The organism is Neptunicella marina (assembly GCF_014270035.1).
GTDB lineage: Bacteria > Pseudomonadota > Gammaproteobacteria > Enterobacterales > Alteromonadaceae > Neptunicella > Neptunicella marina.
The window spans coordinates 1-57,671 of the sequence record NZ_JACNEP010000004.1 but is presented as its reverse complement, the minus strand read 5'-3'; the positions used below and the strand labels follow the sequence as shown (position 1 = coordinate 57,671).

Below are 57,671 nucleotides of genomic sequence, written 5' to 3'. Positions count from 1 at the left end.
ACGATCCACCGGTCACGATTTCGGTTCTCTGAATTAATGCTGCCGGGATGGTATTAATATCTGTTGTCATGGACGGGCCGGTAATCGCAAAGCGTCGGCCATTTACTAGTACTAAATTTCGTGTAGCACCAAAATTACGCAAGTTAAGTGTCGATACGCCAATAGGTTGTCCGGCTTGTACCGTGTTTGATTTTGGCCCTTCCAGCTGATTTCCCGAGAACTGCGGCGTATCAAGCATCAATTCTTCCACATTTTGCGTGCCAGACAGTACAAATTCTTCCTCACCTACCACATTAACCGGAGTAGGCGAATCCATACCCCTTGGTGCCAATCGTGTACCTGTTACTGCAATTTTCTCAACAGCATCATCTTGAGGCGTAGCTGGTTGTTCCTGAGCCAGAGTCATACCAGGGATCAAGGCCATACCTACCGCCACCGCGATCATGGACAGGGTACTGCAATGAAATTTAGATATTTTATGTTGTTTCATTTGTTGTGTTCTCCAAGTATCCACTGGGCGACTTCCAAAACACCCATAAGATTTAAATAAATGCGGTCGTCTTATCTTGTTACTTTGTTTGACTACTATTGAATTGATGCAATCTAAATAAATCACTTTCAATCAAATAAGTTCACAAAAAATACACAATAAGACATTTAAGGTCAATAACAATCATTACATTTTATTAACGAATGATTGACAGGAAAATGGCTAATTGGCTACTCTCCGTGCATCATTTGACTGAATTTGATTGAATTACATGCAAAAAAATGAATCGATTGTTAAATATTGCCATTTATATAACTGATTGAAATTGCAACAATCACGCAACATATTTACGTTTATCAATCAAATTCGAGCGCAAATTAATCAATTCACTAACTTTGGAAATGGACTATGCAAAAACGACGTTTTTTACTGCCTTTGCTGGTATTGATATTTTGCCGGTCAATACCGGCTCTGGAATGGCAGGCCGATTTGGGCGATGGGCAATACCAGAATCCGGTACTATTTGCGGACTACTCTGATCCGGATGTGATCAGGGTGGGAGATGACTTTTATATGGTGTCCTCCAGTTTTAACGTTATGCCCGGCATACCGGTTCTGCATTCCAAAGATATGGTGAACTGGCAAATCATTGGTCATGTTTACCAGTCACTGCCATTTGAAAAATTTGATAAACCCTCACATGGCAACGGTTCGTGGGCCCCGACTATTCGTTATCACAATGGCACCTTTTATGTGTACTTCTGCACACCACAAACCGGCCTGTTTGTGGCCACCAGCAAAGATCCGGCTGGCAGCTGGGATTTACAGCAAATGGCAGCAGTAGAATTATGGGAAGATCCAACCCCCTTCTGGGATGATGACGGCAACGCGTATCTTATTCGCGGTAAAGTCAGAGCCGATATTCTTTATATCCACAAAATGAGCGCCGATGGTAAACAGCTGCTGGATGACGGAAAAGTGCTGTTTAAGGATCTCGATAAGCAACCGGTGATTGAAGGCCCTAAAGTACTTAAAAAAGACGGTTATTATTATATTTTCGCCCCCGCTGGTGGTGTAAAGGTGGGCTGGCAGGCTGTTTTGCGTGCTAAAAACATCTATGGTCCTTATCAAAGTAAAACCATTTTGCATAAAGGCAATACCGAGATAAACGGCCCGCATCAGGGCGGCGTGGTGCAGCTTAAATCTGGTGAGTGGTGGTTTATGCACTTTCAGGACAGAGGTTTGTACGGCCGGATTGTACATTTACAACCAATGGGCTGGAAAGACGGCTGGCCGTATATGGGAGAAGATCAAAATAATGATGGCATAGGTGAACCGGTTGCCCGTTATAAAAAACCGGATGTGGGTCATAACTATCCAATCACCACGCCACAAACCTCCGATGAATTTAATCAGGACAAACTGGGATTACAATGGCAGTGGCACGCCAATCCAAAACCCAATTGGTATTCACTTAATCAGGCTAACCCCGGTCATCTGCGTTTATATGCCGAGCAGAATTTAACCCAGTTTGGCAACCTGCGTTTTGTCGGTAATCAGCTTTTACAAAAGTTTTCCTCACCCGGTTTCAGTGCCACCACCAAGATTAACTTCCATCCATCGCAGTTAAACGATAAAGCCGGATTAGTGATTAACGGACAAAAATGGGGATATATCGCACTGTATCAGGCTAAAGATGACGTCAGGCTAGGCGTATTTAAAGGCCACTATGAACAGTATGATGATGCAACACAGGAATTAAGTTCTGTTAAAGCACAACAAAATGCACAAGGCGACTACCAGTATTACCTGCGGGTAAAGGTTGACGCTGATGGCAAATATCGCTTTTCCTACAGTCAGGATGGAGAACAGTTCACCGACATGGGTGAGCAACTGCAGGCTACCGCTGGCGTATGGATTGGTGCCAAAGTGGGCATCTTTGCCCTTAGCCCCAATATTCAGCGCAGTCAGGGTTACGCAGATTTTGACTGGTTCAGAATGCAATAAGGGCCAAACAATGATGAAGATAACTCACTTACTGCGCCACGCTTTAATCACCATAACGCTCACAGCGGTGGTCGGCTGTGCACAACCAGTAGCCAAAATTGACCGCCAGGCACTGGTCAGCCGCCATAACCCAGCCTTAAATAAAATTGACTGGCACTCACCTTTTACACTGGGCAACGGCCAGTTTGCTTTTACCGCCGATGTAACCGGTTTGCAAAGTCTGGCTGATGATTATTATGCCAAGGGCACACCGCTGGAAACCAAGGCGCGTTGGGCATGGCACAGCCACCCTAATCCTAATCACTATAAGTTGAAAGACACTTACGTCAGTTATCAGGCCTATTCGACTGAGGTTGATTTTCCCACCAATATGGATGGAGACGCCGGGCAATGGTTACGCCAGAATCCACACGATCTGCCACTAAGCCGTATTAGTCTGCTATACAACAACCAGCCACTGACTGCGGATAAAATTGGTAAAATCCAGCAATCACTGGATTTATGGCAGGGTGAACTAACCAGTCAGTATCAGATAGATGGTGAACCGGTTGAATTACGCTCAAGCGTGGCACAAAGCACAGACAGCCTGGGATTTAACATTCATTCGGCCCTGATTGATAAAGCGCAGTTAGCGGTAAAATTTGCCTTTCCACGCGGCTATGATTTACAGGTTAAAAATACCCCTGATTTAATCTGGAACGCAGAGGCGCACCACACCAGTGTAGTCAGTCAGGATGCACATTCTGTGGTGTTCAAACGAGAGGTAGATGATCATCAGCACTGGCTGAAAATAAGCTGGCAGGGCGACGCCAGCCTCAACCAACTCGCCCCCCAGCAATATGTGTTAACTCCGGCTAAAGGCAACAATAACCTCGGTGTTACTGTGCAATTCAGCCAGCAACCGGACGGATTCAACCAATATGATTACGCTCAGATAACGGCAGATGCCAGACAAGGCTGGCAAAACTTCTGGCAATCTGGCGCAGCGATTGATTTTTCCGGCAGCCGCTCAGCTCAGGCCAAAGAGCTGGAACGCAGGGTAATACTCAGCCAGTACCTGATGGCAGCGCAGGAACGTGCTGATATTCCAGCACAGGAAACCGGGTTAACCAGCAGCAGCTGGTATGGCAAATTTCACACCGAAATGAGCTGGTGGCACAGCGCACACTGGAGCCTGTGGCAGCGTGGCCAATATACTCAAAAAGTACTCGACTGGTATGTCGCCCATCTGCCGGTCGCACAACAAACTGCCAAAGACCGTGGATTAAGCGGCGCACGATGGTCAAAAATGGTCGGCCCGGATGGGCGTGAAAGCCCGGGTGGTAATCCATTGATTATCTGGAACCAGCCTCAACCGATTGATTTAGCAGAACGTTTATATCAAAGCACCGGCGATAAAAAACTATTGCAGCGTTATGCTGAACTGGTGATGCAAACCGCTGATGCACTGTCATCCATGCTGGTTTACCAACCACAGTTAAACCGTTATTCACTGCTTCCACCCATCTGGATCGCGCAGGAACACTATGATGTAACCCAATCACAAAATCCCAGTTTTGAACTGGCTTACTGGCGCACAGCCCTGATCACCGCGCAAAAATGGCGCAGTCGTTTAGGATTACAAGCCAATCCACAATGGCAACAACAAATTGAAAAACTGGCCGCGCTGCCGCAAAAAGATGGAAAATACGTCGCGATTGAAACCATTCCCGACACCTTTGACAACATAGAAAGCCGTAACGACCACCCTGCCATGCTGGCACTGTGGGGGCTACTTGAAGACCAGCGCACCGACAAACAGGTGATGCAAAACACACTGGATGCGGTGCTCAGAGACTGGGACTTCGCCACCCGAATCTGGGGCTGGGACTACCCCATGATCGCCATGACCGCCACTAAACTTAACCGGCCGCAACAGGCTGTTGATGCCCTGCTTATGGACGCACACAACAACCACTATATGGTGAATGGAAACTGCCCTCAGCAAAAAGTCGGTCTACCGGTTTATTTACCGGCCAATGGCGCACTTTTATCCGCGGTTGCCATGATGGCGATGCAGCAACCAGAAAGCAGCACACGTGGTTTTCCGGCTGATGGTAGCTGGCAGGTTAAAACCGAAGGTTTCACTCATGCAAATACACAATAATAAAGGATCAACTATGAGCAAGTTCATCAAACTGGCTTCTTTACTGGCACTGAGCGCAATCAGTGCCTGCAGTCAGCAACAGCCGTCAGCGTCAAACCAGCCGCTTAAACAACAAAGCTTAAAACAAAAATATCAGGATTATTTTTATGTGGGAGCAGCGGCAGATCAAAACAGTTACATTGATCACGCCGAGCTGCTAAAAACCCATTTTTCCAGCATGACCACCGAAAATGAAATGAAATTCGAATCGCTGGAACCCAGTCAAAACCAGTTTGATTTTGCGCTGGCAGATAAAATGGTGGCCTTTGCCAAATCCAATCAGATGCAAATGCGCGGTCACGCACTGGTGTGGCATCGCCAGACGCCACAATGGGTATTTTTTGACGAGACAGATAACAAACGCAGCAAAGATCAGGTGCTGGCCATTATGAAAAACCATATTGATAATGTGGTGGGTCATTTCAAAGGCAAGGTCGATTACTGGGATGTGGTCAACGAAGCCATTATGGATGACGGCAGCATGCGCACCGAAAACGAAAGCGCCGATGACCAGAAAAGCTGGTGGTACGGCACCATTGGCAAAGACTATATTGCAGCAGCGTTTCATTATGCCCATGCAGCCGATCCTAACGCCAAACTGTATTACAACGACTATTACAACTATATTCCGGCGCGCCAGCAGGCAATTTATGACTTATTAAAATCACTGCTGGAGCAAGGGGTACCTATTGATGGCGTTGGTCTGCAAGCCCATTTAAATACCATTCCATCGGATGATCCAAATCATCAGTCCTATTATCAATCGATTGAAAATCTGGAAAAAGCGATTCAACTTTACGCCTCGCTGGGACTGGATGTGCAGATAACCGAACTGGATGTGTCTTTGTATATAGGCGGTCACAAGTATGAAAAAAGTGATTTTTATACCGCCGATACCATTCCCGCAGAGTTAGATGAGAAACAGGCACAGCGTTATGCGGATTTATTTGCCATGTTCAGACGCAATAGCCAGCACATCAGCAATGTGACCTTCTGGGGCATTGCCGATGATAATACCTGGTTATCCGAGTTTGATTCCGGCCGTGAGGATTTTCCAATGTTATTTGATGTTAAGCATCAACCCAAATCGGCGTTTAATGCGGTAATGGATTTCTAGACTTATTTAGCTGGCAGGCCAGCCCAGCCTGCCAGTTACATAAATTTAACAACTCAAAAATCAGAATTTGCCATAGCCGCATAGCTTAGCAACACACACACTGATGGCCAGTACATTAAAGAGAAGCTAATTATGTATTTAAGCCATGTTCGCCGCATGATGTTGGTTGTTTTATGCTGTATCGCACACAACCAGCTTGCAGTCGCCAATACCGTCAGCACCAGCCAATTTAATGAAACCGGCATTCACCCATGTGAGGCGCTGAGTTTTAAAGCTATGTCGCAACTCCCCGAGATAACAGCCTTACCCAATCCATTTTTAAAAACCGATGGCACAACAATCACTGACAAATCAGACTGGCCTTGTGTACGGGCACATACCCGCGTCTTGTTTGAACGATTCGAACTAGGTGAAAAGCCGCCTAAACCACAAAAAGTCAGCGGAAAACTGGAGGGAGAAAGCCTAACGGTTAACGCTACACACTTACAGCAATCGATTAGTTTTAATACCAAAGTGCACTATCCCAGCAAAGGCAAAGCACCCTATCCTGCGGTGATTTCAATCGGCTGGTATTGCTTAAACAAACAAGCGCTGGATGATGCAGGCATTGCGGTCATTGAGTTTAACAACAACGAGATTGCCGAGCAGCAAAACACCGGCTCACGCGGTAAAGGCAAATTTTATCAGCTGTATGGCAGCCAACATTCTGCCAGTGCCATGATCGCCTGGAGCTGGGGTATAAGCCGTATAATTGATGTGCTGGCCGACTCCGGCCAACAGCAAATCGATACCAAACATATTGGCGTGACCGGCTGTTCACGTAACGGCAAAGGCGCGATTGTCGCGGGTGCTTTTGATGAACGTATTGCCCTGACCATTGCACAGGAATCCGGCTCGGGTGGGTCTGCCAGCTGGCGCATCTCTGACTATCAACAAAGTCAGGGGCAAAACGTGCAAACCCAAAAGCAAATCGTCACTGAAAATGTCTGGTTCCGTGATAACTTCAAACAATTCAGCGGCCACACCACCAAAATCCCGGTCGATCATCACCAGCTGATGGGCATGATTGCACCTCGTGGATTATTGGTTATCGAAAACACTTCCATGGAATGGCTGGGTAACCAAAGCACCTACCTCACAGCCAAAGTCGCACACAGCATTTGGCAGGCATTGGGCGTACCGCAGAATATGGGTGTGTCGCAACTTGGAGGACATAAACACTGCCAATTCCCCGATGCTCAGTTGCCTGAGTTAAATGCCTTTTTAGCACGGTTTTTACTGGATGATAAAAAGGCTGATACGCAGGTGATGAAAACCGATGGAGAGTTTGATACTAGCGTAGAAAAATGGCAGCGATGGAACTTACCTGACTTATAGTGGCGACGATTAACATAGGGACGTTAGAGAATGCACTGCAATCTGCTGCGGCAACATTCCCCATAAAAGTAAGATTGAGTGAATTAAAACCTGTAATTAAAACCAAGGTTAATACTATCCCAACTTTGCGAAATACCAGATAACGGTTCCCAGTCTGGCAGAACCTGATATTCAATAAATAGTTCTACATTTTTTGTCACGTGATAATCCACACCGACACCATAGGTAAATCCATTCTCGGTAAAAGTCATAGATGGAGGTGAAGTATTCACGCCTGTCAGATTGCCTTGTGAATCTGTTGTTGATTCAAATAAATCTTGTTCTGCTTTTGTTTTTGAATACCCGGCGATCCCATAAAAACTAAATTGGTTCGCAAAAGGATAAGCTGCTTTTATTAGTATTGAGCCTTGATACTTTATGTCTCTATCCAGACTCACTTTGTCGAAATTAGTAAAATCCAGTACTTCCGAGCTTCCAGACGTACCCTTTGAGTAACGAGTCTGAACTGAAAAGTACTGGTTGAACTGATAACCAACTGTCAGACCAAAGGTATTTAAATCACGGTCATTCACTTTCTGTGATGTAAATAAACTACCAACATGCCAATTGTTTTTCTCTGCGGCAAAAGCCGAGGAAATAACACCAGATATAAGAATGCACAATGTGGCGATAGATTTTACTGCTTTCATATAAAGTCCTTTTCATTGAGTTTGTTTTAATTACAAAATTTTATTAAAAATAATAAGTTGATTAACCAGCTCTGGCTGCGCCTTAAATCACCTGAAATAAACTAACTATATCCATTGCTGTTTATCAGCAGCCACTGTCACCTGTGACTCCACCTCACCCGTATGGGCAGTCGTTGCAGGCTCAATCATCATAAAATGGGTATCGGGTTCCGCAATAGGGCAATGCTCAACCCCTTTAGGCACCACAAACATTTCCCCTTCGGCTAGTTCAATATTGCGATCACGTAACTGCAGGGTGAGATGACCTTTAAACACAATAAACAGCTCATCTTCATTGTCGTGTTTGTGCCATACCAGTTCACCACTTCCTTTAGCAATCTTGACCAGTTGTCCATTAGATTCTGCAAGGATTTTAGGCGTCCATGTTTCATCAAATAATGAGAATTTTTCAGCGATATTAATTTTATTCATAAAGGTCTGCTATGGCTTCCGTGGCATTTAAACAGATCGAGTTAAACATAAAATGAATGAAGGGTTAACATACATAGTTTGCGTAATGTAAAGCGACAGCAAAGCTCATATTTAGGAACCAAAGATGACAAAATAAAAACACAATCCACTTGTCAGACGTTGGATAACAACTTAACTCACCAATTGTGTACGTAACATTTCAACATCTCGTCTGGGCGAAACACCAAACAAACGGCTATATTCCCGATTAAATTGTGATGGGCTCTCGTACCCGACCTTATAACCCGCACTGGCAGCATCTAAATCATCATTTAACATCAGCCTTTTTGCTTCGTTCAGTCTTAGCCATTTTTGATATTGTAGTGGCGTCATACTGGTCAAACGACGGAAATGGCTGTGAAATGTGGTGGTACTCATTTGAACCTGAGAAGAGAGTGCATCAATACTCAGAGGTTCGGAAAAATGAAGACAAAGCCAGTCAATTGCCTTGGCAATTTTATATCCCTGCCCTTCAACTGATGCGATTTGACGTAAACGACTGCCCTGATCACTGGTCAGTAATCGATAATGGATCTCACGCATTACCCCGGGTAACAAAGCTGAAACCGCTTCCGGCTCATCCAGCAACGAGACTAAGCGCTGAAAAGACTCTAATAACTTGTCGGTAACACGCCCCGTACCGACACATCCTTCAGTAACATCACTTTTAGATGGAACTTCACCATGTGCCACCATTTCGGTAATTAATCGCTTATCAAGTTCCAGGTTCAGCCCAAGGCAGGGTTTTTCAGCACTGGCCGACAAGGTTTCCGACTTGGCTGGTAATTCCAGCGATGTTATGAGGAAACGTGTAATGTCGTAGGGGTAGGTTTTGTCTCCGGCATACATTTGTTTATCCCCCTGCACCACCAGCACCACGCTGGGTTTAATCAGGCAAAAAGCAGGTGGCAGAGGTGTCTCCCGACGAAATAAATTGAGTCCGGGAATCGCGGTCGCGTAATCTAAATGCCCCGCACTCCATCGATCAATAATTGGAATTAAAGACTGCTGTAACGGTATCAGGGATGCGTTCACTTTTTTTACTCCACTGCTGTTAAGACAATAACAAAAAACATACAATCATCGAACAAGTCCATATAATGCAAAACCTAAAGCTTACCTTACATTTAAAAAATCTTATCATAAAAAAACACTCGTCCGTAGGATTAGGCAATATAAACAAACTATAGTGATACCTGCTTTAACACCTGTTCATTGATAATTAAATCCGGTTTATAACGATGGAGACTTCTCAATGAGCGTACAATCAGATACCCATAACGACACTACATACGATGTTAATCGCCGCAATGTACTCAAGGCAGCGGGAACAGGCATCGCAACCATGAGCCTGATCGGCTTAAGCGCCGAAACGGCCAACGCCACACAAGCTTTAACACTTAGCAATGAATGGGATAAAACGTTCCCTAAAAGTAACAAGGTCAATCACGCCAAGGTAAGTTTTGTCAACCGTTACGGCATCACGCTGGCTGCGGATCTATATCAACCGAAAGACAGTAATACACAACATGCCGCGATTGTTGTTTGTGGGCCTTTTGGCGCGGTAAAAGAGCAATCATCAGGTCTTTATGCACAAACCATGGCGGAAAGAGGTTTTGTCACACTGGCATTTGATCCTTCTTTTACCGGCGAAAGTGGTGGTGAACCGCGTAATGTGGCCTCACCTGATATCAATACAGAAGATTTTAGCGCGGCAGTAGATTTTATTGGCTTATTACCAAGCGTTGATCGTGAGCGCATGGGCGTGATTGGTATCTGCGGCTGGGGCGGTATGGCGTTAAATGCGGTTGCAGTGGATAAACGAGTTAAAGCGGTCGTAGCGAGCACTATGTACGATATGACCCGTTTATTCTCGAAAGGTTACAACGATAGTGTTACCCAGGAACAACGCACAAAAACCCTGGAACAGCTTGGTGAACAACGCTGGAAGGACGCAGAAAACGGCAGCCCGACATACGGCCCGGTATCACTCGAACTGAAAGGTGGGGAACCTCAATTTGTTGTGGAGTATGCGGCTTATTACAAATCTACAGAGCGTGGTTTTCATCCAAGAGCAATCAATTCGAATGCGTCATGGACTGTTACAACACCTTTGTCGTTTATGAACATGCCGATCCTAAGTTACATTGATGAAATATCTCCGCGACCTGCGCTCTTCATCCATGGAGAAAAAGCGCATTCCAGATATTTCAGTGAAACGGCCTTTGCAGCAGCAGCCGAGCCTAAAGAACTGATGATAATTCCGGATGCGACTCATACCGACCTTTACGATCAGTTAGATGTGATCCCATTTGACAAAATAAGCACGTTTTTTCAACAGAATATCTAACCAAATCCCCCGGCTTGAAACTGTTTTTTCATCGGTTGATGGCCGGGAATCTGTTTTTTCCCCAATGCAAAAAATCACTTATCACAAAGAATTGTCAGGATAATTATTAATGAATCATGTTGATGAAGCCCCATTAAATCAAGGTATGGATAGCAAGCCAGTTGCTCACTGGGGAGGTGTGTTTGCCATGTCACTTTGTGCTTTTGCGATGGTAGCGTCGGAGTTTTTACCAGTCAGCTTATTAACTTTAATGTCTGATGATCTAAGTGTCAGTGAGGGGGCAATTGGTCAGGGTATTTCTATATCTGGCCTGTTTGCATTAATAACTGCCTTATCTATTTCATCACTTGCAGGCAATCTAAACAGACGTACCTTAATGCTTGGTTTAACCGCTATTATGGTCATTGCCTCTTTGATGGTGGGTTTTGCCCCTAATTATATTATTTATATGACGGGACGAATTCTGGTAGGTATAGCTCTCGGCGGATTTTGGTCATTATCGGCTAAAGCCGCGATGTTACTTGTGCCTGACTATGCAGTACCCAAAGCCCTCGCTACTTTTAATGCAGGCAATGCCCTTGCTATGGTTATTGCCGCTCCTCTGGGTAGTTCAGGGCGTGTTAATCTTTGCGGTATGAATTTTGTTCAAGTTCAACATTTTTTGATCGCGAAGCCGGGTTGCAGGCTTAGTGGGTCTAAGTCAAAACCCGACGACAAAGAGCAAAAGGTGTTGAATTGAACCCTCTGGGCAGTGTTTGTAGGGCTTTTCTACGGCGTTATCACTCATTTATGTAGAATAACTACACGACATTCGTTCTGTCTTGTATAAAAACCCTACAAACGGCTGCAAAAACACACTGCAAAGATCAACACGCCCTAGCCACATTCGTTGGCTGGAGAGGCGCTTTCCTGTGTTTGGCGCCAGTGGCATTAATCACATTTGTATGGCAATGGTTTGCTCTGCCAGATATGCCTGCTAACCATCAGAAAAAAAAGCTAACAGCGATATTCTCACATTTATCCGACCACAGAATTTTACTGGGTTTTATTGCCATTACTTTCCTATTCTCTGGTCAGTTTTCGTTGTTCACATATATCAGACCTTTTCTGGAAATAACGGCAGGTGTGAATAGCTATACACTGTCTGGTATTTTACTGTTGATTGGCATCGCAGGTTTTATCGGAACAACATTTATTAACCTGTTTCTGCGCGCAAAATTTTATCTCACGCTGGCGCTCATGCCTCTGATTATGGCAATGATGGCAGCCCTTATGATATTGCTTGCCAAAGACATATCTCTATTGGTTGTTATATTGATCATATGGGGACTTGTAGCGACCGCTGCACCAGTGGGCTGGTGGACCTGGATATCACAAACCATGAATCATGACCCTGAAGCGGGTGGAGGATTAATGGTCGCCGTTGTTCAACTTGCTATTGCGTTAGGCTCAACATCCGGGGGCTTGTTATTTGATCAATTTGGTTATCAAACAACCTTCTGCTTTAGTGCGGTTTTGCTAATACTGGGCTCAGTAAGCGTCATCAAATTAAACTCAATCACTAACAAAAGTACCGTGTTACCCAACTAATCAGTCTGTTAAATATGCAGGGAATAAGGGACAGGTTATCTGTCCCTTCAACTAACGATACCTTTAGCTCAAGCCACCGTGCCGGTATGTTTCTATATAGTAGTCACCCACTTGCTAACACCTAGCGCTTCCATAATAAACTCAACCGACAAGGCCGCGAGGATCATACCCATTAATCTGGTTAGTAAGGAAGCGCCACCCAGCCCAATTAACCGAATAATACGACCTGAGAATAGTAATAGAAGCAAGGTAATCAACAACACGGATAACATGGTTGCAGTGGTAATAGCCTGCTCCACAATAGAATAAGTGTGGTTATCGGTGATTAAAATCACCGCCAGAATTGCACCTGGTGATGCAGTAGCAGGAATTGCCAATGGAAACACCGCAATATCATGCCGCGGTTCTCCGGTCTCGTCTGAGATATTATTAGAAAAGATCATCTGCAGACCAAACAGGAATAAAATAACCCCACCAGCAACCTGAAACGACAACAAACTAATACCCATCGCCCCCAGCAATAACTGACCAACAACAATGGAACCGATGAGTATCAAACCTGCATATAAAATGGTTTTATAAGCTGTTTTCTTTAATTCCTTCGCAGACAAATTCGCCGTCAACGCGGCAAACAACGCCATGGTGCCAATAGGATCGATGGTTGCCCATATAATTAAAAAATCGTGCAGGATTTTATCTGTCATATCAGTCTTTTATCGGTTGTCCAGCAGTATAATGAAACTGGAATGTGGAAATGACATTTGCTTTGTTAAGTGAAATAACAAACCCAAATTGTTATTTGATTCTTGCTATATGGGGGCTTAGACGAGATATTCAATTAGATGGCAACTCGCGCTAAAAAATACAGCCCAAACGTCTTCACTACGATTAAACACACTTATTATCTCGTTAAAAGAGGCAGTCGTTTTACCCTTTTACGCTGGTTTATATTGTGTAATTCAAGCTGAATTTGCTGAAACCTTTGCTGGATATTGCTGGAGCTTGCGCCCTCCAACATGTGCTGGATACTTTTTGCTTGTAGCAAATACTCAGTGCTAAAACCATGCTGAATCGCGGATTGTAATTGTGACAAAAAACCTTGGTTATCACCTGATGCAAGCTGGAATAGTGCCTGTTCAACATGGTTAATTGACCATTCACCTGTGTTTTGCACATCCGGCAATTCATATTCAGCACCATTCAGTATTAAAAACAGTTTCGCCATTGTGCTATAAGGGTTTGGTGCTTTTGTTAGATCAGCAAAATGGCTGATAGCCTGCTGTTGTTGTCCTTGTATATCAAACAACAATGCGTTTAAAAAACTCACCTGAAATGCGTGTGGATAATCGGCATTTAACTTATCTAGTATTGGACGTGTATTGGCATAATCTTTTGTTGCAACAAGCAGTTCCGCCCTAGCCAGTTGCACATAAGGCTGGTCTGCTTGTTCGTCATTTAATTCTTGCAAGCTTTGTGCGGCCCAACTAAACATATTTTTAGCGGTTAACACTCTTGCTCGTTCTAACTTCAGCGAAAAATTATCGGGTTGCATATCGTACACATAACTAATGCTTTGCCAGGCCTTTTCGGTTTGCCCAAGCAAACGATAGGCTCTGGCCTGTGAGACATATCCATTCACCCAGTCTGGTGCTAATTCAATGCTGCGCTGCGCATTATCAACGGCGACTTTAGCTTGCCCGGATAGTATTTGTGCATTGGCAAGTGTCAGGTAACCCCAGGCTTCAGCAGGTTTTTCCTTTATCGCTTTTTTTGCCAGGTTTACTGCTTGCTCTAATTTAAAACGGTCGGCATTAAACAGCTGATATTGGGTTTGGTAGGTCTGACTTAACACACAAAGCAGAGCAATATTAGTTGGATATAATGCAAGTAGCTTGTTTAATTCGTCACTGGCATTAACTAATTGGCTTTGGTCAGTCACATCCAAATATTGGCTTACTGCATCGGCAATTTGTTCTGGTGTTTGATGATGTGCAGAATAATGTTTGTTTGCTTGTTGGATGTCAGGTTTATCTTGTTTGAATACAAGCCATGCCAGCAGTGAACATATGCTCAATGCCAAAATAGCGTATGCAATTCGACTATTAAAACCTGTGATATTTTTAAGAGGGACAATGGGTGTTGTCGTTTCGACAACACTGCTATTTAACCGGTAACCGAGCCCTCGTTCCGCAATAATCAGGGCCTGGTTGTCAGCCCCCTGAATAACATCCCTAAGTCGGGAAACACGCTTTTTGATGGTATCTTCTGATACAACTTTACCTTGCCAAACTTGTTCAAGTAATACGTTATGCGCAACAACATTAGGGGCATTTTCGGCTAAACAAACTAAAAATCGAAAGGATAATTCGGGCAGCTCAAGTTCTGTATTTTGTCTAAATAACTTGCGCCGAGTTGAATCAAGCAGCAAAAAATCACCAATTTTATAACACGCCATAACAATCCTACATTCACATAAGTCTTTATATTAATTAGATAATTTTTCACTGTCACTAAAAGTCACTGTACGTCACTTAGTTTTTTGTCGAGCGCAGGTTAGCTTGAATACAGTTTTGAAACTTCAAGGAATATTATGCGTTTACTCTCCACCTTATTTTTACTGATTGTGTCTTGCTCGCTAACAGCACAAGAGGTGAATAAATCTCAAAAAATTGATCTTCTGTTAAACCAGTATCATCAGTTACAGCAATTTAATGGCGTCGCATTGGTTGCGCAAAACGGCCAGATCATTCTGAATAAGGGGTATGGCCAAGCCAATTTTGAATGGCACATTGATCATCAGCCAGACGGCGTATTCAGAATCGCATCACTAACTAAGCAATTTACCGCCATGCTGATAATGCAACTGGTTGAAAAAGGGAAAATTAAACTGGATGGCAAAATAAGTGATTATCTCCCAAATTACCGCCATGACACAGGCACTCAAATAACCATTCGCCAACTGCTCAATCATACTTCCGGCTTAGGTAACTTTTTCCATCTTAAGGATTATCGTCAGGTCGAAACATACAATCCCTATTCTCCGGATGAATTTATCGCAAAGTTTTGTAGCGAAGATTTGTTGTTCAAACCAGGAACACAGTTTAACTACAGCAATGCTGGATACACGATTTTGGGTAGCATTATCGAACATGTGACTAAGTTATCTTACGAACAAGCACTAAGTGCGCAAATATTCACTCCGGCAGGCATGCATCATAGTGGATTTAATGATCAAACCAAGCTGGTTAACAAGCGGGTATATGGTTACCAACGCACGTTAAATGGCGTTAAACCTGCTGCATATATTGATATGTCGGTTCCCTATTCTGCGGGCAGTATTTATTCGACAGCACAAGATTTGCTCCTTTGGGAGCAGGCACTTACTCATCATACGCTGTTATCTAAACCATTTAGTGAGGTGCTGTATCAGGTTACCCCCCACAAAAACTACGCCGCCGGTTGGGAGGTTGATAAACTTAAGGCAAGTGAGTTTGGTAAAGCCCTGACAAAATTACACCATACGGGCGGTATTCAAGGGTTTAATGCCAGTATTACCCGCATTCCTGAAGACAATTTACTTATCGTGCTTTTAAACAATACCGGCCCCGGCCCGATGACAGCCATGAGTAATAACATTATCAGGCTGATGAATAACAAACCCGCTCAACAACCAAAACTCAGATTTACCCAGCGCCTGTATAAAACAATTGATGAAAAAGGGATTGATAATGCGCTTGCCTGGTACAAACAACAGCAGCAGTTAAATAACGCTTTTAGTGAATCTGGGTTAAATCGCTTCGGTTATCAATTACTGGCAATCGATGCCAATCAGGCGGCAATCGCCTTTTTTAAATTAAATACACAAGACCATCCAGATAGCGAAAATGTTTACGACAGTTTAGCGGATGCCTATCTTGCCAATGGTGACAATCGACTCGCGCTTAACAATTTGATTAAAGCGCATAGCCTGACGTCCAATAAACACCGCTATACAGATAAAATCGCCAGGCTAAAAGAGGTTGTGAAGTAAGCTACAAATCCACGCACACTATGAATGAGTGTCATGGACGACACTTTAAATATGGCCATAACGGGTGCTAATCCATCATCGCCTTAATATGCACTGCCACGCTGCGCCCCAGCGCACTTAAGCTGTAACCCCCTTCTAAAGTCGATATCATGCGACCATAGCAGTGTTTATCAGCGATTCTTTTCATTTCAGTAGTTATCCAGTGATAATCGGTTTCCACCAGTTTGAAATGCGCCATATCATCTTCATAATGCGCATCAAAACCGGCTGAAAATAAAATCAGCTCAGGCGCAAAATTGTCGATTTTTTCCAGCCAGCTATCGGTTACCGCCTGCTGCCAGCCGTCGCCATCGGTGCCAGCCGGCAGGGGTAAATTCAGAATATGGGCATTGCCCGCCCCGACTTCAAAGGGGTAAAACGGGTATTGATAGGATGAACAAAACAACACCCGCTCATCATTAAAAAAGATGTTTTCAGTACCATTACCGTGGTGCACATCAAAATCGATAATCGCCACCCTTTTTAATCCGTATTGCGCCATCGCATGTGCTGCCGCTACCGCCACATTATTAAAAATACAAAAGCCCATAGCTTTATCGCGCTCGGCATGATGCCCGGGCGGGCGCACCGCACAAAAGGCTTGTTTGGCCTCACCGCTCATCACTTTATCCACGGCCATAATATTGGCACCGGCAGCATACAGCGCTGCATCCAGGCTTCGTGGCATCATCTGGGTATCGTCGTCCAGATGGATCATGCCGTGTTCCGGGGTTTTATCGAAAATCTCATCCACGTAGTCTTTGCTGTGCACGCGATATAAATGTTCCTTTTGTGCCGGCTCTGCAGTGAGTTTTTGCAGTGAAAAATCCAGCCCCGAGGTAATCAGCCTGTCGTTGATTGCATCCAGCCGCTCCGGCGATTCAGGATGTTCATTACCCACATCGTGCAAGGCGCAATTGGGGTGGCTGATAAACACCAGACTCATGATTTTTCCTCCAAATTCAAAATGAGTGTTAGTTCACCCGGTTCGTCAATCGGCTGGCGAACAAAACCGGCATTTTCAAACACCTTTAACATGCTTTTATTATCCTGCCGCACACAGGCATACATGCGCTCCAGCCCACGCTGTTTGGCGATATGAATAATCTCACGCAGCAACTGCGATGCCATGCCTTTACCATGAAATTGCTCGCGGGTGACAAACGCCACTTCACAGCTTTTTTCATCGGTATTGAGGTAATAACGCCCTACCGCTTTAATTTGTGATACCGAGCCTTTTTGTTTAACGATACACAAAGCCAGATCGCGGCTTTGATCCACGCTCACTAGTTCACAGGATTTTTCACGTGTCATTTGCGTCGGGTAATGGTTGTAACGATAAAACAGGGTTTCTTTGGTATGTGAATAAAAGAATTCCTGCAAGCGTCGCTCATCAGCCGGATTGAGCGGACGCAAATCGTATTCTTCGCCGTCTATGCGCAGCGGTTTAACATTAATAGAACCTAATTCCGGCACTTCACGTGGAAAGTTTTTTTGATAGTTAGGCACCCAGTAATGGTTACGCACCGCTTCTAATAGCTGCGGCCGGAAATCGGGGTGCGCGATGCGAATGAGCTCCAGTGCGCGTTCACGAATACTGCGGCCTTTTAACGAAGCGACACCAAATTCAGTCACCACATAATGTACGTGACCACGCGAGGTGACCACTCCACTGCCTTCGGTAATAGTGGGCACAATGCGCGATACCGTGCCGTTTTGTGCGGTTGAAGGCATAGCGATAATCGGTTTACCACCTTTGGACATCGCCGCGCCACGAATAAAATCAACCTGCCCACCAATGCCACTGTAAAACTGGTAACCGAGCGAGTCGGACACCACCTGTCCGGTTAAATCCACTTCCAACGCGCTGTTGATCGCCACCATATTGTGGTTACGTGCAATGTTTGCCGGCGAGTTAACATAATCCACCGGATAAAATTCCACATGCGGATTATTATGCACAAAGTCGTATAAGGCCTGGCTACCAAGACAAAAACTGGTGACCACTTTACCGGGATGAAAGGTTTTGCTGCGATTATTGATGACGCCTTTGGAAATCAGCTCAATAATGCCATCGGTAATTAATTCGCTGTGCACACCTAAATCTTTGTGATTTTGCAAATAACGCAGCACTGCATTAGGTATTTTGCCTATACCAAGTTGGATAGTACTGCCATCTTCCACCAACATAGAAACATACTGGCCAATACGTTCGGTTTTTTTATCCAGCTCAAAGCTGGGTATTTCCGGTAAGGTTTGTGGCTGCTCAATACAGGCGTGAAAATCACTGACATGCACAAAGGAATGACCACTGGTGCGTGGCATATTAGGATTAATCTGCGCCACCACATATCTGGCTTTACGAATGGCAGCAAAGACCACATCCACCGCAACGCCTAGCGAGCAATAACCATATTCATCGGGCGGTCCTACCATCACCAGCGCTACATCGATGGGCATCACATCCTGTTCAAATAACGACGGCACCTCAGATAAAAAACAGGGCGTATAATCAGCCCGGCCTTGCGCCACCGCCTGACGCATTTTGTCGCCATTGATAAAAAAGGTATTTACCTTAAATAGGTCACTGTATTGCGGTTCCACCCAGCGACTGTCTGATACGGTATTAATGTGCACCACTTCAATATCATGCAAGTCTTTACTGTGCTTAATCAGATCATCAATTAATCCATTGGGCACCGCAGCATTAGAGCCTAAAAAGATGCGGTTGCCGGATTTCAGCATTGATGCCCAGTCGGGGCGGTTTGGCAGGGCGGTATACACAAGCTCACCTTTTATTGAACAAATCCATTGGTGATCAGACTATGCCAGTCGGCATGCCAAGGCAACTTGATTGAGATCAGAAAAACACGAAAGGCATGCAGCACCAGCCTGTAAATGGTTTGGCTGGCACTGCATTAGATTTTAGAAGGTAACCTGCAACCTCAGATCGTCCTGACTATCCGATGTTACAAGCAACAGGTTTTGTTGCTGCTTGAAACTGAAATCAACGACCTTGCCATTTAAAACAACGGTTTTGGGTGCCGTGTCCGTGACAACTTCAAATACTCTGGCGTAATCCACCGCAGGACTGTTAACCACCAGTTGTTTTGCATCGCGTTTCAGGCTAATGGTTTTGTGTTTATTATCGATTAAATCCACATACTGAAACTGAGTTTCGCCTTGTTTCACAGCAGGAAAAGCGTGAATGGTTAATGTTGGTTGTTCATCGGCACGCCAGATTTTATCACTGCCGTGATACAGATTACCGCTGACAAACAGACTATTGGCTTTCACAAAACGCGGTAACTTAACCAGAGGAACCTTTAAGTCGTAGCGTTTACCACCCTGGTAACGAACAGCAGGATCATCAAAGTCACGCCAGTTTCCCTCGGGCAAATACACACTACGCTGGTTTTCAGGGGTAAACACCGGCGCCACTAAAATCGCGTCCCCAACATAAAACTCATCCCAGATCTGATAGGTATTTTTATCATCCAGATGACGGTAAGCCAGCGGCTGCATCACAGTGCCGGTTTGAGCACTGGTATGCACCAGCGAATATAAATAGGGTACCAGCGCCATACGATCATCCAGAATATGCTTAAACTGTTTCTGGAAATTGTCATCGTATTGCCATGGCATACGGTCACGACCATCACCACCAGCCCCATCGAGTTTTATTTCAAATAATCCGGTCATGCTGCCAGCTTGCATCCAGCGTAAATAGAGATCTTGCGGGATATAACCTTCGCCCTGATAACCGCCAACATCCGTTCCCCATACCGGGAAACCCATAAAACTGCTGCGTGCCGCATTGGCAAAGTTGGCCTGTAATCCATCCCAGCTAGTACGCGGATCGCCCGCCCAGATAGCACTCAAATATGGCTGGCTTCGATGAATAGCAGAACGGGTGAAGGTAATTTGATCATCACCCCATACGCTGCGTAAAGCTTCATCATGCATTTTTGTCATCAGGTAGGTATATAAATTACGGCGATAAGCCGGCAATACTGACTCGTCGGCCCATTTTTCTGACACCGGAAAAGCTTCATCCGCACGATCGATTTTGTGGCCCTTAACCCCAAACTGCAGTTGTTTATCAACCAGAGCTTGTTTAAAAGCTTGTTGTGACTGTGCATCAGACACATCGATATAACTAAAGTCGCCGTCCAGATGTTTAGCAAATGGCGTGGCACCAAAAAAGGCAGGTGTGGTCCAGGTCATAAATTCCAGACCATATTGCTCACGCATGGTATTAATCCATTTTGCAGGATCAGCAAACAGCGGTGAGAAGTTCATTTGTGACCAGCCATGGGTGCCATCACTGTAAGGTCTGTCAACAAACCAGGCGGTAAAAGGCATCTGGCGCTCGCTCATTTTGGCGATGTCATCAAGCATTTCTGCCGCACCACCGTCATTCTGGTCTCGCCAGCCAACAGGACCAAGTCCCCAGGCAGGAACCGCTTTGGGCGCACCGATTAGCGCAAAGTAGGCTTTATGAATTTGCGCGCCGTTTTTTCCCGGAAACACGTACCAGTCGAGGGTTTTACTGTCATGCTGAATGGTGTGATAACCATTGATTGCAATATCATAGGTGCCGCGCGCAAAGGTATCAAAGAAAGCGCCATACCCCAGACTGCTCATAAAAAAGGCAGAATGTGCCGATGCATAATTTTCATGAATCGAGGCTTCTTCTGCGTTCACATCCACATGCACAGTGGCATTGCGCAAATCCGGCGACAAACGGTTATCCGGCTGTAAGCCCTCGGTCAGACCAAAAATATGCGAACCTAAGTCTTTTAGTTTTAGTTTTACCTGACGACCCCAGTCCGGCGCTGAATAAAAACGGAAACCGCCATCAACTTTACTGATGGTCAGTATGGCCTGACGTGGTTGGTTGTCGTTAACAGTGCGATAAAATTCAACCCCCGGCTTAAAGCTCGCTTGCAAAACAATCTCATTTTTAGCCTGACGTTTAATTTTCCAGTTCAACGCACTTTGATAGTTAAACTGAACATCTTCCAGTGCCATTTTGACCTGACTGGCATGTGACAGCGTAATCTTTAACCCGTGATCAGTATCAACCTGCAGTGTTTGCTCAGCCAGTTGCAAACTCACCTGTTCAGCCATAACACTTATGGGCAATAAACTGACCCCCACCGCCACCAACCGGCACAGATATTGTTTTACTTTCATGTCCACTTCCATCTTTATTGGTTTATGTGTGATAACCGCTATGCAATAAGCATTTGTCAGTTACCGTATAAAATTAAACTAGCGATTAACTGGCGACTCTTATGCGACTTTCAGCAAGCTGAACCCAGTTATCCCGGTAGGCAATTAATCCTCTTAATGACAATGCGCTGGCCTGAGAAAAGGTTTGCAAGGATTCAGGGACATCCTGATGCCAGCGAGTCAGGCTCCAGGCACCAATAACAGTGGTCGCAAGGTCACCAGACAGTAAAACTTTTTGAGAGGGTCTAAGCTGCGCTAATAAAGCACATAGCAATGGATTTTTGACCGCAGAACTACCAAGAACAATGTCATTATGCGCGCCGAGCAGAGTCAGCTCATAATCAATCATCAGCGCCAGATATAAAGTTGCCAGCGCTTTGCCATTATTGGCGTCGCCGATTATCTGACCTTTTAAGCCCATAAATGGACCGCCAGACTGACTAAAACTGGGCAGAGCATAAACCTGCTGATCAATTAGTTGTTGCAGATCGTGTACTTTGAAAGATTGTTCTAATGGACTGCCGACTTGCGCACAGATACGTTCAAATTCACGCCCACCCATAAACTTGGCGCAGGGCAATACCTGCGAATGAACACTGATATTCGCCAGCATGTCACGGTCAGGATCCAACCCGTGCTGCGGTAAACTGAGCGACATACATAACACCCAGGTTCCGGTTGATATTAAGGTTAGGTTGGTGTTTTGAAGACTATAGATGTAACGGGCAAATCCGGCATTTGAATCATGCACGCCACAAAAAACCTGACACTCCTGATCTAACTTAACAGCCTGACGAATCCCGGGCAGTAAATTACCCGCCACATCATAAGCAGCCTTAATAGGTGGTAAGGCATGTTCCAGAGAAAGTTTTTTCCATAAAGAAGAGGGTTTATTTTGCTGCGGCAACCACAAGTCAGTATGACAACCGAGTGATGTGATTTCCGCACATTTAACCCCGGTTAAGCGCCACACCCAGTACTGGGCGTAAGGCAAGACACAATCGACCCGGGAGAATGCTGCCGGATGGCTGTGTTTTTGCCAGTAAAGTTGGCGTCCTAAATTGAGCCCCATGGGTAAATCTGGCGAAAACGTCTGACTAAAATCATCGCGAATATTGCCATAGGCTTGATTAACATCTTGTGGAATGGTCTGCTCATAATCCATCACTGGCAAAACCAGCTGCCCGTTTTTATCCAGTAATGCCGCGCAGGCACCATGGGTGCTGACATTGATTTTTGTAAACGGCGCGACAGTCACTGCCGTGGTTAGAGCCTCAATGACCCACTGCCAGATAGCATCAACATCAAAATAGCGATACTGCGCCTCATAACTCTGGTTTGGCGTATTCTGCTGCCATAGAATCTGTGCCTGTTCATCCAGTAAATAGGCTTTAATATTGGTTTTACCAATATCCAGAATAAAACAATTAGCCACGACTGGACTCACTTTCAGCGGTTTGAACACCTGGCTTACTGGCAGAAACAGCCCACAAAATAGCCAGTATAAAATAACCAACCGTAGGCCAAATCAAATACTGTTTAAATTGCGACAGACTAATCATTGAAGCAGCGCAGCCAATAGCTAATAAAGCACAGATAAGCAGTGCAAACACAGACAACCATTTAACCGTAGTTAAGGTGCCACCGGTGGCTACTTTAGTGCTGTTTTTTTGCTGAGTGTGTTTTAACCAATATTGCAGCTCTGACTGGATACGTTCAGCTTCACTTTGCTCATGCTGCCCGGCTTGCTCATAAAACGCCGATGCTCCACTCATTTTTGCCAGTAATAAATAGCTTAAGGTTGCGGTAATCCAGCTGGGAATAATCAGGAAAAACTGATGCACACCAAGATTAAAACAGAGTAATGCCACCAGCAGAGCAATGCCCCAGGCACCAATCGCGGCATAGTTGGTGTACAACTTCCGATAAGACGACCAGTAACGCGTCATATTGCACTTTGGCAAGATCCAGTGCTCAGTGACGATCACGGCGCCAACCGGTGCCAGAATCAGTCCCATAATGCTGACAAAATCCATTAATTTTGAGAACACAAAAGGAAAACAAGCGATAACGGTTGTAACTACACCAGTTATAATGGTGACCTTAACCCGATCCCATTTAGGATTAATCGACTGAAATGCCAGACCAGCGCGATAAATAGTTGGGTTTGATGTTGTCCAGCCAGCAATAATCACCGCAATAATACCGGCCGCACCAAGCGCCTGATAAGCCACCTCTCCGGCATCTAATGCCGTCACCGACGTTTGTAATAATAAACCTGCACCGGCTCCCATAATGCCCGCACAGATCCAGGCGGCAAAGTGCCCGATAAACATGCCAAGCGCAGAAAAATACCCATAACTGGCTTTTCTGGCGAATCTCAACACTGTCATATCCGACAAGCCACCGTGCATAGCAAAGTTACATACCCATGCAAACGCAGCCACATGCCAGAAACTTAATTCACTGTTGACATCGCTCACCCAAATAAAGGTATCTGCGGCAACCTTAAAATCACTAAAATTGCTGATACTACTAATACCCGGCGTCATACTGGCCAATGATGGTAATAACGCTAATGCACCGGCAAAAAACATTAAAATCATCCAGGGTGCACAAACTTCTGCAAATTGCGCAACCCTTTTAAACCCTTTGGCAGCGACTAACACCACCACCGCACCAACTAATAAGGCAACCGCAACAAAACCTATATTAGAGGGATACCAATTCACCTGAGGTGGAATATCAAATAATATGCGCACCGCTGATGCAGAAACCGTAATCATGGTTCCGGCCAGCACACAAAATAAAATGCCATTAACAATAGAGTAGAGTTTGATGGTGCCAGGCCCGGCGATTTTTTCCAGATAGGCATACAGGGTTAAACGTGTATTTACCGCAATCGGCGCACAGACTAATCCCCAGGTCAACACCGCCAGCAGATTGCCTAATAAAAGCCCCAGTAAAATGTCACTGGTGCCCACGCCCCAGGTAACAAACATTGCCCCGATAACAAACTCGGTTCCGGCAACATGTTCTCCGGCATAACTGGCAGCAAAATAGCGCGCGGGTTGCAGCCGGTTAGCACTTACCGGCTCGCGCGCAAACTCTTGGTTTTGCATAGCAACCTGTCCCTTACAATATTATTGTTATTTCAATATGTTATTGTTCAGCGTCCACAATAATGGTCTGAACCCCATGCTCTGCGAATAACCGCAGATATTTATCATCCGCCCCGCTGTCAGTGATTAAAATGTCCACCTCTTCCAGAGGACACAGGATAAAATTCGAGCGTTTGCCAAGTTTGCTTGAGTCAGCCAAAACAATTAACTGGTCAACCTGACGCATTAATTTTTGTTCAGCACTAATCAACAAGGGATCAGATTCCATCACCCCGTAATCACCCACTCCGGGTGTACCCATAAACATCTTGGTACCGTGGTAATGCTTGATAGTGTCGTGTTCAAATGCGCTAAGAATTAATTTCTGTTTGCGGTACAGCTCACCACCCGGCAAGGTAATACGGTTGTCGCTGGTTTCGAGCAGCTCAAGTGCCAGCGGGAAAGAGTTGGTCAGTATGTTGAGCTCGCGTTTAGCCAGATACTCGGCCATCATATAAGTTGAACTGCCACCATTAATAATGATGGATTCACCTTCTTCACACAGCTCTACCGCTTTACGCGCTATCAGTTGTTTTTCCCTGATTTTACGTTCTTTATCGACCAGAAAAGCGCTGCCTTCCAGATGCTGCAAACGACGTTTTTTATTCGCTTCCGGCCATTCTGCACCACCATGTACCTTTTTTAATTTTCCCTCATCCGCTAATTCAGATAGGTCGCGACGGATAGTGGCCTCAGAAGCCGACAGCTCAGTCGTTAATTCCTGAACTGTAATTGATCGCCTCTCGTCCAGAAGATCCAGAATCAAATGATGACGTTGCGATTTAAGCATAAGTGTTAGTCCTTGTTATTTTTAAGTTAAAAAACACTAAATCATGCGATCAAAATGAGCAAAAGAATTAACAAATTTTGCAACATTAGAGCACAAATGTTCGATAATGACAATTTAATGATTGATAATGATTGTTTGATGATTATAATTGGTTGCACTTTGGAATTTGATAATCGGAATCATATCTTATGCAGGACCCGCAGAACCACTACCGCCACGTAAATTACCTCTGGTCTGATGAAGTCGCTGACAAACTCGATCCGGTTGATAATCTTGTTTATCGCTCGAATTTGCTCGGTTCTGACCAGAGAATTACCAATACAGGTGGTGGTAATACGTCAGCCAAGCTGGAAGAAACCGATCCTTTAACAGGTAAAAAAGTAAAAATATTATGGGTAAAAGGTTCAGGCGGAGATTTAAGAACAGCAACCAGAGCCAACTTTGCGTCCTTATATGAAGATAAACTGCAGGCGCTGGATGAGCTTTACCAGACAATGCCGGAGAAAGGCTATAAATCCGCCGGTGAAGATACTATGGTTAGCTTGTTTCCCCATTGTGTTTTCTGCCTTAATCAACGCGCCTCATCAATCGATACTCCACTACATTCGATGATCCAGAAAAAACATGTGGATCATTTGCATCCTAACGCTGTGATTGCGATTGCATCCTGTAAAGATCAGGAAAGGCTGACACATGAAGTGTGGCAAGGCCAGTTAGCCTATGTGCCCTGGATGCGTCCCGGATGGGAAGCGGCCAAATTGTGTTCCGACGTTTATGAAAAAAATCCGGATATTAAAGGGATCTTACTGGGCCAGCATGGCCATACCAACTGGGAAGATAACAGCAAAGACTGTTATGAAACCTCGCTTTGGGTAATAGAAACCGCAGCACGTTATATTGAACAACGGGATAAAGGTGAACACACCTTTGGTGGTGCACGTTATCAAAGTCTGAGCGAATCTGAGCGCAATGACATATTAGCGGAGTTTCTGCCGGTAGCGCGTGGACTCATTTCCACAGCAAATAAATTTATTGCCACAGTTCAGAGCGATGACGCCACATTACGCTTTGTTAACAGTCATGATGCGCAGCGATTAGCCGCATTAGGCACCTCTTGTCCGGATCATTTTTTACGCACCAAAATTAAACCTTTGTTAGTTCACTGGGATCCGCAACAACAATCAGTACAGCAACTGATAGACAGTTTTAAAACCGGCCTTGAGCAGTACCGGCTGGATTACAGCGCATACTATGAGCAGTGCAAACATCCTGACTCACCACCCATGCGCGACCCCAGTCCAACTGTGGTACTGATTCCTGGCATCGGCATGATTGGCTGGGGCAAAAATAAAAGTGAATCGCGGGTAACCACTGAATTCTATAACTGTGCAATTGAAGTAATGCGTGGTGCCGAAGCCATCAGTGAATATACCGCCCTGCCGCAACAGGAAGCGTTTGATATTGAATACTGGGCACTGGAAGAAGCCAAGTTACAGCGTATGCCACCGGAGAAACCTCTGGCACGTGACGTTGTCGTAGTAATCGGCGCAGGAGACGGCATTGGTAAAGCAACCGCACACAGAGTGGCAAAAGAAGGTGCGCATGTCATTTGTGCCGACTTACGCATTGAAGCGGCAGAACAAACAGCAAATGAATTAATTAATATTTACGGACAAGGCATAGGTGTTGCCGGTAGTGGTATTTCCGGCTGTGGACCCGCCGTGGCCCTGAGTGCAGATATTACTGACAGAAACAATGTTAAGAATCTGTTTGAACAGGTTGTTTTAGCATACGGTGGTATTGATAAAGTGATTGTCACCGCGGGTGTATTTTTAGCCCCCGGCCAACAGGGTATGTCGGCAGATGAAATGTTTGATGCCAGTTTTGCGGTTAATGTTAAAGGCGGGTATATCGTCGCCACTGAAGCAGCCAAAATCTGGAAACAACAAAATCTGCCCGGAGCATTAGTACTGACAACCAGCGTCAATGGTGTTGTGGCTAAAAAAGGCTCGCTGGCCTATGACACCAGTAAAGCAGCAGCCAACCATCTGATGCGTGAACTGGCAATCGAACTGGCGCCTCTGGTCAATGTCAATGGTTTAGCTCCTGCCACTGTGGTTAAGGGCAGCACTATGTTCCCCAGAGACAGGGTGATTGCCTCACTGAGCAAATATTCCATTTCTTTTGCAGAAGACGAAAGTGATGATGACTTACGTACCAAACTGGCAGAGTTTTATGCTACACGCACTTTAACTCAGCAACCGATAACGCCGGAAGATCAGGCCGAGGCCGCTTATTTACTGATTTCAGGTCAGTTAAGCAAAACCACGGGGCAAATAATCAGTGTGGACGGTGGTCTGCATGAAGCTTTCCTTCGATAAGTATGACAGGATAACCAAGTGACGAATTTGTTAGACATTAATTTTATTGATGACGCCAATCAGGCGCTGAAACCGCAGTTAAATCGTGAGTACCAATATTTAGGCGAAAAACTTGCCACGCAAAATGTTGATATAGAAGATTTAGTTTCTGCAGCACAACAATTTGAAATCGCCGTTCCAACCTGGGGTGTCGGCACAGGCGGTACCCGGTTTGCGCGTTTCCCCGGTGTAGCCGAGCCACGTAATATTTTTGAAAAGTTAGACGACTGTGGCGTTATTCAACGTCTGGTTAAATGCACACCGAAAGTATCACCGCATTTCCCGTGGGATGTTGTTGATGATATGACAGCAGTCAAACAACAGGCAGACTCACTTGGCCTTGGTTTTGATGCAGTCAATTCCAATACCTTTCAGGATCAGCAAGGACAGATTCACAGTTACAAATACGGCAGCCTAACTCACACCCAGCAAGCGACGCGCGAACAAGCAATACAACATAATCTCGATTGCATTGCTTACGGCCGGGTACTGGGCAGTAAAGCACTTACAGTGTGGGTTGGCGATGGTAGTAACCACCCGGGCCAGCAGCATTTCAGCCGCGCACTCGAGCGTTACCTGGACTCAGCCAGAGTGATATACAACTCATTACCCGATGACTGGACAATGTTTATCGAACACAAAATGTTCGAACCGGCGTTCTATTCAACCGTGATCCAGGATTGGGGCACCAATATTTTATGCGCCTTGGAATTGGGCGAAAAAGCCAAATCTCTGGTGGATTTGGGTCACCATGCACCGAACGTGAACATTGAAATGATCGTATCGCGCTTAATACAGTTTAAAAAACTGGCGGGATTCCATTTTAATGACAGCAAATACGGTGATGATGATCTGGATAGTGGCTCAATAAACCCTTATCAACAGTTCCTAATATTTAATGAACTGGTTGATGCCGAATACCGAAAAGCAGACAGCTTTAATCCAGCCTATATGCTTGATCAGTCGCATAATGTCACCGACCCGATTGAGAGTCTGGTCAATTCAGCAGAATCGGTTCAGCGCTCGTTTGTTCAGGCTAAACTGGTTAATCGTAAGGCCCTTTATGCCTATCAGGATGACAATGACGCACTAATGGCAAGCAATACCCTAAAAGCAGCATTCCATACGGATGTATCACCTATTTTAGCGATGGCACGTTTACGCTCGGGTGGCGCAATTAATCCAATTGAAACCTATCGCAAAGCCAATTACAGGCAAAACCTTAAAGAACAACGTCCGGCATCACAAAGTTCTGGCTCAGGTATTGTTTAGATTGTATCGATAACCCAAAAGCCCCGGTAAACGGGGCTTTTTTTATATATTTACAAGATGAGAGCTAAACTATTGCACCAAATAATCTGGCAATGAAGGTACATCCGGACAACGTAACTGGTTCATGGTTTGCTCAAATTGTTTTCTCAGCATATTAATAGTATGCACCCCGCCTTTATCACCAAGAGCCCCCACACCATAAACAAATGTTCGCCCCAGAAAACTAAAATCGGCACCCGCGGCCATGGCACAGGCAACCTCTGAACCACTTCGGATACCGCTATCCACCATAATTTTAAGTTGCTGACCAAAACGTTGTTTAATAGCTGCCAGGTTTTCAAAGGGAGACTCACCGGCATCCAGCTGGCGAGCGCCATGATTAGACAAAATAACAGCATCGGCGCCCAGTTTTACCGCTAACTCCACATCATCCTGACTGACTAAACCTTTAATAATCAACGGACCTTGCCACTGATCACGGATTGGCTGCAAACCTTCGATATCGACCCGCCCCATCACAGTGTTATTCATAAAAGCGGCAAGCTGATCCACCGGCATGCCCTTGGGCATATATGGCAATAATGTCTGCATTTTCGGCTTACCCGACAACGCGGTGTGATAGAGCCAGTTCGGCCTGCTCACCATTTGCAATATATTGGACAAGGTCATTTTGGGGGGCATCGACAAACCATTTTTAATGTCTTTGACCCGATAACCAAAGGTAGGCACATCCACTGTTACCATCAACACAGGAATGCGTGCAGCATGAATACGTTTAAGCAAATCCTGACGTATTTCACTCCTGGTTGGATTGTACAATTGAAACCAGGCTCTGCCCTCTGACACTTCGCTAATGCGCTCCAGCGAGGTTGAAGACACTGTACTTAACACATAGGGAATATTTAAATTTGCAGCAGCTTTAGCCAGAATTTCCGGCGCGTTAGGCCACATCAGTCCTTGCAGGCCAACCGGTGCAATACCAAATGGCAGGTCATAGGTGTGACCAAAAAGCTCGCAACTCAAATCGCTTTTATCAAAGACTTTTAATAACTGGCTACGTAATTTAACCGCCTGCAATACGTCACGGTTATGGCTCAACCCTCTTTCGTCAATACAGCCCCCTTCCAGATAATCAAAGGCGAACCCCGGCATGCGTTTTTTTGCGGCCAGTCTTAATGATGCAGAATCAGGAAATGAGGGGTTAAAATAATCATTGGAAACAGCTGTCATATTAAAATACTCAACGAGGCTGAGACAGATATTTCATATTACTGTTAGCAGCCGGTGTAAACCCAATTTTTGTATGTTTATCAGACCATTAGCTGTCATTTTTAGCAAGCGACAACCGCTCAATCACGGGTGTAAATGAGCGGTTATAAACAACAATTATTTAATCGCGTTTACCGCAGACAAATGTTGTTCCGGTGGAAATTCATAACGATCCAGTGTGCTTTCCAGCGCAGCCACACCGGCCGGTAAATCCAGTTTACAGCCCATGGATATAAAACTGGCGCCCAATGCATGTAAGGTACGGAACAGATTATGCGCACGGCATTGTTCACCCATCTGGCCAATACGCACTATGTTCGGGCCAAATGAACCGGATATTTCCACGCGGTAGCGACTCGACATGTATTTAAGTACCGCTTTGGCATCAATGCCATCCGGCACTTCGATTCCCACTACAGAATTCAATCGGTTATGTGGTTTAACAAATAACTGCAATCCTAATGCTTCAATGCCAGCTTGTAGTGCCTGAGAACAACGCAGGTGACGATCAAAACGAACAGGAAGCGTTTCATTAATGATTAAACGCATCGCTTCATGAATGGCCAGAATGCCAGATACCGGCGCAGTGTAATGATAAGACTTTTTATACCAGAACTGCTCCGCCAGTTTGGCATCCAGACACCAATGCCGCAGCTGATCTGTGCGCGATTGAATAAGTTGCCAGGCTTGCTCAGAAAAGCCCACCAGTGAAATACCCGGAATACAGGACAAGCCTTTTTGACCGCCAGTAATCACCGCATCGATACCCCACTCATCCATATCCAGCGGCATGGTGCTTAGCGTACAAACGGCATCCACAATCACTAAACAATCGTACTGTTTGGCCAGTTTAGTAATAGCCGCAAGATTATGATTACACACAGTATTGGAGGTCTCGCCCTGCACTATGGTCATGACCTGTGGGCGATGTTGTATCAGATATTGTTCAACCACATCCAGATCTGCGGTAAAACCCTGAGCCACTTCCAGCTTCACGACATCAGCTTCTAAACGCAGCGCCATTTCCGCTAAGCGATGACTGAAAAAACCATTACAGATGCTTAGCACTTTGGAGCCAGGTACCACTAAGTTAGCAACCGCCATTTCCATTGCGGCAGAACCTGGTCCGGCGACACCTAAAATGTAGCCATTTTGGGTCTGGAATACGTAGCGCGACATGATTTTAACCTGCTCAATAATCTGCGCCATGGTGTCGCCAAGGTGATTAATCACAATACCGTTGGCCGCCGCCACCCGTGCCGGCACAGGAACCGGTCCGGCTCCCATCATTAACAGGGGTTCATCGGGTAAAATACTGTCGAGCGGAACAATTTGCTTTGGTACTGAGACTTGCACTGTGGATCCTTTTTACAACACTGATTGTTATTCATTGCTCAATTGAGCAATACCTCTCAGCAATTTATAGCTGGCGTATAGTTGTTGCAATAAGGGGAAGCAGAATTATTGAAGTTTTTTTACAACGAAAAGACTTAACTTATAGCCTGACCTAAAGGAAAGAGAAGAAAAAACCGGCCCACCTTTAAATAAAATAGTTATATAACAGTACCAAATGCAATAAGTAGCACATAAAACCCAATAAACTTTAATTAAGTCAGGATTAAAGAGAGAACATGGTCTAATGACTGTTTTTTTATAACAATGCCACCAACGTTTATCTACCAAAGCCCCGGTAGCCCACCATCAAACCTAACCGCACAAAAGTAACAATAAAAATAACGCTCAGGAAGCAATAAATTTGTCACGTGCAAAATTACGATGTATGTTATTTGAACAATGACAACGCTGTCACTTATCACCTCAAAAAAATGACAACGCTGTCAGACATGCAGTGCAAATATCAGCAGTAACTAAAAAAATAACAGCTTAGGTTATGCAGGTAACCACACATATAAAAATAAGATGAGGGATTAACATGTCTGATAAATTTAAGAAAAAGCATCTTGTTCTGGCAATATCATGCGCACTCTCAGCGCCGGTTATAGCTCAGGAAACCACTACAGAACAACCGAAAAGTGATGACCCAACTGAGGTCATTGAAATACGTGGAATTCGGCAAAGTATTCAAACCGCTCAGGATCTAAAACGATTTGCCGACACGGTAAAAGATGCCATTACCGCATCAGACATAGGTGCACTGCCCGATAGCTCAGTTACGGAGGCACTGCAACGTGTGCCAGGCGTTACCATTGAGCGTTTTGCTGCTTCAGACGATCCTAAACACTATGCTGATGAGGGTACCAGCGTACTAGTACGTGGTTTGGACAGAGTTCGCAGTGAAATTAATGGTCGCGATAGTTTTAGTGCGAATCCCTGGGGAGGTTTAAGTTATGAAGACTTTCCCGCAGAATTACTTGGCGCCGTTGAAGTGGTAAAAAACCAAACTGCCGACCTGATTTCCGGCGGCATTGCCGGTACGGTTAATTTGGTAACACGTAAACCTTTTGATTCTGATGAACGTTTAATCGCAGTCAGTGCCCAGGCTAATTATGGCGATTACCGTAAAGAAACCACCCCATCATTCAGCGCGCTTTTTTCAGATAACTGGGACACTGATTCGGGCAAATTTGGTTTATTGATTGCCGCCTCTCAATCTGAATATCAAACCCGGGGTGATGGTTTTGGTTTAGGTAATTTTCACAGCCGTGGGCCACTGGATACTTTTTCATACGACGAATGGGGTACACCCAGCCCTGGTATTAATGCTGGTCAGTATTCTGAGCCATGTATACCTGATGCGTCAGATTGGCGGAACTGTGACAATCTGGGGTTCCCGGATGCGGTTCAATATACCGATGCTGATGCCGCTAATTATGTTCCAGCGTTTGACGGTCAGGAACTGGAAGGACAACCTGAAGGTGCCACCTGGTATGCACCGGCCAGCTACACAATGACCACGGCTGAAAATGATCGCAAGCGCCGCGGCTTTACTGCCGCATTGCAATGGCAAAGCCCTGACGAAAAAATTACAGCAACACTGGAACATATTAGTTCTACCGCGTCTTTAGTATGGCGGGAACACGTTGTTACTCAGGCCGATCAGGCGTTTAAACCTTATGCTCCCAATGCAATTCAATGGTTTGATGAAAGCGACAGTGGCCACCCTTTAACTGTTGATGAGAATGGTTACGTGACCTCCGGTGTCGGTCATGCAAGCGAGCCGAATGTCCCGCTTCAATTCCGCTCTCGTTATAACTTTAATGAGAATAAAGTTAAGGATACGTCGCTGAACGTGGTCTTTACACCAACAGACCTGCTAACTGTTGCTATCGATTATCAGCATATTGATTCCGAACAAGTGGTTCATAATAACGGCATGACCTCCATCATGAATGGAAATCAAACCGCTGAAAATGCACCATTTTTCCTCGATTTAAGAGGTTCGGATCCACAGTTGGAATTTTTGAATGCTAATACTTCGATGCCACCTGATGTAGAAGAAAACACCAATCCGTTTTTACGATTAGGCAGTGGCATGCAACAAGAGGAGTTTAATGAAGCTAAGGCTAATACCTTCCAGCTGGATGTGGAATACAAACTGGCAGGGGCGTTTAGCGCCATAAAAGCCGGCTTGTATCATTCCAAAAAAGAGCTAATTGTACGTAATACTGAGTACGAAGGCTGGCAAGCTTTGGGCACCCCCTGGATAGCACAGGACTCATATAATGCCTCACCACAGGTTGTTCCTGAATTATTTGAGCGTGTCAGCTTTGCTGACCACAATGATGGCAATACCCTGCTTGGGCCTAATAACAGCTTTTTATTCCCCCGTATGGATTTGGTGCAAAACTACGAACAAAGTTTGCGTGATGGCTGTGGCACCTGGAATGCAGTAGGTAATGCGATGGATGGTAGCGGAGCTTGTGCATTACCATACGCTGACTTAGCAGATCGCGCATTTAGTCATTTTGCCCCAAGACATATTAGTGCCAGTACCACCGAACGTACCGAGTTTTATGTACGTGCTGACTTTGATGTGGAAATGTCTGATGTGTTGGTCAAAGGTAATTTTGGCCTGCGCTATGTTAACTATCAGTTGCAATCGACCGGTGGTGTTAATTTTCCATCAACAGCCCGTCGCGGTACTGACGAAAATGGTTCGCTATATCAGGTCATGTTAAATCAATACCCCAGTATTTTTGCTTTAGCATCAGGTGAGGCCATCTCCAGTACAGTAGACGGTACCGATTATACCACCGTGTTACCCAGCCTAAATCTGAGCTTTGGAGTAACAGATGATGTGGTGATCCGATTCGGTGCATCTAAAGGCCTGTATTACCCAAGTTTGGTCGATTCAGCTAACAAAATGGTACTTAGCCTGGACTATCAACAGGTTTTACAGAATCCTGATGAAGCCAGAGATGACACCACTAACCCTGTTATTGATCTGAAAAACATTGAAATCAGTGCCAATGCCCGTAACCCATTCCTTGAACCTGAAGATGCAATTAATCTTGATTTAACCACTGAATGGTATTTTGCCGAGGCAGGGTCACTCACCGCAGGCCTGTTCCATAAAAAACTGTCAAACATCATTCGCAACAGACAATTTTCCACCGAAGTGGAAGTCGATGGAACCCGTTTCCCGGTTTCGGCCTATGGCCCGGATAACACCGGTTCCGGCACCATTCGTGGGTTCGAGATATCCTACAGTCAGTTTTACGATATGTTACCCGGCTGGATGAGCGGTTTGGGCTTGCAACTTAACTATACCTATATTGACCAGAGTGGTTTGGAAGATCCGAATACTAACCCAACTCAGGCCATCCAATATGATGGCGCGGGTGTGCCGATTAGTGATAATCGCAATTCGTTCCGTCAGTTTACGGGTCTGCCATTACAGGGCTATTCAGACCAAAACTACAACATCGTTGGTATGTACGAAAAGGATGATATTTCTTTCCGTTTAGCCTATACATGGCGCTCAGAATATCTGTTGACCTTACGTGAATCTGAAGAGTTTGTTCCGGCATATTCCAAGGCACAAGGCATGATGGATGCCAGCTTCTTTTATGCCGTTAATGAACAAGTCAAAGTAGGATTGCAGATAAATAACGTGCTTGATGAGAAGACTCAAACTCAATATCAGCAAAATCAGCAAGGTACCTTAACCGATGGGTTTACCTTTACCACTGATCGCCGGTTTGCGTTAACAGTGCGGGCAACCTTCTGATAAATGGTTTTAACTTAAAAAGAAAACAAACTGCCTGGTAGCAATACTGCGCAGTTTGTTTACTTTTAGGTTCAAACAATAAATAGTAGTAAACCTCACAGGAGTGACGCATCGGGTTTAAACGGCAGCAGTATGCAAAACAAAATAACAACAATCTGTATTGTCGGCGGTGGTACCGCAGGATGGATGGCTGCCTCTTTGCTTTCCAGTACTTTAGGTGGCAGCAATATCAAAATTACCTTAGTGGAATCAGCTGATATCGCCAGCACAGGCGTAGGAGAATCCACTGTACCTTCCATAATGGATTTTCTGCGCGCCAGTCAGATTAACCTCAGAGATTTTATTCAAGCCACTTGTGCCACTTTCAAACTGGGTATTCGATTTGATGACTGGTTGCAACAGGGTAAAAACTATTTTCATCCCTTTGGCAAAGTAGGCAAAGATGTCAACGGATTTGATTTTTATCAGGTTTGGTTAAAAGCGATGAGTGATGGTCACGCAAGCACCTGGCTCGATTTTTCTCCCAATGCGGTTATGGCGCAGCATCAGCGTTTTATGTTGCGTCCACAACTTAACAATAGCAATCCGGCCAACTGGGTATTGGGCAACTCTGCGCACGCACTGCATCTGGATGCAGTATTAGTTGCACGTTATTTGCGCGAACTATGTTTACAACGCGGCGTACAACGCATTGAAGCCACAGTTAAAAAGGCAGAGTTAGATAACAAGGGTTTTATTCAACATCTGCAATTGCAAACTGGCGAACTAATTAACAGCGATTTTTTTATTGATTGCAGCGGTTTTAACGGGCTGTTAATTGAGCAAACACTTAAAACAGGTTATGAGGACTGGTCACAGTATTTACCCTGTGACCGTGCAGTGGTGGTGCAAAGTGACAATAAACAAGAACCTGCACCCTATACCATAGCAACCGCGCTCGATGCCGGTTGGCGCTGGCAAATTCCACTGCAACAACGCACAGGCAATGGTTATGTCTATTCCAGCCGTTATTGCCCGGATGATGAGGCGATTAGCACCTTATTGAATCAGGTTGACGGTAACGTCCTGAATCAGCCCAGAGTCATCCCCTTTGTTACGGGTAAGCGCCATAAAATTTGGCATAAAAACTGTCTGGCACTGGGGCTGGCTGGTGGCTTTTTAGAGCCGCTCGAATCCACTGCCATTCACCTGATTTACAAAACGCTGGTGCATTTTATTCAGCATTTTCCTGATGCCGATTTTGATAGCGATAACCAACAGTTGTTTAATCAAAAAATCGATGCTGATTATGTGGAAATTCGGGATTTTATTATCCTGCACTATTGCACTGCCGGGCGCAGTGATACACCTTTCTGGCGTGATTGCCAGCAAATGCCGGTACCCGATTCACTTAAACAACAGCTGCAATTGTTTAAACAGCGCGGCCAGTTGCAAGTGCGTGATGGCCAGTTTTTTAGCACGGACAGCTGGCATTCTATTTTGGAAGGCATGCAAATTCGCCCCAAAAAATATCATCCGTTAGTGGATGGCTTTGATTTCCAAAGCCTGAGCAAAACACTAACCACCAATGTGAATACAATTCACGATACGGTAATACAGATGCCCAAACACGCTGAGTATATTCGCCAGCATTGTCCGGCCATTCATCATCATACACATCAAACCAGGGCCATGGCGAAATGACGCAGTACAAGGCCATCGCAGAATATACCACCTTAACCCCGGAGCAGTTTTTTAGTGAAATCGCCCCCGCACAACAGCCAGTTGTGATCCGTGGTTTTACCAGAGACTGGCCACTGGTAGCAGCAGCGCAAAAAACACCGGCAGAATTGATTGCTTATCTTAATCAGTTTTATCAGGGCAAAAAGGCCAGAATGGTGGTAGCGCCACCGGCGGCCAATAAACGTTTTTATTACAACGAGGATATGACAGGGGTAAATTATTTAAGTGGTGAGGAACGTTTAGACTTGTTTTTTGGCCGTTTGCTGGAGCTGATTGAGCGCGATGTGTATCCAGCTATTTCTATGCAAAATGCCAAAACCAGCGAGGTTTTACCCGGCCTGATTGACGCGAATCCCTGCTCGTTTTTCCCTGAGCTTGAACCACGTTTGTGGATGGGCAATGAGGGCATTGTTAGTGCTCACTATGACGGCTCTGACAATCTGGCGTGTGTCGTGGCAGGCAAACGGCAATTTATCTTGTTCCCCCCGCAGCAAACTTGCCATTTATATCCGGGGCCACTTAATTTTACCCCCGCAGGGGCACCGACCAGTTTGGTGGATATCAATCAGCCGGACTTTGAGCGTTTTCCACTTTATAAAAAAGCCCAGGCAGCGGCTTATAGCGCCGAGCTTGAAGCAGGCGACGCAATATTTATCCCGATGCTGTGGTGGCATCATGTGGAATCACTTAGCAAAGTCAATGCGCTAATGAATTACTGGTGGAATGGCTCATCTGCACCTAATGCCATGCCGCCCAGCGCCATCGATAGTCTGAATCTGGCGTTACTGGCGATGCGTAACCTTAGTCAACATCAACGTGATGCCTGGCGCTGCCTGTTTGATCATTATCTATTCCGCCAGAATATCGACCCGGCCAGTTATATCCCTGAACATCAATTGCACTTACTGGGTGAGGTATCAGACGAATATGCCAACAGCATCAAAGACTACTTCATCAACAAACTACAAAAATAAAGGCACGACGAACCCGACATGCAACAGGCGCAAAATAAACCTAAACACATTCTGATCGTTGGTGGTGGCACCGCTGGCTGGATGGCGGCTAATTTACTGGTAACCCAATGGCCTGATATGGCGGTGACATTAGTTGAATCAAAAGATATCGGCATTATTGGGGTGGGTGAAGGCAGTACGCCGCATTTAAAACTGTTTTTTGATGCAATTGGCGTTGCGGATAAAGACTGGATGACCGCGTGCAACGCCACCTATAAAAATGGCATCTGGTTTGATAACTGGTCACAAATAAAAGGCCATGAGAGCTATTTCCATCCCTTTGCTGCCCAAACCGACGATGTGTTTACCGTACCGTTGTTTTTTAAAAATATCCGTGCACGGATGCAAGGGCTGGATGTGAATGCACATCCGGATTCGTACTTTCTCGAAACCTATTTATCCGAGCAGGTTTTAGGTCCTTTACCCGCTGAATCTTTTCCGTTTGGCATCGCCTATGGCTATCATTTTGATTCAGGTTTACTCGGGCAGTTTTTAGCTAAGCATGCGCAGCAAAAAGGCGTTAAACGCATCATAGGCAATGTAACCGATGTGTTGTTAGGTAACAGCGGCAATATCAGTGCAGTAAAACTGGATGACCACACTCAGCTTAACGCAGACTTTTTTATTGATTGTTCAGGCTTTAATTCGTTGTTGTTACAACAAGCACTAAAAGTTGAATTTAGCAGTTACAAAGACACATTATTTAATGATGCAGCTGTAGTGTTACCCTCGGAAATCACCACACCAACGCCGGTTGCCACCCGCTCCACTGCACTTACTAATGGCTGGGCATGGCAAATCCCTCTGCGTAATCGCTTTGGCAATGGTTATGTGTATGCCAGCGATTATACTGATGCCAGTCAGGCCGAAACCGAGCTAAGGCAGCATCTGGATTTAACCGAAAGCGATGTTGAAGCCAGACATCTGAAGATGAAGGTAGGTCGGGTAACAAAACACTGGCAGCAAAACTGTTTAGCAGTGGGATTATCCCAGGGTTTTATTGAACCCTTAGAAGCGACAGCCATAGCACTGACCTTTAATACTATCGCGCAGTTTATCCGGTGCTTTGAGCAAGGGCAGTTCACTCATCAGTATCAGGACGCCTTTAATCAGGATATCAATAAACGTTTTGATGGCATCCGCGATTATGTCGTATGCCACTATAAAGCCAATCAGCGCCGCGATACTAACTACTGGCGCGATAACGCCAATAACCCGCACATATCCGACAAGCTCAAACATATCCTGCATTTGTGGCAGCATAGTCCTGACTTTGCTGGAGAGATGCACAAACAGCAGTTAATGGGTAGTTATCAGGCCAAATCCTGGGCTTGTATGCTGGCCGGTTATGGCATATTCCCTGCGAAAAACCCGCAAGCACAATTTGATAAACACCTATATCAGCATGAGCTGAACAATGTGCATGATTTTATTCGCCGCTGTGGGTTAAATTTCACTGCACATCAGGCTTTGCTGCAAAACCTTTAAGCATCGCATCCAGCAAATCTCCATTGTCCTGACGGATCTGCCAGGAAAATATCCCGGCTAAGTCCTTTTGTTTAGCCCATCGGGCTTTGGCTTCAATTGAACGCGCATCATCAAAAGAGATAAATCCATCATTAGCAGAATTGTAAAAGTATGGCGCTTGCGCTTTTTTATCAAAACCATACACATATCCGGCTGGCGGCTGATCGATCAATTCTCTGTATTGATAACTGCCAGTAGACACTGACTGACTATTGTCGGCAAAAGCCTCGCCCTGCCAGCCACTTTGGGTCCAGCCACGACCATAAAACGCTGCGCCCATCACCAGCTTTTGTGACGGAACCCCCGCAACTAGCAAATTTTCCAGCATCGCCGATGCGCTCATTGAACCGGAGGCGTCACTGAATAAATTGGTGTGATGGGCGGCACGTCCGTCACCAACAGCAAAGTCGTAGGTCATGGCAAAAACATAATCCATGTAAGGAATAACACCGCGCCAATCAATGGCGTTCACCTTATAGGGCATACCGTTGACAGCGGCACTTAACAGATAGGTTCGTCCTGTTTTTAGTGCGAGTTGATCCATCTTATGGCGAAGCAACTTCATCATATTGGTATACTGAATGCGTTCGTTGTCTGCCGCAGCTCCATCTAAGATTGGTTGCTGATTGCCACCACCACCGGGGTACTCCCAGTCAATATCAATACCATCAAATACGTCATACTCTGCGATTAATTCAACCGCTGATTTTACGAAATATGCCAGGTTATCCTGAGTTTTAACTATGTCATGAAAAGGTTGTGACAATATCCAGCCACCAAACGAAGGTAATACCTTAAGTTGTGCATGTTGTTGTTTTAACTGCTTAAACGCATCCAGCTCAGCTTTAGCTGCAGGATTAAATAATACAGCGGAATAGTTTTTCTTATCTTTACAGGCTTTTTTAATCGCTAATTGGGTTTGCTTATCTGCACCACTGTTATCACCGCATATTGCAATAAAGGCATACAAAATGTGAGTAAGCTTATGGGCGGGTAACTGTTTGATAGCTTCAATATTGCCATCGGAGGCATAGTAACTGGCGATAACCGCTTGCTTAGCATGGACTGAATTTACCACGAACAAGGCTAAACAAATTAGTAACTTTGTTGTTAACCTGACACTATTTTGCTCATCAAATAAGCGCATCCCGTCATCCCTGTCCGATGTAAAAATAATAATTTTAAGATTAACACTGTCTATTAATTCATTAAATATCAAAAACTTATATCAAGTTAACTTAAGTGAACAAAAATTATGCTTTACATTGAACATGCATCAAACTAAATTGATATCAAAATGATATCAATTGGAGATAATATCATGGTTACAGAAAAACAAGGTTTTTCCCTAAACGGTTACATTGCCTTTTTTGTCGTGTTGCCCGTTTTACAATTTACATTTGCTTATCAGTTTATCCATCACATTATGCCAATTCCCTCCGCAATATTGTCGATACTAACCGCCATTTGCTGGGGAGGATTTTTTATGGTTCAGCCAAACCAGGGCAAGGTAATGACGTTATTTGGTAGTTATGTCGGCACAGAGAAACGTAACGGACTGCGCTGGACCATCCCGTTTTTCATGCGCCGCACTGTCTCTCTGCGTATTCGCAATTTTGAAAGTGGCAAAATTAAGGTGAACGATAATCAGGGCAATCCGATTGAGATTGCCACTATTGTAGTATGGTCTGTCACTGATACAGCGGAAGCGGTATTTGAAGTCGATGATTTTGAAAGTTATGTCAGTATTCAAAGCGAATCGGCTCTGCGTAATATGGCCAGCAGCTATGCTTATGATCCGCAAAACGACGATGATATTTCGCTACGAAGTCACCCACAGACCATTTCGGATGTATTAAAAAATGAAATTCAGGAAAGATTAGGAAAAGCCGGGGTAACCGTGCATGAAGCCCGAATCAGTCACTTAGCCTATTCACCAGAAATTGCCCATGCGATGTTACAACGCCAGCAAGCCTCAGCAATTATTGCAGCCCGTACCAAAATTGTTGAAGGTGCCGTAGGCATGGTCGAAATGGCACTGGACAAACTACAGGAAAAACAGGTTGTTGAGTTGGATGAAGAGCGAAAAGCAACCATGATCAGTAACTTACTAGTGGTATTATGCGGCGACAAGGCCACACAACCGATAGTTAATACCGGTAGTATTTATTAGCAATCTATTTTGACCGATGGCAGCGCCATCGGTCTGTTTTAGCAGACAGAGAGGTTATTTTGGCCAAAAAAGCCTATCCACTGAGAATAAATGAAGATGTTCTGGCGTCCATGCAACGCTGGGCGGACGATGATTTGCGCAGCCTGAACGCGCAAATTGAATTTGTCTTACGCGATGCACTCGTAAAACAAGGCAGGGTAAAGTTAGTGCAAAAAGTTGTAACCGAAGTCATTGATAACACCCCGGCTAACAAAGAGTGAAATTTAATCATTAACTTGCCAATCTTAAAAATTAAGTGCTTAAATATCTGAACGTATTATAAATTTTAAAAGCTCAGATACGATGAATTCAGCCCGTACCCCTGCCAGACAATTACTGGAACTGACCCGCCAGCATCCTTCAAAAATTTTTATGAACCAACCTGTCAATGGCGAGCGACATCAATACAGCTTTACTCAGGTTGCTGAACAAATGCAAAAAGCCGCCACATTTTTGCAAATTCAGAAAATTAAGGTCGGGGATAAGGTTGCCATTTTCGCGAAAAACAGCATGGAGTGGATGATTGCTGACTGGGCAATTGGACTGGCCGGCGCTGTCAGCGTACCTGTCTTTCCAGCGGCAGATCGTGACACTCTTCAATACATACTTCGCCACAGTGAAGCTAAAGCAATATTCATCGGTAAGCTGGATAATGCAGAAAATTACCAAAACTGCATTGAAGCACAGATACTGTCAATTTCTCTGCCTGGTTGCCGGGTCACATGTGATTATCAATGGTCAGAGATTCAAGGTGCCTCCTCCTCCACATCACAATGGCCAGAAGTGAAGCTAAGTGACACCATGACAATAATATACACCTCTGGCAGTACCGGCGTCCCCAAAGGAGTGGTGCATGATTATCAGGCCTATATCAACGCTTGTTTAAATTTTGTCGAAAATCTGGGTAGCCAGATGCCGCTATGTAATGAGCGTTATTTATCTTATTTGCCGCTCGCACACATTACGGAACGTGTGTTAGGTCAGGGAGTCAGTTTATATATTTCACAAAACAACGCCCACATGCAGCTGTATTTTGTTGAATCACTGGCAAGCTTTACACAGGATCTGAGTCACTGCTCACCTACTATTTTTATTTCTGTTCCCAGACTGTGGCAAAAATTCCGCTCAGAAGTGTTACTTAAATTACCCCAGAAAAAACTCGATTTATTATTAAAGGTTCCGCTGGTTAATTACCTGATCAAGCGAAAAATTCAAAAAGCACTGGGATTATCCAGCACTAAACTATTTGCTTCCGGTTCAGCCCCATTATCAGATGAGGTAATAGGTTGGTATGAGAATCTCGACATAAATATATGTCAGGGCTGGGGAATGACAGAAACAAACGCGGCAGGCACGACACAACTACCCTACCGCTCCGATAAAAGAGCAACGATAGGTTTACCTCTGCCAAATATCGATATCCGTATTGGCGAAGAACAGGAAATCCAAATCAAAGGGAACTGCCTGATGAAAGCCTATTACAAGCAACCGGAGCAAACCGCAAAGGTATTTACCGAAGATGGTTATTTTCGTACCGGCGATCAGGGCGAAATTGACTCAGAAGGCTATATTCGCATCATTGGTCGCCTGAAGGATATTTTTAAAACGGCTAAAGGTAAATATGTCGCACCAGCACCGATTGAAGGCACGTTATCTCACTGCGATATTATCGACCAATTATGTGTTGTGGGTACTAATCTTAAACAACCGGTTGCACTGGTTGTATTAAATGACGCCGGTCAGTCTCTAAGTTCAGAGCAGGTGAGTGACCGTCTGCAGCTGCAACTTCAGGAAGTGAATCAGCATCTGCCCAAACATGAAAAACTGGATGGTATGTGGATAGTGAATGAGCCCTGGACAGTTGAAAACGAATTGCTCACACCAACACTCAAAATCCGCAGACAAAACATTGAAAAATACTACGCCAGTCTTTACGCCCAACCATTGCCCGAAAAAATAAGCTGGCAAACAAATTAAGGTGTATTGATTAAAGCCGGCTGGTTACTGAGGTGTGTTTCAGATAATCAGTTATGGCCGGAGCGATTGCGTCCAGCGATAATACTTGCTGTACGGCCCCCATATTTACAGCTTCTTTTGGCATACCATAGACCACACAACTTTGTTCATCCTGCGCCATGGTCACTGCCCCCGCCTTACGCATATTGAACAACCCCTGGGCGCCATCCTTTCCCATACCTGTCAGTAATATCCCCAGCGCGTTTTTACCCACATTATCGGCCAAAGAATCAAACATCACGTCCACTGAGGGTTTATGACAACTGACCAAAGGTCCGTTGTTCAATCTGATTTGATAATTTGCGCCGTCCTTTTCTATTTGCATATGCAGGTTACCCGGCGCCAGATATACATTGCCCGGCAGAATCCGAATCCGGTCGCTCGCCTCCATAACGTTCATCTGACTGGTTTTATTCAGCCTGTCAGCAAATCGACTGGTAAACCCCGGCGGCATATGTTGGGTGATCACCACAGCAGGGCAATTGGCCGGCAACTGGTTCAGCACGGTTTTTATCGCCTCTGTCCCCCCTGTGGAAGCACCTATTGCGATAATTTTTTCCGTGCCGGTATAACTTATTTTTAAGGGTTGTGCCGTAGCCGAAGTTGTTCTTTTTTTTACTCTGGCTTTTGCAGCTTCGCGTACTTTTTCAACAATCTCAACACGATAGGCCTCAATGCCTTCCGACACACCAACCTTTGGTTTGGCAACAAAGTCAATTGCGCCAAGCTCCAGAGCACGCAGAGTAGCATCGGCACCTCTCTCAGTCAGAGTCGAGATCATCACCACAGGAGTAGGCCGCGCTTTCATTAACCGATCTAAAAAGGTCAGTCCATCAACTTTTGGCATTTCAATATCCAATGTAATGACATCGGGGGCAAACTGATTAACCATGTCACGGGCAACATAGGAGTTCGGAGCGACGCCAATTACATTCATATCAGCTTCAGCGGAAAATATTTCGGTCAACAAACTACGAATCAATGCGGAGTCATCTACAATCAGCACTTTAATCATAACCAGTCTCGCTTAGAAAAGATCAATATCTCCCCCTTTCGGTGTTTGACGAATGCGCATACGGTATTCACTTTCACGATCAATAATAGTGCTGTTATGCAGAGATTTAATCTTCCTGACCATTACTTTTCCGCTATCCGGGAAAAAATAGACTTTACGAGGATAGACATCCAGTAAATCACTGGCCAGCACAGGAATGCGCTCAGCTTTTAAATAATTAATTGTAAAATCGGCATTGCGTTCTCCCACATTATTCAGGGTAAGTCCCTTTAGCACATTGCCACCACCAAATACTTTCGCTTCCAGCCTTTTCCGCTGCGCCCCGAGTTTTAGCATTTGGTTAATCAGCAATTCCATAGCAAACACTCCATAGCGGGCAGATTCGGATAACACCTCCATTCCTGTGCTTTCATCATTTGGCAATAAAAAGTGGTTCATGCCCCCAATACCGGTAGAAGCATCACTCAAACAAACAGCCACACAAGATCCCAACACCGTCACTATCATGGTGTCATCTTTGGTTGCATAATATTCCCCGGGCAATATTTTTACCGCATCCCGATCAAAATTGCGGTCAAAGTATCGGTTAGGGCTGATGTCCGCAGAATGGCTATCTGTATCAATTACACTCACATCTACCCCTCAACTGATTACCTTGTACACGGTATGCCCCAGCGCTTTAAGTCTGGGTGAAGAATTGGCAAAGTTTTCTGAGTGACCCGCGACAAATAAACCACCATTGGGTAATAGAGCCAACATGCGTTCAAAAATGGCCATTTGTGTCTGTCTGTCGAAATAAATCATCACATTACGACAAAAAATGACATTTACCGGCGGTTGCATCGGCCATTTATTATCCATCAGGTTGATTTTCTGAAATTTGATCAGCTTTTGTAACTCAGGTACCACTTTGACTTTGCCTGCATTTGCCCCTTTTCCACGATAAAAAAACTGCTTTAACCTCGGTTTACTCATGCTGTTAATTCGGTCAAATTCGTAAATCCCTTCGCTGGCCTTGGCTAACACACTGCTATCGATATCGGATGCCAGAATTGACACCGGCGGAGTCATACTTCCATATGCTTCCACGGCCGTCATGGCAAGTGAATAAGGCTCTTCACCAGTGCTACTGGCAGAGCACCAAATTTTAATTTGGCCTTTTTGTTCCTTTAAAAATTGCGTTAATACTTCAAAATGATGCGGCTCACGAAAAAATGAAGTGAGATTAGTCGTTAACCCGTTAATAAAAACTTCCAGCTCTTCCGGTGTTGAATCCAGAAATTGCAGATATTGATTAAATGACGTTAACTTTAACTGCCTTAGCCGCCGCGATAATCTGCCATAGACCATCGAATCTTTACTATCAGCCAGCTTTATCCCGGTATTAGCAAATAAGATCTTTCTGACCAGATCAAAATCTTCAGGCGTAAAGGCAAACTCCCTGTTCTGCACAAATTCGGCCATAGAAACCTCTTAATCCGTATCTAAAAGCTTTCCCAATCATCTTCTTCCCCTTGCGGGACCTTAGGGTTAGTTATTTTGCGCGACGGTTGAGGCGTTACAGCTTTTTTAAGTGGAGCGGATGACATTCGGGCGACATTTGTGACAGGAGCACTTACAGGTATTTCTTCATCTCCATCCTGCAACTTAAATGCGGATACGCGCTGTGCCAGATTTTGCGCCTGACCTCGCAGGGTCTCGGCAGCAGCAGCCGCTTCCTCCACTAATGCCGCGTTTTGCTGTGTCACTTCATCCATTTGCACAACCGCTTTACCCACTTCATCAATTCCTGACGCTTGTTCGGCAGACGCTGCGGCAATTTCTGACATGATGTCATTCACCCTTTTTATTGCAGTTACCACCTCTTGCATAGTGTCACCGGAGCGTCCAACCAGTTCATTACCGTTTTCTATTTTTGATACAGAATCAGAAATAAGTGCCTTAATATCTTTGGCTGCATCTGCTGAGCGTTGAGCCAGTGTACGAACTTCGGAAGCAACCACAGCAAAACCACGCCCCTGTTCACCTGCTCGTGCGGCTTCAACAGCGGCGTTCAACGCCAGAATATTAGTCTGGAAAGCGATACCATCGATAACGCCAATAATGTCAGATATTTTCTGAGATGAGTCGTTGATAGATTCCATGGTTTTAACCACTTGTTCTATCAGGCCGCCACCTTCTACCGCAATAGTAGACGCCTGCGATGCCAGGCCATTAGCCTGATTAGCATTTTCAGCGTTTAAACGAACCGTTCCTGTTAGCTCTTCCATACTTGATGCAGTTTCTTCCAGACTGGAAGCTTGTTGCTCGGTACGGTTAGATAAATCAGCATTGCCCTGAGCAATTTCACTTGAAGCACCATTAATTGTCGTGACGGCGCCTTTTATGTCGGTAATGGTGTTAAACAAATCATCAACAAAAATGTTGATTGCATCACGTAGTTCCTGAAACTCTGGCCCGAATTCTTTTTCAATTCTGCACGTTAAATCTCCTTCCGAGAGTTTCATCAGAATCGATTTAATTTCTTCAACCGCGGACTTACGCGCAGTGATATCCGTAGCATATTTAACCACTTTAAAAGGGTTACCATTTAAATCCAAAATGGGGTTATAGGATGCCTGCAACCAAATCTCACGACCACCTTTTCCGACCCGTTTAAACTCACCGGTACTAAACACCCCGTCATTTAACTGCTCCCAAAAATGGGAATATTCAGGACTGGCACGATAAGCCGGATCAACAAACATACTGTGATGTTTGCCTTTGATTTCATTAAAACTAAATCCCATGGTTTCGAGGAACAAATCATTAGCTTTAAGTATGGTGCCTTTCATATCAAACTCTATCACCGCCTGCGATTTGCCTATGGCGTCGATTTGCCCTTGATAGTCGGCATTTTTGAGTTTCTGCTCGGTAATCTCAGTGGCATATTTAACCACCGCCGTTACTTTATTATTGGCATCCAGAATTGGGTTGTAACTGGCTTGCAACCATAGTTCTTTATTACCACGTCCAAAACGTTTGATTTCCCCTGCACTAAACTTCCCTTCCCGCAGACCTTTCCAAAAATCACTATATTCACGGGAAGCTTTATAATCGGGGTCGACAAACATGCTGTGATGCTTACCCTTTATTTCATCAAGGCTATACCCCATGCTCTGTAGAAAATTGTCGTTGGCTGTTTTAACAATACCTTCAGGAGTGAATTCGATAATAGCTTGTGAACGGTCAAGTGCGTCCAGCATGCCTTCTTTGGTAATAAGCTGCGTTTGATCCAACCACTCAACCACGGTACCAATGCGTTGTTGTTGATGGTCGAACAATGGATTAAGGGTTAGCTGAAAATGAATACTGCCTACTTTAATAGAAGACGAATGAGTCCCCCGCAGATTGCCAATTAATCCCTGCTGGTGCGCGGGATTTTTATGAAATACATCAACATTCTGTCCAACCACATTATCCGCACTAAAGTTGGGCAGTGATTGCTTAAGTTCGGCTTCATTATCTTTGAGCAGTTTTTTCACAGCATCGTTTGCATAAATGATGACATTATTTGCATCGGCCATCATAAAACAGGTGGAACTCTTGGCTATCGTCTGCTCATTGCGTAAGGCCTGATGTGAACCTCCAGCAGGACTTTCACCATTGGACAGTAAGTTTTTTATCCCGTTTAAAAATGTCATAACTTTACTCCTGAGCAGAGTTAACTTGAGTATCTAATAAACCAAATTCATCACTGGTGATCAGTCGTTCTATATTGACCAGAATCACCATATGATCATCTATCGGTACCAATCCAAGCAGGTAACGACTATCAAAAGCCACACCAAATTCTGGCGGGGGCCGAATATCATCGTCCTGCAGTTTGATTACATCGGACACGCCATCAACCACAATGCCGACCACACGGTTATGCACATGCAACATAATCACTATGGTGAATTCGTTGTAAGTCACTTCTCCCACATCAAACTTGATGCGCAAATCTACAATAGGTACGATTTCACCACGCAGGTTTATCACGCCTTTAATAAAAGGAGGGGCGTTGGCAATTTTAGTGACTGCTTCATATCCGCGAATCTCCTTAACCGCCATAATATCCAGTGCGTAATGTTCATCGCCTAATACAAAGCTGAGAAATTCCTGTGAATCGAGATTTGATATTTCGGATTCACCGGTTGTGACATCGTTTTTACTCATGCTTCAACCTCTCAATTTTGTTTAAATCAACACTACTGGCAAGGGACTCTACGTCCAGAATTAAGGCCACTGTTCCATCCCCCATAATGGTTGCTCCTGCTACACCAGATACCCTTCGATAATTTTGTTCCAGACTTTTTATGACTACCTGCTGTTGCCCTAACAAACGATCAACCATCAAACCAAAACGCTTTTTACTGCTTTCGATTAGCACCACGATAGCGTCTGCGGGATCAAGTTGTGCATTGTCGATAGCCATGCAGTCATAAAGCGGAATAACTGGCCAGTATTTGTCTCTGACCCATAACAGCTTGTCTTTAGTAAGGGATTTAATTTGTGAAGGCTGAGGTTGGATAGATTCAATAATATTAACCAAAGGGACCACATATATCTGGTCACCGACTCCTACACACATGCCATCAACAATGGCAAGTGTCAGAGGCAGTCTTATATTAAATTCGGAGCCCTGACCGGCGATGGATTCGATTTCAACTCTTCCGCCAATGCTCTCAATATTGCGTTTAACTACATCCATGCCAACCCCCCGGCCTGAGACGTCAGTAATTTGTTCTGCGGTTGAGAACCCCGGGGCAAAAATCAGATTCCAGACTTCGGCATCCGACATGGCATCGGACGCATCAATGCCTTTTTCGATCGCTTTGTTCAATATACGTTCCCGATTCAACCCCGCTCCATCATCAATAATGCTAATAACAATACTGCCGCCTTTTTGCGCCGCTCTCAGAATTACCTCACCCGTTGCGTCTTTACCTTTTTCAATTCGTACATTTGGCATTTCAATGCCATGGTCAATACTGTTGCGCACCAAGTGAGTCAGTGGGTCGACCAGTTTTTCTATCAGTCCTTTGTCGACTTCGGTATTACCGCCTTCGATCACCAGCTCCAGCTTTTTACCCAATTTAGTCGACAAGTCCCGTACCAGACGCGGGAAGCGATTAAAGACAAAGGAAACAGGCAACATCCGCATTGACATAACGGCTTCCTGGATTTCCCGGGTATGACGCTCTAATTCGGCAATACTGGATTGCAATTTGGCTTCATCGCGACTTTCACGGTTCTCACCAATCAGTGCCAACATTGATTGGGTAATGACTAATTCACCGACCAGATTTACCAGCGAATCAATCTTGCCGGTGTCTACTCTGATGCTGCTGGATTCATTATGACTTTGTGTTGGCGTAGATTTTAATGCGCGTTTTGCCGGAGCTTCTGCAACGGCTTGTTTAGATTTATCCTGCGTGGCAACCTGGGCATTGGTCACGGAATGATTGTTAACCGGTTCAAAAAATCCGAAATCTTCTCCCTCTTTTGCAATACCCGACACAAGATTTGTGTTTGTAGTGTTGGCAGACTCATCTTCTGGCGGGGCAAAGAAGCCAAAGTCTTCACCTTCTTTAGCAACGGATTGCGGTAAATGGTCACCCGGGATAACCTGTGGCTCCTCCTCTGTATCAAAGAAACCAAAATCTTCCCCTTCCTTTGCTACCGGTTCAAATAGTCCAAATCCTTCATCCTGTTCAATAGCAAGCGCCTTTTTACCTCCGCTTTGTTCCAGAACATTTTCCAGCTTTTTGATTCCGTCAGTTATAGCCTCCTGATTTACCGGTTGCTTTTCACGATAGCTGTCTAATGTATCTTTCAAAATATCAACGGTTGACAACAGACAATCCACAATAGGGATTGTCATTTTCAGACTTTGCTGTCTGGCGCCATCAAGAATATTTTCCATCACGTGAGTGATGCCAGTCAGGGCATCGAAACCAAAGATACCGCTACCACCTTTAATAGAGTGGGCCGCGCGGAATATGCAATTAAGCTGTTCAGGATCAGCATTATCCGGATCAAGTTCCATCAGTAGCTGCTCCATTTCCTGGATGTGCTCCTGACTTTCGTCAAAAAAGACCTGATGAAACTGTTCCATATCAATGGACATAATAACCCCAGCCTTTACCGCAACACTTTACTGATCACGTCGAGCAATTTAGGCGGATCAAAAGGTTTTACCATCCAGCCAGTAGCACCTGCAGCCCTGCCTTGTGCCTTCATCGCATCACTGCTCTCAGTGGTTAACATCACAATAGGGATTGTTCTGTAAGCTCCCAACGACCGCAGTGAACGAATCAGCGTTATGCCATCCATACGCGGCATATTCTGGTCAGTCAGCACAAAATCAAAGCTTCTGCCTTTACAACAGTCCAGTGCATCCTGCCCGTCCTGAGCGGTGGTAACATTATAACCCGCGGTTTTTAATGTCATTTCTACCATCTGCCTAATGGATGGTGAATCATCAACTATCAGAATATTTTTACTCATATTCCCCTCATTTAATTACCACTTCTGTCTGTGTTCCTACATCGTTGCGCTTTACCTCAGCAGACAGTTTTTCGATTAACACTAACCCACGTCCGCTAAGTGCATCCTGCTTAGCCGGCAGCATATCTTTATTAACAAAACCATCACCCGAATCCTTTACCTGAAACTCAATATGCTGATCCTGATCGTCATATTTAAAATGAAGATCTATATAGTCAGATGCCGTTAAACTGGCACAGGCACTTTCACGCTGACTCAGATATTCAAGGAATCCGTTTGCATCACTCTTAAGGTTTGAGTTTAAATTCAGCACACCATGATCCAGTGCATTGCTAACCAGTTCGGCACAGACTGTGTAGGCTTTTTGCCTTAGCGCCACCGGGATATCTGCCAGCCCCATTAAAGTATTAATCAAGGTCATAGAATCGACGTTATTAAGCAGATGACCAGAAATGGTTAAATCCATGGAAACCTGGCTGTTTGCGCGTTTTGAAGAGACAAGATGCTGCTGGTACTGCGCTTCTTTCAACCAGTCAAGAACATCAATCTGGCATACAGACACATCATCATATTGTTCGACCGGACCTTTAAAGGCATCAAAGTCTTTTTCAATTTCACCCAGTAACAGACTTACCTTGTTGTTGTTTGCCAAAACATCCAGTAAACGCGGTTCACCGTAAAATTCCTCTTCGATTGAGGTTTGCTCAATCAGTCCATCACTAAAGAAAACTAGGTGAGCTGTTTGCTGATTAATCTCAACTGTCGTCACTGAAGCATCAAATTGATTAGCATGGAGAATACCAAGTGGCATATGCTGTGAAGCAACCCGCTCAACAATATTGCCTTTTTTATCCAGCACTAATACATCCGGCATTCCTCCGTTCCAGATACTGATTTGTGAAGTATGAATATCGACACAAATCATCACACCGGCCACAAAACGATCATCTGGAATACTCAAATTGAGCTTTTGATTCAACTCATAGGCAATCAGTGCAATATCTAATCCTTTTTGAATCATGGCAGGCAGAGAGTTGACTAACGGCAGAACACTGATTGCAGCCACCAATCCATGGCCTGTGGCATCCAGTAGAAAACTGTAAAGATTGCCACTGGGGGCTTTTACCGAGATAAAAATATCACCATTAAAAACACTGGATGAACGTATTAGCGAGCTAACCTGACGATATTGTTCATTAGCATTACCTGCTAAATATTCATATACATGCCGGGCAATCTGCTCTTCTGCATCCCGTTCATTAATCAGTCGCTTCATTTCATCCGCTTGCGACAGCACCTGATTTTGCAATTGTGAGTTGCGATATAAACGTTCAATTTTCAGCCACATCAAATCCAGATTCAGCGGCTTGATAAGATAGTCACTCACACCTTTACGAAAACATTGTTGTATGGTGTCCTGATCATCCTTAGCGGTAATCATCATGATTGGAATCTGGCCAATTGGACCGGGCATATAGTCGAGTAAGTCAATGCCCATACCATCTTCAAGTAAAATATCGAGTAAAATAAAATCTGGTTGGTGATGACTCACATAGGATTTAGCCTCTGCCAGATTGAACAGAGATACCACCCGCATACCGCGGTTGGCTAAAAATGTTGAGATCATTTGGTTGAACAGACGGTCGTCATCAACCACCACTATATTAAGATTCATTTAGCTGCAATATGCCTGTTAAGGATTACTCAAAATCGAACAGCTTCTGAAAGTTTGCCATTTTCAGTACTTCATTAGCCGTTCCTTTAGCACAGCGAACAACGGCACGGATGTTTTTTTCTTTCGCTCTTTTTTGCAGCAACACCATCATGCCCAGCGCGGAGCTGTCGAGATAGGTAACCCGATTAAAATCAAGCACAATCCGCGTTACTCCCTCCCTGCTCAATCCACTCTGGTATTGCTGCATAAACTCTTTGTTGAATCCAAAATCAAATTTTTCCGGTAATGGCATTACTACTTCAGACATCACATTCTCCTTACCCGCAGTCCCTTAGAAAAACTCAATATCCCCGGCATCCATCGATGAAGAGGAAACCGGGTTATGTTGTTGATTACGTTTTTGTTGTATCTGTTGCAGGTGCTCCTGCAGCTTAGTTAACAACCCTTCAATGTCTTCGTCTCCCAATTCAGATAATTTTTCTCTAAGTACCGATATGGCACTCAGGGTATAAGTCAGGTTCTGGCCGTTAATATCACCAAACTGCAAACCGCGAATAGAATTATTCAGTGCGGCCTCCAGCTCTTTGGCCACGACATCCAGTTCGCGGGTGACTTTTGTATCAGACTCAGATTTCTCGATGATGCTATCTAACGCGTTTTGCATAGTACGTTTGGCGGTGATGATATAAGTCACATCCTGTGCAGCGACTTCCCCCACATGTTTAGTCAAAAGCGCAATTTGTCCATCAATTTCAGATATTTGTGATTTAATCGAATTGCTAAACTGAGATGAACGATTTGACAACGCCCGCACTTCATCGGCTACCACAGCAAACCCACGTCCAGCCGCCCCGGCACGTGCAGCTTCAATCGCCGCATTTAATGCCAGTAAGTTAGTTTGAGATGAAATTCCATCAATATCGTTGAGCGCTTTGATGATCCTCGGCATGGTATCGGAAATACTGTTTACTTTTTCCAACAACCCCATTGAACTGGCAGACATATCGATGGTGGTCTGAATAAAACGATCTAAGGTTTTTTCGGTTTCAACAGCAAAAGCACGCATTTTGTCACTGTACATCTCTCCACTTTCTTCATCGGATTTAATCAACTGGTTAATAAAATTTTGCTGTGAATCAACCAGATTTTGTAAATTTGCGAAGGAGCTACTCAAGGTACTGATAGCATCTTCCTGAGTTGAAAAAATATCCGAAATATTACGTTCACACTCTTCGAGCGTGGGCACGATAGCGGCAGTAAGCGCTTTTATATTTTCCGACTCAGAGCGCGATAGTCGGGTGTGCTTGTCAACCTCAGTTTCGGGAGAGTCTGGCCGTTGTTTTGCCACTGCAGATATAAAAAATGGCAACAAACCAAGTTCAATACAAATAACAGCCAGTAAATTTTGTTCAATATAAACCAAAACCAAACCCAACAAAGTTACACAGGCAAACACTGACCATTTTGCTTGTTGACTGAGTTTTTCGGTGTACTCGGTAATTTGCATATGATTACTTTCTTTTCATCCCAAATATTTCAGGGCAACGATCCTGTTGTTTAAACAATCAAATGATTAAATTCCGGTAAAATGGTTATTATTGTTAGATTAGGAATCAAAACTTGAGCTATCAGTGTAGTAGGAAATTTCTATGTGCAAGAAATTTTTAATAGCTTTTTAAGTAACTTAGATGCACCGGCGTTCTAAAATCCGCTATCTGTAAAGACAGAGAGATAAAAGGAAGTATTAAAAAATAATTGAATGTGCAAAGGCGGGAACATATCACCTCAGCGAGTGATAACTGAGGTGAAAATTCTTATTAATTCTGCTTCAGTTTGCTGGCAAATTTTTGTTTGAATTTGGCTAATTTAGGCGCAACCACCATGTTGCAATATTGATTTTGTGGATTTTGCTTAAAGTAATCCTGATGATAGTCTTCTGCCTGCCAGTAATTATCTACCGCTTCAATTTGTGTTACCACCGGGTCCGGCCATATTTCCATATCTTCTATTTCAGCAATAATCTGTTCCGCCTGGTGTTTTTGGCTATCATCATGATAAAAAATTGCACTGCGATATTGCGTGCCTACATCATTCCCCTGGCGGTTTAGCTGTGTGGGGTTATGTAGTGCAAAAAATATCTCCAAAACGTCACGATAGGATAATTTATCCGTATCAAACTCAACTCTGACGACTTCAGCATGACCAGTATCGCCTTTACAGACCGCTTCATAAGAAGGGTTATCCAAATGACCACCGGCGTAACCTGACCAGGCTTTAACTACACCTTCAACAGAGTTAAACGCTGATTCAATACACCAAAAACACCCACCGGCGAGTGTTGCTTGCTCTAATGCCATAACGATTCCACAAATTAAGTTTGAATTGGGCTAGTGTAGCGCAGCGCAAAGTCGTGACATAAACATTTCATCCACAAATTTTAACCATTAGTCTTACCTGCATGTCCTTGTTTTTTGTAAAAAGCCCATTACACAACTTTTATGCGCTCTATAGGTGATTACTCTAGGACTTTTTGTTAGTGGCCTGTTAACATCGGGGCGAATCGAAGATACTCAGGCTATGTGGTAAAGGGTACAAATTCCATACCCCATTTGTTCAACAAGGGTAGCTCTGCCCTATTGATACTCCCGGCTACATTGCTTTGCTCTGCAGAGCCAGCTAGAAACAGGCCGTATCTCGTACATTAAAATAAAATAATAAAGGAAGTTGATATGAGTGCTCCTCGCGAACAGTTTGGTTCTCGCTTAGGGTTTATTCTCGCAGCTGCTGGTTCAGCCGTTGGTATTGGTAATATGGTTGGTTTCCCGGTAGCAGCAACAAAAAATGGTGGCGGTGCATTTTTACTTATGTACGCGCTGTTTGTTGTGTTGATTTGTTTACCTGTGATGCTGGCTGAAATGTCCTTTGGACGCAAAGGTTGTAGTGATCCCCTGGGCTCCTACAAAAAACTCGCCCCCGGCGAAAAACACTGGGCAATAGCGGGTTGGTTATCGATTATCACCCCCTTCATGATTGGGATCTTTTATACCGTGATTACAGTCTGGATTATTGGCTATTTGTTCAGTATTTTAGCTGGTGATCTGGATACACTAGCCAATCCTGACACTTTCGGTAGTTTTATCAATCATGGTGATATTTTCTTCTACATGGCAATTGTTGCCGGCATCGTATTTTTAATCCTGCAAGGTGGCGTAAAAGAAGGGATAGAAAAAGCGGCTAAAGTGCTCATGCCAGCTTTATTCATCATGTTAATTGGTTTGGTTATTTTTGTATTAACGCTGGATAACGCTTTTGCAGGTGTTGAATACTATTTAATCCCCGACTTCAGTAAAATTACAGCATCAGTGGTAAGTGCCGCATTATCTCAGGCCTTTTTCTCGTTATCGCTGGGTATGGGTATTATGATTACCTATGGCTCCTATCTAAGTCGCGATAATGCCATCCCTGGCTCGGCCAAATTAGTGGCATTAACTGATACTGCGGTCGCCTTTATTGCAGGTTTAATGGTGCTGCCTGCGGTATTCTCTTTCAATCCGAATACCAACACCGCTGAATTAAGTGATTCTTCAGTTGGCATGATATTTACCTTCCTGCCCAAAATTTTCTTAGCCCTGCAAACCAGTATCGGTTACGCAGGTGCAAGTATCGTTGCTGCGATTTTCTTTCTGTTAGTATTTTTTGCAGCCATTACCTCACTGGTGTCAATTATTGAAGTACCCAATGCAGCCATAATGGAGGAAACTGGATTAAGCCGTAAAAAGTCGTTAGGTGTTTTAGCGCTTACCATGGGTACATGTGCTGTATTAGCTGCGACGTCTTTTGGTATTTTTGACTGGACCACAAACTTCACTAGTTATGCTGGTGCTAACAAGTCGGTATTTGATGTTATTGTGGATGTCTTCTACGACACTATTTTACCCTTCAATGGTTTGCTGATTTGTTTATTCGCTATCTACCGCTGGAAACGTCAGAACTTTAATGCAGAATTGGAAATAGGTGATCCGAATTACAAAGGCAGCTTTTTCGAGAAATATGTCAACTTGTCTGTTGGCACATTCATTCCACTGATTCTGTTTGTAATATTTATTAATACCGTAGCCATGAAGTACTTTAATATCACCCTGATAGGTTAAGCGGTGTGTCGTCCTGAAATAGGTTGACGGTTTTTCAAAGGCCAGTAGATTTTCTACTGGCTTTTTTCATTGTGCACTTGA

Annotated in this window: 44 protein-coding genes (1 of these 44 running past the window's edge); 18 read left to right on the top strand and 26 right to left on the bottom strand. The window is 44.6% G+C overall.

The genetic code is table 11. The annotated features are described in order from the left end of the window. Positions 1-490, bottom strand: partial view of a TonB-dependent receptor domain-containing protein gene (locus tag H8B19_RS06355; RefSeq protein WP_186505966.1) — the beginning only. The gene continues 2,600 nt to the left of window position 1, outside the view; only the first 490 of its 3,090 coding nucleotides appear in the window; it begins with the start codon at positions 488-490; its stop codon lies off the left edge, out of view. A gap of 408 nt (positions 491-898) precedes the next feature. Between H8B19_RS06355 and H8B19_RS06350 the strand changes: the two genes are divergently transcribed. The 4 genes from H8B19_RS06350 (at position 899) to H8B19_RS06335 (ending at position 7,176) form a co-directional block, all read left to right on the top strand. After that, on the top strand, positions 899-2,497 hold the full coding sequence (locus H8B19_RS06350) for a glycoside hydrolase family 43 protein (RefSeq protein WP_186505965.1): 1,599 nt from the start codon (positions 899-901) through the stop codon (positions 2,495-2,497). Between the two features lie 10 nt (positions 2,498-2,507). Further along, positions 2,508-4,643 carry a glycoside hydrolase family 65 protein gene (locus tag H8B19_RS06345; RefSeq protein WP_186505964.1) on the top strand — a complete coding sequence of 712 codons (2,136 nt, stop codon included), beginning with the start codon at positions 2,508-2,510 and terminating at the stop codon, positions 4,641-4,643. Between the two features lie 13 nt (positions 4,644-4,656). Beyond that, a complete protein-coding gene (locus H8B19_RS06340; protein WP_186505963.1) occupies positions 4,657-5,799 on the top strand; it encodes an endo-1,4-beta-xylanase in 1,143 nt (380 codons plus the stop codon). A 132-nt stretch (positions 5,800-5,931) separates the two neighbouring features. Then, complete coding sequence (locus H8B19_RS06335; RefSeq protein ID WP_186505962.1) at positions 5,932-7,176, top strand: glucuronyl esterase domain-containing protein; 1,245 nt, start codon at positions 5,932-5,934, stop codon at positions 7,174-7,176. An 83-nt stretch (positions 7,177-7,259) separates the two neighbouring features. Here the strand turns inward: H8B19_RS06335 and H8B19_RS06330 are convergent, their stop codons facing one another. The 3 genes from H8B19_RS06330 to H8B19_RS06320 all read right to left on the bottom strand — a co-directional run bounded on the left by H8B19_RS06330 (position 7,260) and on the right by H8B19_RS06320 (position 9,410). Next, on the bottom strand, positions 7,260-7,865 hold the full coding sequence (locus H8B19_RS06330) for a porin family protein (RefSeq protein ID WP_186505961.1): 606 nt from the start codon (positions 7,863-7,865) through the stop codon (positions 7,260-7,262). 105 nt (positions 7,866-7,970) lie between these two features. Further along, positions 7,971-8,336: a cupin domain-containing protein gene (locus H8B19_RS06325; protein WP_186505960.1), complete on the bottom strand. Its 366-nt coding sequence runs from the start codon at positions 8,334-8,336 to the stop codon at positions 7,971-7,973. A gap of 171 nt (positions 8,337-8,507) precedes the next feature. After that, positions 8,508-9,410, bottom strand: coding sequence for an AraC family transcriptional regulator N-terminal domain-containing protein (locus H8B19_RS06320; RefSeq protein WP_186505959.1), 903 nt, complete (start codon positions 9,408-9,410; stop codon positions 8,508-8,510). Between the two features lie 220 nt (positions 9,411-9,630). On the opposite strand from H8B19_RS06320, the gene H8B19_RS06315 reads away from it, so the two are divergent. From H8B19_RS06315 to H8B19_RS06305, 3 genes are all read left to right on the top strand, one after another. Next, positions 9,631-10,725: an alpha/beta hydrolase gene (locus tag H8B19_RS06315; RefSeq protein WP_186505958.1), complete on the top strand. Its 1,095-nt coding sequence runs from the start codon at positions 9,631-9,633 to the stop codon at positions 10,723-10,725. 109 nt (positions 10,726-10,834) lie between these two features. Further along, positions 10,835-11,464 (top strand): MFS transporter, encoded by a 630-nt coding sequence (locus tag H8B19_RS06310; RefSeq protein ID WP_241737509.1) that lies wholly within the window; start codon positions 10,835-10,837, stop codon positions 11,462-11,464. Positions 11,465-11,541: 77 nt separating this feature from the next. Continuing rightward, a complete protein-coding gene (locus H8B19_RS06305) occupies positions 11,542-12,315 on the top strand; it encodes an MFS transporter (protein ID WP_186506154.1) in 774 nt (257 codons plus the stop codon). Positions 12,316-12,407: 92 nt separating this feature from the next. Here the strand turns inward: H8B19_RS06305 and H8B19_RS06300 are convergent, their stop codons facing one another. Continuing rightward, positions 12,408-13,019 carry a MarC family protein gene (locus H8B19_RS06300; RefSeq protein ID WP_186505957.1) on the bottom strand — a complete coding sequence of 204 codons (612 nt, stop codon included), beginning with the start codon at positions 13,017-13,019 and terminating at the stop codon, positions 12,408-12,410. A gap of 197 nt (positions 13,020-13,216) precedes the next feature. Next, complete coding sequence (locus H8B19_RS06295) at positions 13,217-14,770, bottom strand: winged helix-turn-helix transcriptional regulator (RefSeq protein WP_186505956.1); 1,554 nt, start codon at positions 14,768-14,770, stop codon at positions 13,217-13,219. A gap of 135 nt (positions 14,771-14,905) precedes the next feature. On the opposite strand from H8B19_RS06295, the gene H8B19_RS06290 reads away from it, so the two are divergent. Then, positions 14,906-16,345 (top strand): serine hydrolase domain-containing protein, encoded by a 1,440-nt coding sequence (locus H8B19_RS06290; RefSeq protein WP_186505955.1) that lies wholly within the window; start codon positions 14,906-14,908, stop codon positions 16,343-16,345. Positions 16,346-16,412: 67 nt separating this feature from the next. Here H8B19_RS06290 and H8B19_RS06285 read toward each other — a convergent pair whose 3' ends face one another. From H8B19_RS06285 to H8B19_RS06260, 6 genes are all read right to left on the bottom strand, one after another. Further along, complete coding sequence (locus tag H8B19_RS06285) at positions 16,413-17,330, bottom strand: histone deacetylase family protein (protein ID WP_186505954.1); 918 nt, start codon at positions 17,328-17,330, stop codon at positions 16,413-16,415. Beyond that, entirely contained in the window at positions 17,327-19,168 is a 1,842-nt protein-coding gene (locus tag H8B19_RS06280) for a GNAT family N-acetyltransferase (protein WP_186505953.1), read from the bottom strand. Before H8B19_RS06280 ends, H8B19_RS06285 begins: the two co-directional genes overlap by 4 nt. A 141-nt stretch (positions 19,169-19,309) precedes the next feature. Then, the gene (locus H8B19_RS06275) at positions 19,310-21,583 is read right to left on the bottom strand and encodes a glycoside hydrolase family 31 protein (RefSeq protein WP_186505952.1); all 2,274 of its coding nucleotides are present in this window, start codon (positions 21,581-21,583) and stop codon (positions 19,310-19,312) included. An 85-nt stretch (positions 21,584-21,668) separates the two neighbouring features. Beyond that, positions 21,669-23,057: an FGGY family carbohydrate kinase gene (locus H8B19_RS06270; RefSeq protein WP_186505951.1), complete on the bottom strand. Its 1,389-nt coding sequence runs from the start codon at positions 23,055-23,057 to the stop codon at positions 21,669-21,671. Beyond that, positions 23,050-24,744 carry a purine-cytosine permease family protein gene (locus H8B19_RS06265; RefSeq protein WP_186505950.1) on the bottom strand — a complete coding sequence of 565 codons (1,695 nt, stop codon included), beginning with the start codon at positions 24,742-24,744 and terminating at the stop codon, positions 23,050-23,052. Before H8B19_RS06265 ends, H8B19_RS06270 begins: the two co-directional genes overlap by 8 nt. A gap of 40 nt (positions 24,745-24,784) precedes the next feature. Next, positions 24,785-25,573 (bottom strand): DeoR/GlpR family DNA-binding transcription regulator, encoded by a 789-nt coding sequence (locus H8B19_RS06260; RefSeq protein ID WP_186505949.1) that lies wholly within the window; start codon positions 25,571-25,573, stop codon positions 24,785-24,787. Between the two features lie 188 nt (positions 25,574-25,761). On the opposite strand from H8B19_RS06260, the gene H8B19_RS06255 reads away from it, so the two are divergent. Together H8B19_RS06255 and rhaI are read left to right on the top strand one after the other, a co-directional pair. Beyond that, the gene (locus H8B19_RS06255; RefSeq protein WP_186505948.1) at positions 25,762-27,954 is read left to right on the top strand and encodes a bifunctional rhamnulose-1-phosphate aldolase/short-chain dehydrogenase; all 2,193 of its coding nucleotides are present in this window, start codon (positions 25,762-25,764) and stop codon (positions 27,952-27,954) included. Between the two features lie 18 nt (positions 27,955-27,972). Beyond that, a complete protein-coding gene (rhaI, locus tag H8B19_RS06250; RefSeq protein WP_186505947.1) occupies positions 27,973-29,265 on the top strand; it encodes an L-rhamnose catabolism isomerase in 1,293 nt (430 codons plus the stop codon). Between the two features lie 69 nt (positions 29,266-29,334). Here rhaI and H8B19_RS06245 read toward each other — a convergent pair whose 3' ends face one another. Beyond that, positions 29,335-30,495, bottom strand: a complete 1,161-nt coding sequence (locus H8B19_RS06245; RefSeq protein ID WP_186505946.1) for an alpha-hydroxy acid oxidase — start codon at positions 30,493-30,495, stop codon at positions 29,335-29,337. A 156-nt stretch (positions 30,496-30,651) separates the two neighbouring features. Then, complete coding sequence (locus H8B19_RS06240) at positions 30,652-31,890, bottom strand: aminotransferase class V-fold PLP-dependent enzyme (protein ID WP_186505945.1); 1,239 nt, start codon at positions 31,888-31,890, stop codon at positions 30,652-30,654. Between the two features lie 577 nt (positions 31,891-32,467). Between H8B19_RS06240 and H8B19_RS06235 the strand changes: the two genes are divergently transcribed. The 4 genes from H8B19_RS06235 (at position 32,468) to H8B19_RS06220 (ending at position 39,948) form a co-directional block, all read left to right on the top strand. Beyond that, complete coding sequence (locus H8B19_RS06235; protein WP_186505944.1) at positions 32,468-35,725, top strand: TonB-dependent receptor; 3,258 nt, start codon at positions 32,468-32,470, stop codon at positions 35,723-35,725. A gap of 132 nt (positions 35,726-35,857) precedes the next feature. Further along, complete coding sequence (locus tag H8B19_RS06230; RefSeq protein WP_186505943.1) at positions 35,858-37,408, top strand: tryptophan halogenase family protein; 1,551 nt, start codon at positions 35,858-35,860, stop codon at positions 37,406-37,408. Further along, entirely contained in the window at positions 37,405-38,421 is a 1,017-nt protein-coding gene (locus H8B19_RS06225) for a cupin-like domain-containing protein (RefSeq protein ID WP_186505942.1), read from the top strand. Before H8B19_RS06230 ends, H8B19_RS06225 begins: the two co-directional genes overlap by 4 nt. 18 nt (positions 38,422-38,439) lie before the next feature. Further along, on the top strand, positions 38,440-39,948 hold the full coding sequence (locus tag H8B19_RS06220) for a tryptophan halogenase family protein (protein ID WP_186505941.1): 1,509 nt from the start codon (positions 38,440-38,442) through the stop codon (positions 39,946-39,948). Here H8B19_RS06220 and H8B19_RS06215 read toward each other — a convergent pair. Continuing rightward, positions 39,914-41,134 carry a glycoside hydrolase family 18 protein gene (locus H8B19_RS06215; protein ID WP_186505940.1) on the bottom strand — a complete coding sequence of 407 codons (1,221 nt, stop codon included), beginning with the start codon at positions 41,132-41,134 and terminating at the stop codon, positions 39,914-39,916. The two genes, H8B19_RS06220 and H8B19_RS06215, sit on opposite strands and share 35 nt — an antisense overlap. A gap of 174 nt (positions 41,135-41,308) precedes the next feature. Here H8B19_RS06215 and H8B19_RS06210 point away from each other — a divergent pair, with 174 nt between their 5' ends. From H8B19_RS06210 to H8B19_RS06200, 3 genes are all read left to right on the top strand, one after another. Further along, positions 41,309-42,160 (top strand): SPFH domain-containing protein, encoded by an 852-nt coding sequence (locus tag H8B19_RS06210; protein WP_186505939.1) that lies wholly within the window; start codon positions 41,309-41,311, stop codon positions 42,158-42,160. Between the two features lie 56 nt (positions 42,161-42,216). Beyond that, positions 42,217-42,420, top strand: a complete 204-nt coding sequence (locus H8B19_RS06205) for a hypothetical protein (protein ID WP_186506153.1) — start codon at positions 42,217-42,219, stop codon at positions 42,418-42,420. An 82-nt stretch (positions 42,421-42,502) separates the two neighbouring features. Further along, positions 42,503-44,176, top strand: coding sequence for an AMP-binding protein (locus H8B19_RS06200; protein WP_186505938.1), 1,674 nt, complete (start codon positions 42,503-42,505; stop codon positions 44,174-44,176). 10 nt (positions 44,177-44,186) lie between these two features. Here H8B19_RS06200 and H8B19_RS06195 read toward each other — a convergent pair whose 3' ends face one another. From H8B19_RS06195 to msrA, 11 genes are all read right to left on the bottom strand, one after another. Continuing rightward, on the bottom strand, positions 44,187-45,230 hold the full coding sequence (locus H8B19_RS06195) for a protein-glutamate methylesterase/protein-glutamine glutaminase (protein WP_277816385.1): 1,044 nt from the start codon (positions 45,228-45,230) through the stop codon (positions 44,187-44,189). Between the two features lie 12 nt (positions 45,231-45,242). Further along, the gene (gene cheD, locus H8B19_RS06190; RefSeq protein ID WP_422121148.1) at positions 45,243-45,863 is read right to left on the bottom strand and encodes a chemoreceptor glutamine deamidase CheD; all 621 of its coding nucleotides are present in this window, start codon (positions 45,861-45,863) and stop codon (positions 45,243-45,245) included. A 9-nt stretch (positions 45,864-45,872) separates the two neighbouring features. Then, entirely contained in the window at positions 45,873-46,694 is an 822-nt protein-coding gene (locus H8B19_RS06185) for a CheR family methyltransferase (protein WP_186505937.1), read from the bottom strand. A gap of 20 nt (positions 46,695-46,714) precedes the next feature. Further along, positions 46,715-48,913, bottom strand: coding sequence for a methyl-accepting chemotaxis protein (locus tag H8B19_RS06180; protein WP_422121147.1), 2,199 nt, complete (start codon positions 48,911-48,913; stop codon positions 46,715-46,717). Between the two features lie 4 nt (positions 48,914-48,917). Continuing rightward, positions 48,918-49,430 (bottom strand): chemotaxis protein CheW, encoded by a 513-nt coding sequence (locus tag H8B19_RS06175; protein ID WP_186505936.1) that lies wholly within the window; start codon positions 49,428-49,430, stop codon positions 48,918-48,920. Then, positions 49,423-51,384 (bottom strand): chemotaxis protein CheA, encoded by a 1,962-nt coding sequence (locus H8B19_RS06170; RefSeq protein WP_186505935.1) that lies wholly within the window; start codon positions 51,382-51,384, stop codon positions 49,423-49,425. Before H8B19_RS06170 ends, H8B19_RS06175 begins: the two co-directional genes overlap by 8 nt. 14 nt (positions 51,385-51,398) lie before the next feature. Then, positions 51,399-51,764: a response regulator gene (locus H8B19_RS06165; RefSeq protein WP_186505934.1), complete on the bottom strand. Its 366-nt coding sequence runs from the start codon at positions 51,762-51,764 to the stop codon at positions 51,399-51,401. Between the two features lie 7 nt (positions 51,765-51,771). Then, positions 51,772-53,439, bottom strand: a complete 1,668-nt coding sequence (locus H8B19_RS06160) for an ATP-binding SpoIIE family protein phosphatase (protein ID WP_186505933.1) — start codon at positions 53,437-53,439, stop codon at positions 51,772-51,774. Positions 53,440-53,464: 25 nt separating this feature from the next. Beyond that, positions 53,465-53,746 (bottom strand): STAS domain-containing protein, encoded by a 282-nt coding sequence (locus H8B19_RS06155; RefSeq protein WP_186505932.1) that lies wholly within the window; start codon positions 53,744-53,746, stop codon positions 53,465-53,467. A 24-nt stretch (positions 53,747-53,770) separates the two neighbouring features. Continuing rightward, complete coding sequence (locus tag H8B19_RS19120; protein WP_186505931.1) at positions 53,771-54,946, bottom strand: methyl-accepting chemotaxis protein; 1,176 nt, start codon at positions 54,944-54,946, stop codon at positions 53,771-53,773. A gap of 310 nt (positions 54,947-55,256) precedes the next feature. Beyond that, positions 55,257-55,796, bottom strand: a complete 540-nt coding sequence (gene msrA, locus H8B19_RS06145; protein WP_186505930.1) for a peptide-methionine (S)-S-oxide reductase MsrA — start codon at positions 55,794-55,796, stop codon at positions 55,257-55,259. A gap of 372 nt (positions 55,797-56,168) precedes the next feature. Between msrA and H8B19_RS06140 the strand changes: the two genes are divergently transcribed. Beyond that, positions 56,169-57,590 (top strand): sodium-dependent transporter, encoded by a 1,422-nt coding sequence (locus tag H8B19_RS06140; RefSeq protein ID WP_186505929.1) that lies wholly within the window; start codon positions 56,169-56,171, stop codon positions 57,588-57,590. Positions 57,591-57,671 lie beyond the last annotated feature (81 nt).

Bases quoted from the DNA above. Each gene is read 5' to 3' on its own strand.
- msrA (WP_186505930.1), bottom strand. From the start codon at position 55,796: ATGGCATTAGAGCAAGCAACACTCGCCGGTGGGTGTTTTTGGTGTATT.
- H8B19_RS19120 (WP_186505931.1), bottom strand. From the start codon at position 54,946: ATGCAAATTACCGAGTACACCGAAAAACTCAGTCAACAAGCAAAATGG.
- H8B19_RS06165 (WP_186505934.1), bottom strand. From the start codon at position 51,764: ATGAGTAAAAATATTCTGATAGTTGATGATTCACCATCCATTAGGCAG.
- H8B19_RS06315 (WP_186505958.1), top strand. From the start codon at position 9,631: ATGAGCGTACAATCAGATACCCATAACGACACTACATACGATGTTAAT.
- H8B19_RS06330 (WP_186505961.1), bottom strand. From the start codon at position 7,865: ATGAAAGCAGTAAAATCTATCGCCACATTGTGCATTCTTATATCTGGT.
- H8B19_RS06235 (WP_186505944.1), top strand. From the start codon at position 32,468: ATGTCTGATAAATTTAAGAAAAAGCATCTTGTTCTGGCAATATCATGC.
- H8B19_RS06195 (WP_277816385.1), bottom strand. From the start codon at position 45,230: ATGATTAAAGTGCTGATTGTAGATGACTCCGCATTGATTCGTAGTTTG.
- H8B19_RS06265 (WP_186505950.1), bottom strand. From the start codon at position 24,744: ATGCAAAACCAAGAGTTTGCGCGCGAGCCGGTAAGTGCTAACCGGCTG.
- H8B19_RS06210 (WP_186505939.1), top strand. From the start codon at position 41,309: ATGGTTACAGAAAAACAAGGTTTTTCCCTAAACGGTTACATTGCCTTT.
- H8B19_RS06230 (WP_186505943.1), top strand. From the start codon at position 35,858: ATGCAAAACAAAATAACAACAATCTGTATTGTCGGCGGTGGTACCGCA.
- H8B19_RS06245 (WP_186505946.1), bottom strand. From the start codon at position 30,495: ATGACAGCTGTTTCCAATGATTATTTTAACCCCTCATTTCCTGATTCT.
- H8B19_RS06290 (WP_186505955.1), top strand. From the start codon at position 14,906: ATGCGTTTACTCTCCACCTTATTTTTACTGATTGTGTCTTGCTCGCTA.
- H8B19_RS06140 (WP_186505929.1), top strand. From the start codon at position 56,169: ATGAGTGCTCCTCGCGAACAGTTTGGTTCTCGCTTAGGGTTTATTCTC.
- H8B19_RS06170 (WP_186505935.1), bottom strand. From the start codon at position 51,384: ATGTCCATTGATATGGAACAGTTTCATCAGGTCTTTTTTGACGAAAGT.
- H8B19_RS06225 (WP_186505942.1), top strand. From the start codon at position 37,405: ATGACGCAGTACAAGGCCATCGCAGAATATACCACCTTAACCCCGGAG.
- H8B19_RS06200 (WP_186505938.1), top strand. From the start codon at position 42,503: ATGAATTCAGCCCGTACCCCTGCCAGACAATTACTGGAACTGACCCGC.
- H8B19_RS06325 (WP_186505960.1), bottom strand. From the start codon at position 8,336: ATGAATAAAATTAATATCGCTGAAAAATTCTCATTATTTGATGAAACA.
- H8B19_RS06215 (WP_186505940.1), bottom strand. From the start codon at position 41,134: ATGCGCTTATTTGATGAGCAAAATAGTGTCAGGTTAACAACAAAGTTA.
- H8B19_RS06285 (WP_186505954.1), bottom strand. From the start codon at position 17,330: ATGAGTCTGGTGTTTATCAGCCACCCCAATTGCGCCTTGCACGATGTG.
- H8B19_RS06335 (WP_186505962.1), top strand. From the start codon at position 5,932: ATGTATTTAAGCCATGTTCGCCGCATGATGTTGGTTGTTTTATGCTGT.
- H8B19_RS06220 (WP_186505941.1), top strand. From the start codon at position 38,440: ATGCAACAGGCGCAAAATAAACCTAAACACATTCTGATCGTTGGTGGT.
- H8B19_RS06160 (WP_186505933.1), bottom strand. From the start codon at position 53,439: ATGAATCTTAATATAGTGGTGGTTGATGACGACCGTCTGTTCAACCAA.
- H8B19_RS06255 (WP_186505948.1), top strand. From the start codon at position 25,762: ATGCAGGACCCGCAGAACCACTACCGCCACGTAAATTACCTCTGGTCT.
- H8B19_RS06155 (WP_186505932.1), bottom strand. From the start codon at position 53,746: ATGTCTGAAGTAGTAATGCCATTACCGGAAAAATTTGATTTTGGATTC.
- H8B19_RS06300 (WP_186505957.1), bottom strand. From the start codon at position 13,019: ATGACAGATAAAATCCTGCACGATTTTTTAATTATATGGGCAACCATC.
- H8B19_RS06340 (WP_186505963.1), top strand. From the start codon at position 4,657: ATGAGCAAGTTCATCAAACTGGCTTCTTTACTGGCACTGAGCGCAATC.
- H8B19_RS06350 (WP_186505965.1), top strand. From the start codon at position 899: ATGCAAAAACGACGTTTTTTACTGCCTTTGCTGGTATTGATATTTTGC.
- H8B19_RS06175 (WP_186505936.1), bottom strand. From the start codon at position 49,430: ATGAGTAAAAACGATGTCACAACCGGTGAATCCGAAATATCAAATCTC.
- H8B19_RS06185 (WP_186505937.1), bottom strand. From the start codon at position 46,694: ATGGCCGAATTTGTGCAGAACAGGGAGTTTGCCTTTACGCCTGAAGAT.
- H8B19_RS06295 (WP_186505956.1), bottom strand. From the start codon at position 14,770: ATGGCGTGTTATAAAATTGGTGATTTTTTGCTGCTTGATTCAACTCGG.
- H8B19_RS06310 (WP_241737509.1), top strand. From the start codon at position 10,835: ATGAATCATGTTGATGAAGCCCCATTAAATCAAGGTATGGATAGCAAG.
- H8B19_RS06260 (WP_186505949.1), bottom strand. From the start codon at position 25,573: ATGCTTAAATCGCAACGTCATCATTTGATTCTGGATCTTCTGGACGAG.
- H8B19_RS06275 (WP_186505952.1), bottom strand. From the start codon at position 21,583: ATGAAAGTAAAACAATATCTGTGCCGGTTGGTGGCGGTGGGGGTCAGT.
- H8B19_RS06180 (WP_422121147.1), bottom strand. From the start codon at position 48,913: ATGACATTTTTAAACGGGATAAAAAACTTACTGTCCAATGGTGAAAGT.
- H8B19_RS06345 (WP_186505964.1), top strand. From the start codon at position 2,508: ATGATGAAGATAACTCACTTACTGCGCCACGCTTTAATCACCATAACG.